The organism is Novosphingobium sp. AP12 (assembly GCF_000281975.1).
Lineage (GTDB): Bacteria > Pseudomonadota > Alphaproteobacteria > Sphingomonadales > Sphingomonadaceae > Novosphingobium.
This window is the reverse complement of sequence record NZ_AKKE01000049.1, coordinates 1-47,311: the sequence shown is the minus strand read 5'-3', so window position 1 is coordinate 47,311 and position 47,311 is coordinate 1. Positions and strand designations below refer to the sequence as shown.

Here is a 47,311-nt window from a genome sequence, read left to right as displayed (position 1 = left end):
CAGCATTGTCTGGCGCAAGTCACGCAATGATAACGCTGTTTCTCCTGCTTTGCTTTGCACGGTACCCCGATCGAGATGATACAATTGACCCTTGAGGTTTTCGTTCATGCCGTTCTCCTCCTTCAGGCTCCGCCATCACCATGCGGCAAGCAGCTGGATGACTATGCGCTTCTCCGAAGACTCATCGGCGATTGGCAGGTCAACAACTGGCATGGCAAACCGTGACGCTTGGTAAGGCGCATGCAAGATCGCGCCCAAGCCCACGTCCCCCATGCAAAAGGATAGTATGGCCGCTGCGCGCCTTTACGGGCAAAGCGGTCCCGAGGGCCGCCGCGCGCAAGATTTCGTATCGCTGTGTTGCACCGCCCCCCAACCCCGAGTGCCGTTGCGCGCCCGTGCCGGCTACGCAGTTTTTTACACCGTGCTCCCGCTCGATCGTTCTTGGGTGGTCGTCGAGGCTGAACCTGGTCCGGATACAGTCCGTCATTTCGCGCGCCCGGATCGGTTCGTCTGGGATGACCTGTTCCTTGAGGAACGCCCGCGCATCGCCCTGGAGTTTGGAGGTGATCCCGCCAGAAAGGTCGTCCAAAGCGTGCTGGAGAAGTCCTGCCGGAACTGCAAGGCGGTCACGCAGCCGCCTGCGCCCTTCCCCGTAGTGCAGAGCGGTTGGGCTGGCCCCAGCTTCCTCGCCATGCTGCTGTTCGAGACGTGGGCCAGCACCAACCCCTCAACCGCCAGGAGGAGCGCTTCGCCCGGAAGGGCGTGCCGCATTATTTAAAATTGCTTCTAGCCGTCGCCTGCGCCGCCCGGCCTAACCCCAAAAGTCGCTGGCGACACGGTAGCCAGCTGCCCGTATGCGCTCCCGCAATAGGAGCGTCTCATGGCTGAATACGACTACGATCTTTTCGTCATCGGTGCGGGTTCGGGTGGCGTGCGCGCAAGCCGGGTCGCGGCTTCGCACGGCGCGAAGGTGGGAATCGCCGAGGAACACCGGGTCGGCGGGACCTGCGTGATCCGCGGCTGTGTACCCAAGAAGTTGCTGGTCTATGGATCGCACTTCGCCGAGGAACTGCAGGATGCCTCGAATTATGGCTGGACGGTCGAGGGCATGAAATTCGAGTGGGCGGTGTTGCGCGACGCCGTGCTTCGCGATGTCACGCGGATCGAGAATGCCTACATCGCAACGCTCGACAATAACAAGGTTGTTCATTTCCTCGAGCGCGCGACGATCACCGGGCCGCACGGGATCAGGCTAGCCAGCGGACGCGAGTTTACCGCAAAGTACATCCTCGTCGCCACGGGCTCTTGGCCGGTGACGCCCGTATTCGAGGGATCGGACTTGTGCATCACCTCGAACGAAGTGTTCCACCTGCCGACCTTCCCCAACCGCGTGGTGATTCAGGGGGCGGGTTATATCGCGCTGGAATTCGCCGGCATCTTCAACGCGTTGGGCGCCCATGTCACCGTCGTGAACCGCAGCGACGCGATCCTGCGCGGCTATGACAAGGCGCTTTGCGACCGGCTGCTCCAGATCACGATGGCGCGTGGGATCGAATACAAGTTCCACTGTCCGCTGACCAAGGTCGAGCCATCACCTGAAGGCGACCTCCTGGCGACGCCGGGTCAACTCGACCCGATCCGTGCTGACGTCGTGCTGATCGCTACGGGCCGTAAACCCAAAACCGAGGGGCTGGGGTTAGAAAGCGCCGGCATCGTACTCGGCAAAAACGGCCAGATTGCCGTCGACGACCATAGCAAGTCCGTCTGCGACAGCATTTATGCGGTCGGAGACGTTACCGACCGCATCCAGCTCACCCCCGTGGCGATCCGCGAGGGGCATGCCTTTGCCGACAGTGTGTTCGGCGGTAACAAGCGCAAGACCGCCTATGACTGTGTGCCCAGCGCGGTATTCTCGCAGCCGCCATTGGCCGCCGTCGGCTTGACCGAGAGCGAAGCCCGTAACAAGTACGGCAACATAAAGGTATTCTCGTCCGACTTCCGGCCAATGAAGAATGTCTTCGCCAGCCGCCACGAACGCGGCCTTTACAAACTGGTGGTGGATGCCAACACCGACCGTGTGCTCGGCGTCCATATGATCGGACCCGAGGCACCTGAAATCCTTCAAGGCGCGGCCATCGCAGTGCGGGCCGGACTGACGAAAGCCGATTTCGATGCTACTGTGGCACTGCATCCGTCGATGGCGGAAGAGCTCGTACTGATGCGGTAGGGAATATGGCTGTCGCTGCTTTACCTTGCACGCACCAGCCTCGTGCTCGCAGGTCGGACGGAGCTTTGCCGAACTGCTCTTTGAAGCTGCGCGAGAAATGGCTGCTGGTCTTGAAGCCACAGGCGAGTGCCACTTCGGTTATCGGCAGCGCTGTGGTGCGCAACATCTGTTCGGATTGAGACAGGCGGATGCGCATGTATATTTGGCTGACGGTCGCGCCAAGATTGCTGCCGAACAGCCGTTCCAACTGGCGCACCGATACGCTGGCGATCGCAGCGAGATTCGACCGACTAAGTGGGTCTTCGACACAGGCTTCCATTTGCGCGAGCACGCGCAGTACGCGGTCGTTCGCTACGCCGTATCGGTCGCGTAGGCTAAGACGCTGAGGTCGATCGGCGCCGCGTTGCTCGCTGCGAATGAACCAGTCGGAAACCTGTGCGGCGAGGGCATGTCCCTGTTCGCGTTCGATTAGCTCGACGGCCAGATCCATGCCAGCCATGCCGCCGGCGCAGGTTATCCGCCTTCTGTCGATGACGTAGAGCCCGGTCTGAGGAGCGCTGGTCGGAAATTCTGCCAAGAAGGCCGGAAGGTGCTCCCAGTGGATCGTCGCTTGATAGCCGTCGAGCAGGCCGGCGCGCGCGAGCAAATAGGGACCGGCCGAGATGCCGACGATCACGATGCCACGAGCGGCGGTTTCGCGTAGCCAGGCGAAGGTTGCTGGATCGTCGAAGTCGGTGGGGTCGCCGCCGGCGAAGACGAACAACGTATCGCAGTCGGCTCGCTCGCCTACCGCCTGATCCGCCAGGAAGGTGGCGCCGTTCGACGCTTGGCACGGATCACCTGCGACCGAAATGTGTACCCAGCTGTACAATGGCCGGCCGGCCAGCATGTTTGCAGCACGATAAGGCTCCACTACCGACGCGTACGACATCAGCGCGAAGCCATCGATAAGAACGAATCCCAATCGGCGCATCGAAAAATCGACATGATTGTCGCTAATCGGCATCGAATGGTCGCTTTGGGATAAGCATGAAAGGGTATTGCCGCTATTTTGGCCGGGAGGCAACTGCGCAACCGTTAGGGTTCATGACACACTTTTCCATCTTGAGCCTTGCACGAAACGCGCTGTCGCGTCATTCCGGCTGGCAGCCGACCTGGCGCGACGCTGTGCCGAAGGATGGCTACGATGTGATCATCATCGGCGGTGGCGGTCACGGGCTGGCCACAGCATATTATCTTGCCGCGGTCCACGGCATCACCAATGTCGCGGTGCTTGAAAAGGGCTGGATCGGCGGCGGAAATGCTGGGCGCAATACCACGATCATCCGCTCCAACTATCTGCTGCCTGGGAACGCGCCGTTCTACGAATGGTCGATGAAACTCTGGGAGGGTCTGGAACAGGAACTCAACTACAACGCGATGGTCAGCCAGCGCGGCGTATTGAACCTGGTGCACAGCGATGCGCAGCGCGACGCCGCGGCGCGGCGCGGCAATGGCATGCGGCTGCACGGCGTCGATGCCGAATTGCTTGACGTCGATGGCGTGCGAAAGCTGGCGCCCTTCCTCGATTTCGATCAGGCGCGCTTTCCGATCATGGGTGGACTGCATCAGCCGCGCGGGGGCACTGCCCGCCACGATGCCGTGGTCTGGGGCTTTGCGCGCGGGGCTTCGGACCGCGGCGTCGATATCGTTCAGAACTGCGAGGTCAGGGGTTTCCTGCGCGATGCTACGGGCACCGTCGTGGGTGTGGAGACCAGCCGCGGGCTGATCCGGGCCGGCAAGGTTGGCATGGCCGTGGCGGGCAATTCTTCTCGGATCGCCGCGCTCGCCGATCTGCGGCTGCCGATCGAGAGCCACGTCCTCCAGGCCTTCGTTAGCGAGGGGCTCAAGCCGGTGATTCCGGGCGTCATCACCTTCGGCGCCGGACACTTCTATATCAGCCAGTCGGACAAGGGAGGCCTTGTCTTCGGCGGCGATATCGACGGGTACAATTCCTACGCCCAGCGCGGCAACCTGCCCGTGGTCGAAGACGTCTGCGAGGGCGGCATGGCCGTGATGCCAATGATCGGCCGCGTGCGCCTCCTCCGCAGCTGGGGCGGGATCATGGATATGTCGATGGACGGATCGCCCATCATCGATCGGACCCCGATCGACGGGCTCTATCTGAACGCTGGCTGGTGTTACGGCGGGTTCAAGGCGACACCGGCCTCGGGCCGGTGCTTCGCGCATCTGCTGGCTACCGACCGCGCGCACGAGACCGCCGCCGCTTATCGGCTCGACCGCTTCCGCACCGGCCACCTGATCGACGAAAAGGGCCAGGGCGCCCAACCCAACCTGCATTGAGGGGCGAAACCTATGCGCATTGACTGCCCCTATTGTGGTGAACGGGACGCCCAGGAATTCGTATATCGAGGCGATGCTTCGCTCATGCGGCCAGAGAGCGAGGACGGCATGGCCGACTATGTCTACCTGCGCGACAACCTGGCCGGGCCGATGACCGAGCACTGGTATCACGCGCAGGGCTGCCGCACCTGGATCGCGGTGACGCGGGACACGACGACGCATGCCATGTTGGGCGCGATCTTCGCGCGGGACGGTGTACGATGAGCCGGACCGACGTAAATCGATTGACTAATGGTGGACTCATCGACCGGACGAAACCCTTACGCTTCACCTTCGATGGCAAGAATTATCGGGGGCTGGCTGGCGATACGCTGGCTTCAGCACTCCTTGCGAACGACGTCCGGTTGGTCGGCCGCTCGTTCAAATACCATCGGCCGCGCGGCATCCTCGCCGCAGGGAGCGAGGAACCCAACGCGCTGGTGACGCTGCGTAGCGGCGCACACGCCGAGCCGAACACGCGCGCCACGACCGTGCCGCTATACGACGGTCTCGAGGCGACCAGTCAGAATCGCTGGCCCAGTCTGGCCTTTGACTTTCTGGCGGTGAACCAGCTCGCGTCGCCGTTGTTGGTTGCCGGCTTCTACTACAAGACCTTCATGTGGCCTGCCGCCCTCTGGGAGAAGCTTTACGAGCCGCTCATCCGCCGCGCCGCTGGCTTGGGCAAACTGTCGATGCTGCCCGACCCCGACCACTACGATCGTGAGCATGGCTTCTGCGACCTGCTCGTCATTGGTGGTGGCGCGGCCGGGCTCGCTGCGGCGCTCACCGCCGCGCGCTCCGGCGCACGTGTTATCGTGGCCGACGAAGATGTCATGCCCGGTGGGCGGTTGCTGTCAGAACGCCACCAGATCGATGGGATTCTTGCCAGCGATTGGGCTGCGCGGGTCGCGGCAGAATTGGCCTCGCTGCCCAACGTTCGCCTACTGACGCGCACGACCGTGTTTGGCGTCTACGACGGGCGCGAATATGGCGCTGTCGAGCGCGTATCCGACCACCTTTCCGCTCCGTCGTCCGGGCAACCGCGGCAACGTTTGTGGAAGATCATTGCGAAGCGCGCGGTGCTGGCGGCGGGCGCGATTGAGCGGCCGATCGTGTTTGGTGCCAACGACCGGCCGGGCGTGATGATGGCCTCGGCCATATCGACCTATGTCAACCGCTACGCTGTCGCGCCGGGCAAGTGTGCCGTAGTGTTCACCGCGACCGACAGCGGTTGGACAACGGCACACGATCTGGTGCGTGCCGGCGTGGGGGTGGGCGCGGTTGTCGATGCGCGTCCGGCGGACGCGCGGCATATCGAGCTGGCGCGTAGACTGGGCGTGGAGGCATTGTTCGGCGCGGTCGTCACTGAGGTTCACGGCAGGGTCGCCAAAGCTGTCACCGTGCGAACCGCCGAAGGCGCGCCGCGACGTATCTCTTGCGATCTCGTCGCCATGGCTGGGGGCTGGAACCCGGCGATTGGCCTGGGCAGCAATCTCGGCGCACGACCGATCTGGTCCGACGCGCAGCAGGCATTCCTGCTGGAATCCTGCCCGCCTGGCTTGGCACCCGCAGGTGCGGCGGCCGGCGATCTGGCGCTGGGCGATGCCCTGCGCGGCGGTGTGCACCAGGCATCCGCGGCGCTGGCCGATCTAGGCATTGCCCCGAAGGGCCTCCCTTCCTTTTCCGCCAGCGACGATTTCGCAGCGGCTACGCCGCTCTGGCAGGTGCCGGGCAAGGCAAAGGCCTTCGTCGATTTTCAGCACGACGTCACCGTCACCGACGTTCAGCTAGCTGCGCGCGAAGGCTTTATATCGATCGAGCACCTGAAGCGCTACACCACGCTCGGCATGGCGACCGACCAGGGCAAGACGAGCCAGCTCAACGGCCATGCGGTTCTTGCAGCCGTTATCGGCAAGACCATCGCCGAGACGGGCACGGTGCTGTCGCGTCCTCCCTATTTGCCGGTCGCGATCGGCGCGCTCGCCGGTCACCACCGCGGCCAGGATTTCCGGCCAATGCGCAAGACTGCAAGCCATCGCTGGGCGCAGGCGCAACGCGCGATCTTTACCGACGCCGGGCAGTGGAAGCGCGCGCAATGGTTCGCGCGGTCCGGTGAAAGCGAATGGCTGGAGTCGGTTAATCGCGAGGTTCTCGCGACGCGCGGCAGTGTCGGCGTCTGCGACGTTTCTACGCTGGGCAAGATCGACGTGCAGGGCCCCGATGCCGGCACGCTGCTTGACCGCCTCTATATCAACAACTTCGCAAGCCTGCCGATCGGCAAGGCCCGCTACGGCGTGATGCTGCGCGAGGACGGCTTCGTGATGGACGACGGCACCACCACGCGCTTTGCCGAGGATAGCTACTTCGTCACGACGACGACGGTCAACGCGGCCAAGGTAATGCAGCATATCGATTATGCGCGACAAGTGCTTTGGCCCGAACTCGACGTGCAGGCGACCTCGGTCACCGAGCAGTGGGCAACATACGCCGTTGCTGGTCCCAAGTCGCGTGCCCTGCTGCAGGCATTGTTGCCCAGCGTGGATCTCGCGAACGACGCGCTACCTTACATGGGGGCAATCGAATTAGTTTGGAAGGAGCGCGTTTGCCGGCTGTTTCGGCTCTCGTTTTCGGGCGAACTGGCTTATGAGATCAGTGTCCCAGCGAGGCTCGGCGAAGCGTTGATCCTTGCTCTGTTCGAAGCCGGCCGCGCCTTCGACGTAACCGCTTATGGCACCGAGGCGCTCAGCGTGATGCGTATCGAGAAGGGCCATCCGGCGGGCAACGAACTCAATGGCACCACGACAGCGGCCGACCTTGGCATGGGACGGATGATGTCGACAAAGAAGGATTACCTTGGGCGCGTAATGGCCGGCCGGCCGGGTCTGTGTGATCCTGAGCGGCCGCGCCTCGTCGGCCTAAAGCCGGTTAACGGACGCAGTCTGATCAGGGCGGGAGCCCATTTGTTGTCTCCGGGACAAGATGCTGTTGCTGCGAACGATGAAGGGTTCGTCTCGTCCGCCGCCTACTCTCCGACGCTGGGCCTGCCTATTGCCCTCGCTTTCTTGAAGCTGGGACATCAGCGCCATGGAGAGCGGATCATTGTTCACGACCCGGTGCGGGGCGCCGATGTCGAGGCAGCAATCTGCAACCCAGTCTTCTTTGATCCTGAAGGGGTGCGGGTCCGTGGCTGACCTTCTAGTCGAGCAACTCAGCGGTTTCGGTCTCGCGACGATCATGGCGCGCAAAGGCGTTAGCGGCATGGCGATTGGCATGGCGCTCGGGGTCGAGGCACCCGCTCAACCCGCATTCTGCCGCGGAGAGAACAATCTCGCGCTGATTGGCACGGGTGCGGGCTCCTGGTTCGCCCATACCGACATGGTTTCGCCAGCGTGGCACACGGCGTTGCGTGATCGATTGGCTGAGCTCGCCTCGGTTTCGGACCAGAGCGATGGCTATATGCTCATACGTCTTTCGGGCGAGGATGCGCGCACGGTTCTTCAGCGCGGCGCAGCGATCGACTTCCACCCGGAGGTCTTCGCACCCGGGGCCGCTGCGACGACGGTGATCGCGCATATCGGTGTCGTGATCTGGCGCCGGGATGATGATGCCCGAGGGCGGCCAAAATACGAGATCGCGACGTTCCGCAGCTACTTCGACAGCTTCCGCCGCTGGCTAGACCACACCGCGGCAGCGCTCTGACCACACAGCATCACGGGGTTCACATGACTTCAGTCTACCTGCTTACGCTCTCGTGTCCGGACCAGCAGGGCATCGTCACGCGCGTGACTGGTGTGCTCTATGAATACGGCGGTAACATTCTCGAGGACAATCAATTCTCGGATATCGAAACCGGACGTTTCTTCATGCGCCTGGCGTTCTGCCTGCCTGAAGGCGCGGACATCGATACGATGCAGGAGGCGTTCCGGCCTGTGGCCGACGCCTTTGCCGCGGATTGGGTGATCCGCCGGCGTGACGAGAGGCGAAAGGTCCTGCTGCTAGCGTCCAAGTTCGATCACTGCCTGGTGGATCTGCTTTACCGTTGGCGCATCGGCGAACTGAGCATGGATGTGGTTGGCGTCGTCTCGAACCATCCGCGTGAAACCTATGGCAGTCTCGAAGGCGTGCCGTTCCATCATCTGCCGATCACCAAGGACTCCAAGCCCCAGCAGGAAGAGCGGATCAAGGCGGTTGTGACCGAAAGCGGCGCTGAGCTGGTGGTGCTGGCGCGCTACATGCAGGTGCTGTCGGACGATCTTGCTGGCTGGCTCTCGGGCCGCTGCATCAACATCCATCACTCTTTCCTGCCCGGGTTCAAGGGCGCTAAGCCCTATCATCAGGCGCACGCGCGCGGAGTGAAGATGATCGGCGCCACCGCGCACTACGTCACCGCTGATCTGGACGAGGGACCAATCATTGTCCAAGACGTCGAGCAGATCAGCCATTCGGACTCGCCTGAGGCGCTGGTGCGCAAGGGAAGAGACATCGAGCGCCGCGTGCTCGCCCGCGCGGTGCGCGCGCATCTGGAAGGCCGCGTGCTGAGAAACGGCGCCAAGACCGTCGTGTTCTCGGACTAGGCCGATGGTTAAACTGATCGACGGGAAAGCTATCGCGGCGAAGTTGGAGACTCGCGTGGCGCGAGGAGTTGCGGAACTCGCAACTCAGCAGCGCCTCGTGCCTGGACTTGCAGTTGTTCTCGTTGGCGCGGATCCGGCAAGCCTTGTCTATGTAAACCGCAAGCTCGTGAAGACGAAGGCTGTCGGCATGCGATCTATCGAGCATCGCCTTCCAGCTGAGACGTGCGAAACAGAATTGATTTCTCTGATTCACGCATTGAACCAAGACGCAGATATCCATGGCATTCTGGTGCAATTGCCACTGCCACGTACAATCAATGCCAATCGTGTGCTGGACACGATCGAGCCGACCAAAGATGTTGATGGCTTTCATCCCGTCAACGTAGGCAGGCTATCGACTGGCACCGGGGGGCTTACTCCTTGCACGCCACTGGGATGCATGATGCTGCTCGATACCGTGGTCAGCGACTTTCGGGGAATGCAGGCAGTTGTGATCGGCATGTCGAATATTGTCGGCAAGCCAGTGGCGATGCTGTTGCTCGAGCGCGGGTGCACAGTCACGGTGACGCATATTCTGACACGCAACCTGTCCGAAATCACGCGCACAGCTGACATTGTCGTGGTCGCCGCGGGAAGCCCTGGCCTTGTGCGGGGCGACTGGATCAAGCCGGGTGCTGTGGTTATCGATGTCGGAATCAATCGTGTCATCGATGCGGATGGCAAGAGCCAGCTGGTCGGAGATACCCGCACCGAGGAACTGGGCCACGCGGCTGCAACTACTCCTGTTCCAGGCGGTGTGGGACCGATGACCATCGCTTGCCTGCTCAGCAACACGTTGGAAGCTGCGCGCGTATCGGCCGCGATGCATCACGGGGCTAAAGTTGCTGCGGACATGACATCTGCGGCGTAGCGCGTTAGGGTTGCTACTGATGCAGCCTAGGGTGACGCACATTTCCAGCAACATATCCAAGTCTTCCCACGTGCTGACCACGGGTTCGACCGCGCCTGCGCCGATCGAGCGCGATCTCGAAAAGGCGATCGGCAGCCAGATCCGTAGCCAGCGCCGCCGGCACGACCTTTCGATCGCCGACCTGGCGAGCGCCGCCTCGATTTCGACCGGCATGCTCTCGAAGATCGAGAACGGCGGGATTTCGCCGTCGTTGGCCACGCTCCAGTCGATATCGACCGCGCTGCAAGTGCCGTTGTCTTCGCTGTTCGCCGCGTTTGAGGAACGCCAGGATTGTTCGCATGTGCCGGCTGGGCAGGGACTGACGATCGAGCGCCGCGGCACCAAGGTAGGCCACGTCTACCAACTCCTCGGGCACATGTTACGGGGCGACGTGGCGATGGAGCCCTACCTCATCACCCTGCGCGAGGGTGCCGCGCCTTACACGTCGTTCCACCACCAAGGTGTCGAGTTCATCCACATGTTGAAGGGGGAACTGACCTACCGCCACGGCACCGAGACCTATCTGATGCGAGCCGGCGACTCGCTCCTGTTCGATAGTTCCGCATTGCACGGCCCCGAGGCGGTCGAGAGCAGAGAAACCGAGTATCTCTCGATTATCGTTTATCCGCGCCCTGCAACGTGATTGAGTTTCTTTACAAGAAAAAATAGTTCCTAAGGATTGACGCGCAATCTCGCGCCGCTTAATCCCTTGTCGGACGAGACAAGGGATTCGAAAGCGCATGTGTGGAATTGTCGGTCTTTTCCTCAAGGACCCATCGCTGGAACCGGAACTGGGCACTTTGCTCGCCGGTATGCTCGCGGTGATGACCGATCGCGGTCCCGATAGCGCGGGCTTCGCGGTCTATGGCGCGGGCGCCGAGGGCCGTATCAAGCTGACGCTGCGGGGCAACGACTTCGACGGCGTACCCGCAGCACTTGGGGCAGGTGTCAACTTCACCGTCCGCGACACCCATATGGTGCTCGATTTCGCTGCAAGCGATGAGGATCGCGTGCGCGGTTGGCTGGCGCGGAACCGCCCGGACATCGTCGTGATCGGTGCGGGCAAGCGCATTGAACTATATAAGGAAGTCGGCCTGCCCGCTCAGGTGGCGACCCGGTTCGGGCTGGCCGGCATGAGCGGCACCCACGGCGTCGGCCACACTCGCATGGCCACCGAAAGCGCCGTCACCACCGATGGCGCGCACCCGTTCTCGACCGGTGCCGATCAGTGCTTGGTGCACAATGGATCGCTGTCGAACCACCGCTCGTTACGCCGGATGCTGGAGCCGCAAGGGATCCGGTTCGCCACCGATAACGACAGCGAAGTCGCCGCCGGATATCTCTCGTGGAAGCTGCGCGAAGGCGCGAGCCTGGCCGAAGCGCTTGAAGCCAGCCTCGACGATCTCGACGGCTTCTTCACCTTCGTCGTAGGCACCGAGAACGGCTTTGCCGTGCTGCGCGATCCGATTTCGTGCAAGCCCGCGGTCATGGCCGAGACTGACCGCTATGTCGCTTTCGGGTCGGAATACCGCGCCTTGGTCGGCCTGCCGGGGATCGAGCAAGCGCGAGTCTTTGAACCAGAACCCGCGCGCGTCTACGCCTGGGAGCGCAATTAATGCCTGTAGTAAATCTGGCCGAAACCGCCAAGCGCGAACTCAACGCTCAGCTTCACGCGCTGTCCGTCGATACCAACGAGACGCACTGGCGTGTCGAGAACCCGCAGGGCCAGCACGCGCTTGCCGCGGGTCTGAACGTCCCGGTCACCGTCGAGATCGCCGGGCACGCCGGGTACTACTGCGCTGGGATGAATAGCCAGGCCACCGTGGTTATCGAGGGCAACGCCGGTGTCGGCGTCGCCGAGAACATGATGTCGGGCAAGGTCCACGTGAAAGGCGATGCCAGCCAGTCGGCCGGTGCCACCGCGCATGGCGGCCTGCTGGTGATCGACGGCGATGCCTCGGCGCGCTGCGGCATCTCGATGAAGGGTATCGACATCGTCGTTAAGGGCTCGATCGGACCGATGAGCGCTTTCATGGCACAATCCGGCACGCTGGTTGTCCTCGGCGATGCCGGCGATGCATTGGGCGATTCGATCTATGAGGCGCGTCTGTTCGTGCGCGGCGAGGTCAAGAGTCTCGGCGCCGACTGCGTCGAGAAGGAAATGCGCGCCGAGCATCGCGACCTGCTCCACAAGCTACTGGAAGCGGCCGGTGCCGATGCCGGCGTCGACGAGTTCCGTCGGTATGGCTCGGCGCGCGGGCTCTACAATTTCCACGTCGACAACGCTTCGGCATATTGAAGGCCCTGTCCCCATGGACCTGAAGAACATCCCACACACCCTGCCGCGATTCTCGGCGACCTTCGACCCGCACACCCTGGCCGAGATCCGCCGCGCGGCCGCAACCGGGATCTACGATATCCGCGGAGGTGGGACCAAGCGCAAGCTGCCGCATTTTGACGACCTGCTGTTCCTCGGGGCCTCCGTCTCGCGCTATCCGCTCGAAGGCTACCGCGAAAAGTGCGCGACTGATGTCTGGTTGGGCACGCGCTTCGCTAAGAAGCCAATCCACCTGAAGATCCCTGTGACGATCGCCGGAATGAGCTTCGGCGCGCTCTCGGGCCAGGCCAAGGAAGCGCTGGGTCGCGGTGCCTCGCTGGCAGGCACATCTACGACCACCGGCGACGGCGGCATGACCTCCGAGGAGCGCGGTCAGTCGCAGACGCTGGTCTACCAGTACCTTCCCTCGCGCTATGGCATGAACCCGGACGACCTGCGCAAGGCCGATGCGATCGAGGTGGTCATCGGCCAAGGCGCCAAGCCCGGCGGTGGTGGCATGCTGCTGGGGCAGAAGATATCGGACCGCGTCGCGCAGATGCGCAACCTGCCGATGGGCATCGACCAGCGCTCGGCCTGCCGCCACCCCGACTGGACCGGGCCCGACGATCTTGAAATCAAGATCGAGGAACTGCGGGAGATTACCGATTGGGAAAAGCCGATTTACGTTAAGGTTGGCGCGACACGGCCCTATTACGACGTCGCGCTGGCGGTGAAATCTGGTGCCGACGTCGTCGTGCTCGACGGGATGCAGGGTGGTACCGCCGCGACGCAGGACGTGTTTATCGAACATGTCGGGATTCCGATCCTCGCGGCGATCCGCCCGGCAGTGCAGGCGCTGCAAGACCTGGGCATGCACCGCAAGGTCCAGTTGATCGTCTCCGGAGGCATCCGCAATGGCGCCGATGTCGCCAAGGCGCTTGCGCTGGGCGCCGATGCCGTGGCGATTGGCACCGCCGCGCTTGTGGCGCTGGGCGACAACGACCCGGCGCTTGAGGCCGAATATCAGGCATTGGGCTCTACCGCGGGCGCCTATGATGACTGGCAGGAAGGCCGAGATCCAGCGGGCATCACCACGCAGGACCCGGTGCTGGCCGCGCGGCTCGATCCAGTCGCGGCGGGGCGCCGGTTGGCCAACTACCTCGCGGTGTTGACGCTGGAGGCGCAGACGATCGCGCGCGCCTGCGGCAAGAGCCACCTGCACAACCTCGAACCCGAGGATCTCGTCGCCTTGACCATGGAGGCGGCCGCTATGGCGCGCGTGCCACTGGCCGGAACCGACTGGGTTCCCGGCAATCCCCAGGGATTCTGACGAGCCAAATTTTATCTATGGGGACATTTCCATGACTGACCTTGCGGCTATCGCAGCCGAACGCGGCATCAAATATTTCCTGATCAGTTATACGGACCTGTTCGGCAGCCAGCGCGCCAAGCTGGTGCCGGCCTCGGCGATAAGCGGCATGCAGAAGAATGGCGCGGGCTTTGCCGGCTTCGCTACATGGCTCGACATGACCCCGGCCGACCCTGACCTGTTCGCCAAACCCGATCCGGCCAGCCTGATCCAGTTGCCGTGGAAGCCCGAAGTGGGCTGGCTCGCGGCCGATCTGTGGATGAACGGTGCGCCGGTCGAAGCGACCCCCCGCAACGCGCTGAAGGCGCAGATCGCGCGGGCTGCCGAACAGGGCCTGCAGATGAAGACCGGCGTCGAGTGTGAATTCTTCCTGATCTCGCCTGATGGCTCGTCGATCGCCGACGTGGCCGACACCCAGGCCAAACCTTGCTACGACCAGCAAGCGCTAATGCGCCGCTATGACGTGATCACCGAGATCTGCGATGCGATGCTCGCGCTCGGCTGGGCTCCCTACCAGAACGACCACGAAGATGCGAACGGCCAGTTCGAGATGAACTGGGAATACGATGATGCGCTGATCACCGCCGACCGCCAAGCCTTCTTCAAATACATGGTCAAGTCGATCGCCGAGAAGCATGGTCTGCGCGCGACCTTCATGCCCAAGCCTTTCGTTCACCTGACGGGCAACGGTTGTCACATGCACGTCTCGGTCTGGCGCGGCGCGGACAATGCTTTCGTGTCTGAAGCGAACGAGGGCGACCTGTCGTCTCTAGGCCTGTCGTTCATCGGCGGGATCATCCATTCAGCCGATGCGTTGGCTGCGTTCCTCAATCCCACGGTAAACAGTTACAAGCGGATCAACGCACCGCGTACTCTGTCGGGTGCGACCTGGGCGCCGAACTCGGTCACCTGGACGGGCAACAATCGCACCCACATGATCCGCGTGCCTGAAGGGGATCGTTTCGAACTGCGCCTCGCCGATGGCGCTGTTAATCCCTATCTGATGCCCGCCGCGGTGCTGGCCGCCGGGCTCGACGGTCTGGCGCAGAGCCGCGATCCCGGGCCACGGCTCGACATTAACATGTATACCGAAGGGCATCTCGCGGGAGAAACCAAGCGGCTGCCGCTGAATCTGCTCGATGCCTTGCGCGCGTTGGAAGACTCCAGCATGCTGAATGAAAACATGGGCACGCTGGTGCCGGCCTATCTCAAACTGAAGCATGGCGAGTGGAACGACCATGCGCGCCACCTGTCGCAATGGGAGCGCGATCACACTCTCGATTGCTGATTACGATTGGCCCCGGCGCTGTTGCGTTGGGGCCAATTGCCGTTCCCGACTAGAAAAGTACCACTGCTTAGTTCCTGCCTTACAGGCCAAAGCGCCTGGGCGACGTGTGCCATGTTCGGTCCTCCACAAGCAAGCAGTGGGATCGCTCCGAAAAGCAGCGCTACCTTGAATGAAAGGCGCCTGACGGGGCACCTTCGTGACGACTGTGCACCGTCTTTCACAGGCTTCCAGCGATCTGTCCCGGGCGCCGAGCTGTCTTGCCGCTGCCCACCTCGACGCTTCCCGCACCAAACGAAGCCTGCAACCGGTTCACCGATGCTGATGCGCGCAGGGGCCGGAGTCACCCGCACCTCGCTTCGGATCGCTGGGATCGTGTGGGGCGCCCCGGCTTCCATCTGGCACGAAGCCACGATCCGCTGCCTGAGCAGGTCGCGGGCGGTCTCGCCTGATCGATGTCCCGCGTCGTGCAACACTCGCCCCAAGACGAGACATGGATCAGAGGAAGCTTCGCCGGAGCGTCCCGTTCCGGATGTGCGTACGGCAAAAGGCCCGGCGGGCGAGATTTCAGGTCGCCGGGACCGGGCCATTATTGCAAGCCGTTCGGAAGTTGGGCTGGCTCAGCCGCGGCGGAAGGGGCCTTGGCTGTTGCGCGCATACCACGCGGCGAGGTTCTCGTTTGCGGCCGCCACGTCGCCCAGGCCCTGGTCCTCGGCAGTCCACCATGCCGCCATAAGGAGCACATCGGCGAGGGTGGGATTTTCACCGACAAGGAACTGCGAAGTCGTGCCCTTCTGGTAGTTTTCGAGCACCGCCAGCCGTGGCCCTACTTCTTCGAGCACACGCTGCGAGGCATCGGAATTCTCCAGCCACTTCTTGCGGCCGAACTCGCCATGGCTTGCGATGTCGCCGATGTATAGGCGTGAGAAGCATTCCTCGACCTTTGCGGACAAGCCGCGCACGCGTGAACGCGCGAGCGGATCACGGCCGCCAAGGAAACCTCGCTCCGGGTAACGCCGATCGAGCATCTCGACGATCGCGGGCAGACCTACGACGGGCTTCTCGGCACCCTCCACGACAAGAGCGACGAATGGGCCAAGCGCGGGACCGTAGAGCGTGCTGCCGTCATCGGTCATCACTTCGCGGGTGTAGATGGGGTCGCCGATCATTTGACCGAGCGCGTTCGCCTGGTGCTGGTAGGGATACCAGGCGGAAACAAGAAGCTTCATGGGTCGATTTCCTTCAGGATCGTTCAGATGCGCGTTCCATGGCGGCGAAAAAGCTCGTCATGGTACCAGTCGGGCAGGTCCAGCAGGGGAATTCCCGGCAGCGCCTTGAAGTTTTCGAACCAGGCAAGCATGCCCTTCAGATGCGGCGGAATGAACGCATCATAAGTGACGCGGGTATATTCAAAGATCGGGAAGAGCAGGCAGTCGGGAATTGTTGGCTTGGCTCCGGCCAAAAAGGGATCGTTGCCCCGTATCTCGTTGATCTGCTCGAGCCGTGTGCGCCAGAGCGGGCTGGTCACGATGTTGACGTCCTGAGCCTGGACTTTGGACTTCGACAAATACGGGAATATGTGCGCGGCCGACAGGTAGTAGCTGTGATACCATTCGTTGATCAGGTCGCATTGCATGTCGACGCGGAGCCGTTCCGCCTCGGTCTCCCCGGAAAGCGAATGTTCGGGATAAGCTTCCTCGAGATACTGCATGATCGCCTGGGTTTCGTAGACATAGTTTCCATCGTCCGTTTCCAGGATCGGCACGTTGCCGCCAGGGTTCTTGGCGAGGAATTCGGGTGTCTTGGTCTCTTCCTTGAAGATATTCAGGGAGATGACCTCGACGTTGTCCAAGCCTTTGAGCGCCAGGTAGAGCATCACGCGACGCGGGAACGGTCCCGGGTCAAATCCATAGAGCTTCATCACTTATTCCTTGTAGAAAGGCGAGGGGGCTAGGCCCCCTCGTAAACATCAGAACTTCGCCCGCAGCTCGAGACCGAGCTCGCGCGGAAGGCCGGGAATCACGGCTTCAAAACCGAAGGTATTGACCCGATACTGGCCCCAGATGATGTATTTCTTGTTCGCACAATTGAGACAGTAAGCGCTAAGCTGCCAGCGATCGGCATCGGCCGCGAACGTCACCCGGCCGTCCAGAATGCCATATCCTGCGTTCTTGAACTCGTTCTCACTGAACGGATAGACGAAGCCGCGATAGCGGTATTCAGCATGGAGGCGCAGTTCGCTGCCTGCATTGCCGACTGGCTGCACGTAGTTCCCGGCTATGGAGAAGGTGTGCCTTGGCGCGTTGGGGAGCCGGTTGCCCGCTTTCAGCGTCGGTGAGAACATCGTGACCGCAGGGATGAGGTCGGTATACTGTGCGTGAGTGTACGCATAGTTGGCCGAGACGTTCAACTGGCTCGTGATCTGTGCCTCCAGCTCGACCTCGGCGCCGTAGACTTCGGCCTCGCCGCCGTTCACCGTTGGGAAGCTGGTTCCCGATGTATCAACGGCGATGAGCTGGATGTCCTTGTAGAGGTTGTAGTAGGCCGCGATGTTGGCGCGAAGCCGTTTGCCGAAGAGATCGGATTTCAGCCCCCCCTCGAAACCGTCGAGTTTTTCCGGGCCATATGTGCCTGCGGACGCCGGCGAACCGGCGCGGCCGTTTATACCGCCGCTGCGGAAGCCGCGCGTATAGGATGCATAGAGCAGGGCATCGGGTGTCATTTTCCACTCGATCGACGCGTGCGGCGTGAAAGCACCCCACTTGCCCCTCGAATTGACCGGCCCGCTGCCGAAGAAGATGTCGTAGTAGGGTGTCCAGAAGACGCTGCCATCCTTCTTGTCCTCGGTATAGCGGCCGCCGGCAGTGACGCTGAGCGTATCGCTGACCGAGAAGGTGCCCTGCAGGAATGCGGCGTAGCTTTCGGTCGAACCGGAGATGTATTGATCGACATCGAGGCCGTAGAGTGTGCCTTCGGAACCGTAGATGTTGATTTCCTGATCGAATTTCTCATGGAAGTAGAACAGGCCGCCGATCCATTTCAGCCGATCGTCGAACGACGTTCCGCTGAACCGGATTTCCTGGCTGAACTGGTTCTGGTCCAGCGCCATCCGCTGATCTAGGAACTGCGACGGCGTGCCATCGTAGTCCCCGCCGGACAGCATGCTGCTATCGCGATACGAGGTGATGGATTGCACGGTGATATCGCCGAACGTGTAGTCCACATGAAGCGCTAGGCCCTTGCCGTCATTCTCCTCGGGTGCGCGATATCCGGCCGAAGTCCGGCGGTTCGATGTGGTGGCGTAGACCGGGTCGATGCCATCGGCGAGTGATCCGTCGCGGGCAATGAAGGCGACTGCCGTGCCGCGGCGATGGATCATGTCCGCCGAAAGGTTTATGTCGAGATCGCTGTTGGGGCGGTAGCGGATTGCGGCGCGCGCCGAGATGTCCTGCTTATCACCGAAGCGGCCTGGCGCATCACCGAAAGGGTTTGCCAGCTGCGGGTCGATCGCGGAACGGACATAGCCGTCCTGCGTGCTGGCGTTGACACTGAAGCTGGCGAACAATTTGTCCTCGACCAACGGCAGGTTGATAGCGGCCATGCCGCCGAGCAAATTGCGGCTGCCACCACGAAGCCGAACATCGGCGGAAAAGTCAGGACCAGGTTTCGAAGTGATGATGTTGACCAGGCCGCCGATGGTGTTCTTGCCATAAAGCGTTCCTTGCGGCCCGCGCAGCACCTCGATCCGTTCGACGTTAGCGATATCGAAAATCCCGGCCTGCGAGCGGCCGATGTAGACGCCATCGAGATAGACCCCGACACCGGGATCGACCGTGGCGTAATTGTCGAACTGACCTACGCCGCGCATGTAGAAGTTCGTGGATGTGCCCGCGCCAACCGACGTTGGAATGACAAGACCAGGAACAGTGCCGGCAATCTGCGTCACGTCGCTTATCCCGCGCAGGGCGAGCGCGTCAGCCGAAAGGGCGGTGACGGCTACCGGCGTGTCTTGAAGCCGCTCTTTGCGATGCTGGGCAGTCACGACGATATCCTGAATACCGTCAGATGCGGCGTCGGACGAATCCGATCTAATCGCTGCCGTTTGACTCTGTGCCATCGCCGTATTGGAAGCGAACAGAATAAATGAGGCTACTAAGATTGATTTGCGCATATATCCCCGCATGGTCAGTTTGGTCCACCTTCTTCAGATCAAAGATCTTTCGGGGTAGGATTTCTGTTCGCCCTGCATCGCCGCTTATTTTTTGCCGATCGGCTCGCGACTTTGACTGCGGACAGGTTCGCTAACATCGCGGGTAGGGGATAGACCTCCAAAAGGGGGCAGTCGGCTTTTCGATCCTCTCAGCGTCGGCCCAATGCGACCAGGGCTGTCGCCGGGATTTTCACGCCTTCGCCCGATTGATGGACTTCGAACACGCTGCGAAGGTGCCGAGCGAATATGGTGCGTTCATGGCCGTCGAGCGAGGCGAACAGTGGCAACGGTCCGTAGAGCCTGTCCATATCGCGCATGACTGTGTCTATCGACGCGACTTGCCACACGCCTTGGACCGGGTGGATGACGACATCAAGGAAACCGGCGTCGCGCATAGCCTCGGCCAGCCGCGCCGGATCGCTGAGGTGGACAATGCCCGCGCCCGGCACGGGCATGGCCCGATCGGGAAATGCAGCGCGATAGGCTTGGGTAAATGCGAAGGCGGGGCCGGCGCCCGCGATGTTCTGCCATACAGCCACGCATCCGCGCCCGCCGGGTCGGATCACCCGCGCCAGTTCAGAGAGGCCGGAACGCCAGTCCGGAAATAGCATCACTCCGAAGATGGATACGGCGATATCGAATGCGGCGCTTTCGCAACTCAGCGCCTGACCGTCCATGACCAGTGCTTCGCAGTCGCGAAACGGTGCCAGTTGATCGGCCAGCCTTGCGACCATCCCAGGCGAGAAATCGCTCGCACATACCTGTGCCCCGGCCTGAGCCGCCGCGATCGCGAAAGCTCCTGTGCCGGCGGCGACATCGATTATGCGAGCGCCGGGTACCGCGCCGTCCAGCAGGTCGAGAGCCGCACGCGCGTAATGCGCCGTAAACGGCGTGACCAGCTCCTCGTAATCAGCTGCTGCGGAATCCCAGGCGCCATGGCCGATCGCGCCCAGCCCGCTGTCGTTGCTCTCCATTAGTCTCGCCTTTGCACTTCAAATGCGTGATAATCAATGTCGCAGGTCGTGCGATGCGGCAGCCGAAGTGATCAGATGGCCGATATCTCATGCTGCCGGGGCTTGGCGTTCTGTTTCCGTTTGCTGCAGCCAGGCGACGACGTGTCCAGCCCAGGAACGGTCGCAATAGAGCTCGTATCGATCCTCGGTCACCTTGTGGACGAGAAGATCTATCTGCGCTAGTAGCGTACCGGCACAATGCCCGGCGGCAAGCGCGCGGGGATGCATGTCGAGGCTGCAACCCTTGGCGAGGAGATCGCGCGCATCCTGCCCGGTAAGAGTGAGGACGGTATAGGCATCGGTCATCTCGGCGCAGTGCCACAAGCCCAGATCGGCGTCGGCTTCGGCGAGCTGCCTCTCGACGTTTGTCGCGGCCACCCCCACGAGCATCCATTCGCCCGGGGCAACGCGGAACACCCTAGATTCTCCGCGCTCGGCCACTTGCGAGGTATCTGGCAGCGGAAGGTTCAGCAACGTGGAGACGGCGGCGATCATCTCAGCCGCAGGTTTGTGAAGACGTAGGACCGCAAGTGGCCTCCGCTGCAATGTCGTGATAGAGACAGCGTGATCCGATTCAGCCATTGAGCCGTTCTCCCGCTGGGTCATAGGCGCAGATTTCAATGATCTCCACCCGGTCTTCCCGGCCGCCACTGGCGAGCCGCAACACTTCGCGCATGCGGCTCCGCCCACCCTTGACCATGCCCAGCGCCACACCGCGGGACAGGATGGGGCTATGGCCCGCGGAGGTGACGTAACCCTCGCTGCCTCCTCCGGCGGTGGACGCGAGATGCGCGCCGATCGGCGGAGCCTTGCCGCTCAAAGGACGCAGGCCGACGAACTGCAATCGATCCGAGGCGCTGTCCGCCGGCCTGGTCAGCGAGCGACGCCCGACGAAATCACTCTTCTTCTTCAGGACGTGGTCCCAGCCGACGTCCAGCGGAGTGGTCGAGCCGTCGGTATCCGCACCGATGTGAAGGAAGCCTTTCTCGGTTCTCAGCAGCATCCATGCGTCGACCCCTACAGGCGCGATATCTAACTGGGCGCCCGCTTGCATTAGCCGGTGCCAGAGGTGTTCCGCCTGCGATGAGGGGATGTTGATTTCGAACGAGATTTCGCCGGTGTAGCTGACCCGAGCAATGCGCGCCGGGATCCCGGCCACCTGCATGTCGGCAAAGCTCATGTGCGGGAAGTCCTGGGCCGCGATCGATGCGCTCACGCCCACTGTCTCCAGCACCGTCCGGGCGAGGGGGCCGGTTAGCGTCAGCACAGCCCATGCCTGCGTCACCGGGGCGACAATCACCTTCAGATCGAGCCATTCGCACTGCAGCCACTCTTCCATCCAGGCGGCGATCCGGTCGGCACCGCCACCGGTCGTGCCCACCCAGAACCGGTCTTCGGCAAGACGCAGCGCCACGCCGTCATCGATCAGCACGCCCAGTTCGTTCAGCATCAACCCGTAGCGGGCGCGGCCCACTTTCAACGTCGACATCGTGTTGGCATAGATGCGATCGAGGAATACGGCTGCGTCGGGGCCCATGACCTCGATCTTGCCAAGGGGCGAGCCTTCGAACAGTCCCACGGCCTGGCGGACCGCCAGTGCCTCGCGTTGTTCCGCGTCGCCGGGGGTCTCGCCATCGCGCAAGTAGTAGGCGGGCCGTTTCCACGCGCCATAGTCCTCGAAAACCGCGCCATACCCGGCGTGCACCGCATGTGCGGGCATCCGGCGGATCGGGCGGAAATAGTCACCCCGACTGCTGCCTGAAAGCGCACCGAAGCTGACCGGCGTAAACGGAAAGCGATAGCGCGTGGTGCCGACCTCGGTTATTTCGCGCCCGGTGAGCGAGGCCATGATGGCAAGGCCGTTGACATTCGATGTCTTGCCCTGGTCCGGAGCCATGCCGAGTGTTGTATAGCGCTTGAGGTGCTCGATCGATTGAAAGTTTTCGCGGGCAGCGAGTGCGATGTCAGAGGCGGTGACGTCGTTCTGGAAATCGACGAAAGCCTTGCCGTCGTAGGATGCCGGCTCCCATGCCGGCTCGACAGCGTAGGCCAGGCCGACAGCTTCGGGTGCCCGCGGTTCTGGCACTGGCGCAAAGCCGCATGCCGCAGCAGCGACAAGGCCCGCGTCGTGGGCTTGGCGCAGCGAAGAACCCAGCTCCATGTCGCCCGCCGCTACGCCCACCGAGGTTTCCTGTTGCGCCGAAACGCCCGGCTTCAGCATGGCATGCTCGGTATCGTATGCCAGCTGCCCCCCGGACTGGCAGAACAGGTGAACAGTGGGATTGTGCCCGCCCGACATCGCCAGCAGGTCTGCCTTGAATTTGATCATCTTGCCGACCGCGTCGCGCACCGTGACGGACTTAAGGGATCGCGCACCAACTGTGGAGGTGATTGTCCCGCCCGCGATCAGCGGGATGCCGAGTAGATTTGCACGGTTCTCGAGATGCTGCGAAGGCTCGGTGCGGCTGTCGACAATGGCTTCGACCTTGATCCCGTGCCGGTGCAGAGTTTCAGCCGTGAGATAGGCCTCGTCGTTGTTGGTGAAGATGACAGCCTGGCGACCTGGCATGGCTGCGTAGCGACCGACATATTGCCGAACGGCAGAGGCCAGCATCACCCCCGGCCGATCGTTGCCTGGAAACACCAGTGGCCGTTCAAGCGCGCCAGTCGCCAAAATGACCTTGCGGGCACGAACCTGCCAAAGCCGTTGCCGCGGACCGTGTCCGTCAGGCAGTTGCTGCACCATCACGATGGCGTTGTGATCGAAATAACCGATCGCGCTCGTGCGGGTCAGAACGCGCGCCTCGGGCATTGCGCCAAGTTCGGTCGAGGCCTGATCGACCCAGTCCTGGCCGGGCATCGCGTCGATCTGTGCTTCGTCCCAAAGCAGCCGGCCGCCTAACCGGCTGTCCTGTTCGGCCAGAATGACGCGCGCACCACCTGCTGCGGCGGCCCGCGCCGCGGCCAGCCCGGCCGCGCCGCCGCCGACCACGAGCACGTCGCAGTGGTCGTAGTGATTCTCGTAGAAGTCGGGATCGGCTTCTTCGGGAGCGTTACCAAGCCCGGCAGCGCGGCGAATGGCCCATTCATAGAGGTGCCAGGTCGGCCACATGAAGGTCTTGTAGTAGAACCCGGCGGCAAGGAAATGCGACGCAAGGTTGTTGATGCCTCCCACGTCGAACTTGACGCTGGGCCAGCAATTTATCGACCTCGCCTGCAACCCTTCACGCAGCAAGACCTCGGTTGCCCGCACGTTGACTTCGGCCTTTGCGCCCCGACCGATCTGAACCAGTGCGTTCGGCTCCTCCGTGCCTGCGCCGATCAGTCCGCGCGGGCGATGATATTTGAAGGAGCGGCTGATGAGGCGAATGCCATTGGCGACCAATGCGGATGCCAGCGTGTCCCCCTCATAGCCGTGCAGTTTACGCCCGTTAAAGGTGAACGCGATCACCCGATCGCGATCGATCAGGCCTCCGTGGGGCATCCGGCAGAACTGACGCTTGCTCAAAGTGCGACTCCCGCAGGGCTGGTCGCCGGGGCGGCCTCATCGATGGGATAAACTGCCACGATCGCGTGCGTCCGGGTATCACGCGCCAAATTGAACCATAATCGGCAACCAGCGCGATGTACCCAACGCTCGTAATGAACGCCCTTGGGATTGATACGGTTGAACAGGTAATCCGCCCAGCGAGCGTCGGACACCTCCGCCGGCGGGCCGGGGCGAGCAATGTGGCTCTCGCCCCCACAGCGGAATTCGATCTCGTCGCGTGGCCCACAGTGCGGGCAGTCAATCAGCAGCATGATGGAACCTAGTGTGCAATGCCCGAGGCGGCAGCCTCGTCGATCAGCGCTCCGGTCTGGAAGCGCCGGAGGCCGAAATCTTCGGCCAGCGGATGGGGGCTGCCGGTCGCCATGTGATGCGCAAGGGTCCAGCCGCCGACGGGAATGCCCTTGAACCCGCCGGTTCCCCACCCGCAGTTGAGGTAGAGGCCGGGCACTGGGCTTTCGCCGATAATGGGGCTGGAGTCGTGCACCGTATCGACTATGCCGGCCCACTGACGCAGGAAGCGGAGGCGGCGAAAGGCCGGATACTGCTCGGCAATGGACGCGATTACACCGCGCAGGACGGGCGCGTTGCCGCGCTGCGCGTATGACGGATAGGCATCGATGGCGCCTCCGATAACGAGGCCGCCCTTGTCGGATTGGCTGATATACGTCCCTGTCGCAATCGACAGCACAACGGTGTCGATCACGGGTTTCAGCGGTTCGGAAACGAAGGCCTGCAATGCATAACTCGTCACCGGCAGGCGGAAGCCGGCCATGTCTGCCAGCACGCTGGAATGACCGGCGACTGTCATCCCGACCTTGTCCGCCCGGATCGTTCCACGACTGGTCTCGACGCCGATGACGCTTCCGGCTGTGGATCGCACGAACCCCGTCATCTCGGTGTTCTGAAGGATGTCGACCCCCAGGGCACTGGCGGCGCGCGCATAGCCCCAGGCGACGGCATCGTGCCGGGCTGTACCGGCGCGTTTCTGCATAAAGCCGCCCCAGACGGGGAACCGGGCCGATTGCGAAACGTCGAGCGCCGGAACACGCGCGGCGATGTCGGAGGTCGTCAGCATCTCGGTGTCGATGCCGTTCAACTGCATCGCGCCGACCCAGCGGGCCGCGCCTTCCATATCGTGCCGGCTGTGGGCAAGCGTGACGAGCCCGCGCTGGCTGAACATGACGTTGTAATTGAGTTCCTTCGAAAGGCCCTCGTAGAGTTTGACCGAGAAATCGTATAGCGCGGCGCTTTGCGGATAGTAATAGTTCGAGCGGATGATCGTGGTGTTGCGACCGGTGTTGCCACCACCAAGCCATCCTCGCTCGATCACCGCGATATTGGTGATGCCGTGGTTCTTGGCCAAATAATAGGCAGTGGCAAGCCCGTGGCCGCCCGCACCGATCAGGATGATGTCGTAACGCGATTTGGGCTCGGGTGAACGCCAGGCAGCTTGCCAGCCCTTCTGGCCGCGGAGCCCTTCGACAAGTACGCGAAGGCCGGAATAGCCGCTCATCGCTTCCTCGTCCCCGATCGGCGAAATGCCTTCAGGGAAAAGTCGAAGCCGGCTGCGCAGGTTATTGGAAAGTCCAATCTTCCACTCACTTTCAAGCCACTTCCCGTTCTAGCGGTGCCAGGAGCGGCGATCGCTGGGTCTTCCGGCAACGTCGCCATTGGCAACACAAGTCGCCAGCCCACCTTCCGGGGGTATCGCGGAAATCGGGCCGCTCGCGCGCCGGCAACCTCCAAAGGAGGGGTAGTGACGGTGCCGCGACGCGCGCAATCTCGCGCACGCAGCCCTACCGAAATGGGCAGCCCAAGGAGATGGCATGAGGCTCAGCATGTTCGATCCGGTCCCGGTGCCTCGCAAGGTGGGGCTCTACCTCGCGTTGAAGGGGTTGCCGCCGATCGAGACTGAACAGTTCAACATATTTCTCGGCGAGACGCGCACGCCCGAATTCCTGGCAAGGAATCCGGCCGCAACCGTGCCGGTGCTGGAAACAGATGATGGCCACGCGATCGTGGAATCCTTCGCCATCATGCACTATCTCGAAGACCTGTACCCCGACCCGCCGATGCGCGGAGCGTCAGAGGAAGAGCGCCGCCGCGTGGACACGCAGGCCGCGCTCGCCAAGGAATTCTATTACTATTACGCCTGCACGACCGTTCACACTACGGCCTATCTGAGCCGGCGGAATCCGGTCCAGGCGATCGACCTCGCCGCCGCTCCGCTGTGGCGGATCGTCCTCGAGCAGATCAGCCACGTCATGGAAGACAGGCCCTTCCTGGCAGGTGTGCAGCCCACCATGGCGGACTGCATGCTCTATCCGATGTTTGAGTACACGCTCGCCGTCTACGGATTCACCTTTCCGCCGCATTTGAAGGCACTGGGTCGCTGGTATGATCGGGTGGCTGCGCTGCCCGGATGTCCCAGCCTGTTGCTGGATGAGAGCTTCCACGATCAGCTCATGGCCGCGCATGGCCGACGTTTCTAGGCTAGTGATGATGCAACTGCTCGTACCGTCCTGGTATCCCTATCAATGCCTGGGTCGCGCCCTCGACGAGATGCTGGGTGAGCCGCTGGCGCGGGCGCCTGCCGATGCCAACGTTGCGGCCGAGCATGTCGGCGAGCACTGGCAGTTCATTGCGCTCCTTGATGGCGGGGAGCCTGTCCTCGGCACGACTGCGATCGGCGAAGCGCTCGACCGTCGGTATCCAACGCGAAGGATTATCGGCATCGATCCGATCGGGCGAGCCGAGGTGCGCGCGCATGTCAGCCGAATCGAGGAGATGTTCTGGTGCCTCGTGATGGCGGACATGCCCGATCACCCCGGCTTCGGCCGACCGCTTTGGAATGACGGGTCCGGCGCGCGCGAACGCATGCTCGAAGAGGTGCCATGGCGCATGGACACGATCGAACTGTTCGCCGCGAAACGGACCACCCGTTTCCTGTCGGGTGAATTGCCCTCGATCGCCGATGCATTTCTGGCGGCTCTTCTGAATACCGCGGCGCACCAGGGCATCGGCCCTTTGTTACTGCGACCGTCGCTGCAACGGTGGGCGGCTGAAAATGGTCAAGGCCGGCCGTTCACCATCAATACCTAGCCCTTATTTTTTCACCCAAAGAAGGAATGCACCATGTCCATGATCGACTGGAACGATTATCGCGCTCAACTCATGGCGGGGATCGGTGATCTCGGCGCGCTCAGCCCCGCCACGGTAGGCGGCTACATGCAGGCCAGCGGGGCGGGGAGGGAAACCGGACACCTTGATGCCAAGACCCGGCAGCTCATCTCGCTGGCGGTCGCGGTGACGACCCGGTGCGATGGCTGCATCTCGGTGCATTCCCTGGAAGCGGTGAAAGAGGGCGCGACCGAGGCCGAGATCGCGGAAGCGCTTGGCGTCGCGGTTGCGATGAACGCGGGCGCTGCCCTGGTCTATTCGGCTCGCGCGCTGGACGCGGTGAAGGCGGCGAAGGGCTGATACCAGTGCAATCGCGAGGCGGGACCGCGACAGAGGCGTCCCGCCTCGCGAGCGCACCTCACGGTCCGCAGCGTGCACAGAGCGTCGTGCCAAGTGAAAGCATGAACGACGCATTGGCCAGAGACTGCCGAAGAGCATGGCTCACCATGCGCAAGAAGGACATTCCAGCATGATCGCCGAACTCAGTCCCGAGGAACTCGCCCACTCCGTCGATACCCTTCCCGGATGGAGCCACGATGCTCAGCGCAAGGCGCTCTATCGTAAACTGATACTGGGCGATTTCTGCGAAGCCTTCGGGCTGATGGCGCGCATTGCGTTGCATGCCGAGAAGGCGGATCATCACCCCGAATGGTCGAACGTCTACAATCGGATCGAGATCTGGCTGACCACTCACGATGCCGGCGGCGTCAGTGCGCAAGACGTGTCTCTCGCCAGGCAGATCAATACGATGCTGGGCCAGTCGGCGCCCGGCTAATTGCGGGCCGGTCGCCGCGCGGCATCGAGTGGGATGACGATATCCGCGCGGCCGGGCATTTCCTCCAGGATGTGGCGCGTCAGCCGTTCGTAATGGCTGATGAAGCGCCTGATCTGTTCCTCATCCATGACCCGCGAACCCTCGATCGGGCGCCCTTGGGCGGTGAGGCTAGCGGCGAGCTTGTGCTCCTGCTCGAGCCGCCAGGCATAGACCTGCTCGAAGCCGGGCGCCTGAAGCAGGGCAAGCACGTCGATGCGCGCGAAAAACGCCCGGTAGGGGCCGCTCAGTTGCTCGTTCACGTAACGGCGCCATGAACCATCAGCGTCCTCGTCGCATTCCAGGGAATTCGCGGGTGCGGCCAGCGCACCGCTGGCCTGTGGCCTCGCGCCGACGCACCAACCCTCCAGCAGGACGATATCGACAGGTGTCGGAGCGCTGGCTTCCTGGCTGGCCGGGACGCGATCGTCGTTGGCCTTGTCGAAGGCGGGCAAGGCGACCGGGGGGCCTTGGCTCGCAAGCGCGTCGAGCACGGCGGTCGCCCGATCGACGTCGTGTGTGCCCGGAACGCCGCGAGTGATGAGCAGCGGATGGACGTCGCTCGCCAGTTGTTCACGTTGCCGGCGTGATAGATAGACGTCATCGATCGAGAGCGAGACGACCGACCGACCGCCAAGACGCAGCGCATGAGCGATACCATCGGCTATCGTCGTCTTCCCGCTGCCCTGCGAGCCGCAGAGACCGGCAACAGTCGTCCCCTTACTTTGCGTGGATCGGGCCAGGATCGCGTCGTGGATGGGCAGGGCCGTCTCCACCAAGTTCGACACGTGGTCGCCGGCGAAGTGGCCGAGAGCGGCGCGTTCGGCGAAGGCGATTTCCAGCAGGCCGTGTGCCCCGCTCATGGATGGGCAACGCGATCTGGCGGTGCCTCTCCTCGCAGCCAGTGATCGAGGTTGTCGAGCGCGCGCATGCCCATCGCTGTGCGGCTTTCCTCGGTGGCGCTGCCAAGATGCGGCAGCATGACGAGATTGGGCGCGTCCATAAGCGCAGGCGATATCGCAGGCTCGTTGCGAAAGACATCGAGCCCGGCGCCAGCGATGGCGCCTGATTCCAGCGCAGTCACCAGCGCGTCCTCGTCGATCACGCTGCCACGCGCGGTATTGATGAGAAAGGCTGTGCGGCGCATTTGCTCCAACCGGGCGGTGTCGATCAGGTTGTCGGTTGCGGCGCCTCCGGGGCAGTGGAGCGATACAAAATCCGATTCGCGCAACAGGCTTTCGAGTTCGGGCCGATACTGCGCGCGGTGCTCCGCTTCGACCGCAGGCGCGGCGCGCGAGCGTGAGTGGTAGATGACGTCCATACCGAACGCCCGGCCAAGCTGCGCCGTACGCTGTGCGATCCGCCCAAAACCGATCAGGCCAAGCACGCTGCCCGAAAGCTGCCTACCGAGCAGGTGGGTGGGGCGCCAGCCGGTCCAATCGCCGCCGCGAAGTTCCCGCTCTCCCTCCCCCGCGCGGCGAGCGACCATAAGCATCAGCGTCAGCGCCACTTCTGCCGTTGCGTCGGTTAGCACATCAGGGGTGTTGGTGACGGTGATGCCCGCTTCGCGGCAGGCATCCAGATCGATATGGTCAAGGCCCGCACCGTAGTTGCACAGCAATGCTGTCCGCAGCCCTTGCTGTTCGATCATCGCGCGCGTGATGCGATCGGTCACTGTAGGGCAGATGACGTCGTAATCGGTCAGCGCCTGTCGCAAACTGGAGGCACTCATCGGTGAATCCGATGTGTTGAACGTCAGGCCGGATCGCGTGGCAAGTTCACGCTCGACATCATTAGGCCATTTTCTAGTAACAAGGATTTTCATCATTCACGATCACGGACGGGCGGCTTGTGGAACCGCCGACTTCTAAGGGGTTGGCCGAGCGAACAAAAACTGCTGCGGTTGAAGAACGGTATTGCCGTCGGATTTACGCGATAAACGGCGAGTGTTTTGCCGTCAACTCCCAGGAAACTATTTTTCCTGTCAGGTATGGTCATGGTGCTTACCCCCGCAAAGGGGCATCGATGCAAACACCTACGTCGGGCACCCTTGGAGCTTCTGAAAAGGATGGCCCATGAACGAAGAGACACTTGTGCCGGAGCTGCGGGCCTTTGCCGGCCGCATGCTTGACGTCGACAGCCACGAGATGATGCCAGCTCAGGCCTGGACCGCGCAACTCGGACCGGACTTCGCCCCGCTAGCCGAGTCATTCTTGACCAACGGCGAGACTAACCGCGAAAATATCAACCACCCCAACGTGCCGGATTTCGTCGCCGACGATCGCGATCTAGCCGAGGAGTCGGTCTGGCGGGTAAAGGGCTGCTCTGCGCCTGGCGCGCTCGACGTTCAGCGCCGGCTCGAAGTCATGGACGCGATGGGCGTTGCACGGCAACTTATGTTCCCGACCGCCGGCGCATATGGCCTGATGACAGCGATCCTGCCTGAAGACAACGCATTCGGCTTTCTCGAGAAGGTGCGGGGAGACAGGCGGGCGATCGGCAAGGCCTGCGTCGCCGCCTATAATCAGTGGGGAATCGAAGCCGCCGGAATTTCAGATCGGATCAGACCGGTGCTCCCGGTGTTGGCAGATGATGTGACGGAACTGATGGAAATCACCCGCGCCCTGATCGCTAGTGGTGTTCGCGCGGTTTGGCTGCCGAGCTGCGTGCCGCCTGGCGGACTTTCCCCTGCTCACTATGATCTCGATCCGTTCTGGGAGCTGCTGGCTGCGAACAAGATCGCCGCCTGTCTTCACGTCGGCGCCGAGGGCCAGTTCTTCGAAACGATGGCATGGGGTGATGCCCGCCCGTTCGAGAATTTTCGGGTGCTGGGAGAATTTCGCGCCGATCCATGGTGGTTGTCGGTCAATCACTGGCCGACACAGAACTTCGTGCAGTCGATGCTCGTAGGGGGAGTGTTCGAGCGACATCGCGAGCTCGTCCTGGGCGTTCTGGAGACGGGCTGTATGTGGATCGGGCCGATGATGGAACATCTCGATATGTGGCACGGTAACATGCGGGCGTTCGGCACGGCAGCCTCAGTCGTTCTGCCCGAAAAACCATCGTTCTACGCCAAGCGTAATCTGCGCATCGCGCCTTTCGATTTCGAGCCGATCGGCACCCTTATCGAGCGCCATCCCGAAACCGTCGATATGCTGTGTTTCGCTAGCGATTATCCGCATGTCGAAGGCGGGAAGGATCCGGCAAACCGACTGTATCACAGCATCGCTCATCTCGGCCCTGAAGTCGTCGAGAAATTCTTCGTGACCAATGGCGAGGCGCTGCTTCCTGCCTGATCGGCACGCGCGCGATCGTCGTCGTCACCCACACCCGTCCAATCCAGGAGAATACGTCATGTTGCAGGACAACGCACAAATCGCCCGTGAAATGTATGAGGAGCTATTCACCAATTGCAACACGGCGGTGCTCGACCAGTATGTCGACGAGGATTTCGTCTATATCAACCCCATGAAGGCAGTGCGTGGCCGGCAGCAGATTGCCGATCTGGTCGATGCCCAACGCGAGTCATTCGAGGGCTTCCATCTTCAGGTCGATGACTTTTTTGTCAGCGGCGACCGGATCGCGGTGCAGTGGACGATCACCGGCAAGCACGTGCGCGATTTTTTCGGCACTCCGGCAAGTGGGGGCTCGATCCGGTTCAGCGGCGTGACGATCCACAAATTCCTGAATGGTCGCAGCGTCGAGGCCACGGGATATTCCAACATGCACGAGGTGTTCGCGCTCTCGACCGGGGAGTAGCGTCTCTGCGATGCCGCGCGAGGCGTCCTTGGTCGCGACCCGCGTGGATTGCCTGCGGTCCGGGAGCGCGAACGAAAGGCAGATTCAGGAAAGTGCGCGGGCGCGTTCGATTGCCTGCGAACGACGCGAGATGTCGAGCTTCTGGTAGAGCGTTTTGCGATACGATTTGACGGTGCCCTCAGCCAGCTCGAGTTTGCGGGCGATTTCTTTGTTGGACAGACCATCGACCAGCAGCGATAGGATCTGATTCTGTCGCGGACTGAGCGCGGTGGGTTGGTTGCGATGCCCGCTCGTCAGCGTCTTGCAGCGGGAGGCCAGCCGATCCGCAAGTGGCCGAACGTCAGAAGGCAGGTCGGTACGCTTGGCACACGCTTCAAGAACCTGCTCAAGGCCGCCAATCTCGGCGAGGCCACCAACATATCCGCGTTTTTCAGCATGAAGGTAGATCATACGCAATGTCGTTGCAATCTCTTCGCATGCATCACGGCTAATAGCGCAAAGCGCCTGCAGCTTCAGGCATGACACGCGCAAATATACGGGTACATTCTGCACTACCCCGCGCGCGCCAAGATAACGGCCAAAATCAGCGAGGCTCTCACGCTCCTGACCATCGGCAAGCCTGAGACTATTAAGCGCCAGGATTTCAGAGACGCAGACATAGTCCCGCCAGGTATCATTGCCGGTTGCGTCGCTGGTCACTGGGAAGCTGTCACCTGTCGCGAGCTGGCCTGCTTCGTCTTTGCGGTTGGCCTTGACGAGAATGAATAAAGCCCTGCACCGTGCGAGCTTGACCAGACGCTGAAAGCCCATCCTTGCGCCGGCCGCTTCAGCTCGCGCGACTATTTCGAGCGCAGGCTCACAGCCTTGCTGCAAAAGCGCAACATTCGCCGCAGTCATGAAACCGGCGACACAGAGTTCGGCCCAACCCTCTTTGTGCAGGACGACGTCGAGTGGCCGATCAAGCAGGGCTTCGGCTTCATCGAAGCGGCCCTGCTCGTAGCGCATCACCGCCATGATGATTGCTGCGGCATCGTTGAGCGTGCTTGAAAGCGGAAACCAGTTGCGGACATGGACAGTCATCCGTTCCACCAGATCGACGGCCTGGGGCAGGTTCCCGAGCCGGTACTCGGACATCGCACTAAGTGCGAAGACGTAAGCGCCCGCGAAAGGGACCGAGTAGTGTTCGCTGAGCACAAGGCCTCGCAGCCCGGCCTCCCTGCTCTGCTGGTAATGGCCGGTCCGGTAGTAGGCATCGCACAGAACATCAGCCGCGATCGCATAAAGCGCCGGATCGGAACTGAGATCGGACTTCATTTGCCGCTCAAGCCGATCAGTAAGCTCCACATCTACACCGTGATCAGCAAATATTGCGAGCCGCACGGCGATGATCGCAAGCTCCGCGGCGCGCATCGGGTCGTGGCTGATGATCGCATCGCGAGCGCAAATCCGCTCGAACTGAGCCTGCGCCTCATCGTTGAAGCCAGCGCGTGCGAGGGAGACGATGTGCAGCAATTCCAGCCGTGGGAAGGCGGAAAGATTGCCGGACAGGTCAGCGTTGAAGCTACCTACCAGATCAGGTCCGTAGCGGACATCCAGCATCCAGCCCCCATTCAATTCCAACACATTCAGCGCATGGGCAGGCGGGCAGCGCTGGAAAACGTCCCTGGCCTCGTTCCAACGGTGCTGGCCGATCAGTTTCCCGATGATCGCTTGGCAGCCCATGCGGTATCGCTCCGGCTCCTGATCGGCGAATCGGTCATGAATGATGTCGCGGAACGGAGATTTGAGCCGTACACCCTCTTCGCCCGACTCGAGCAACCCGAGGTCGGAAAGCCGCCCCAATGCTTCGGGACTTGCCTTGCACAAGTCGTCTATATGCTCGGTGACCAGCACCCGCTCAGGAATGAGCGCAAGGGCATTCACGATTGGACGAAGTTCAGATGGAACGTGCCTGTCGAGGTAAGCGCCGGCATCCGCAGTGATGCGCCGACGCATAGACTCCGGCGGTATTGCCTTTGTCGTCGCGTGCCGGCAGACGATGCGCGCGCCGGCCGGCCAGCCCGCCATCAGCAGTGATCCGAGCTGCACTGACGCTGTGACTAGCAACGCACGCTGCAGCTCCGTCATTTCCATTTCGTTGAAGCGCAGGTCTGCCTCATTCAGCTTGAGCGCGGGGAGATTGACATCGCTGGGCGAAAAACGGCCAACCGCGATAATCCGTGATCCTTGCGGCAAAGTGGAAAGCAAGCGTGCCAGCAGCGCATCGGAAAAAACCGAGCGCACATGCTGATAGTCGTCGATAAGCAGGGTAAAGGCGGATTGAGACAGCAGGTCTGGCGTGTCCTCTTGTCCGAGGAGGACCTCCAAGGCGCTTTCGCCTGGAATTCCTAGATCTGCGGCGGTCGCAATAGCTTGAAGCAGTTGAGTGCAGAGCGTGATCTCGCACGGGTCGCCCCCCCCGGCCGTGAACGAGGCCCAAGGATATCCTTGCTTGCCGAGCGCGCGACCGAGTTGGCGAAGCAATACCGACTTTCCAAATCCCGGCGCCGCTCCGATAAGGACAAGAGCCTGCCGATCCTGATCAAGTATCCTCGAAATCAATCCTGTACGTGGGAGTGTCCGACTATCGCCGGATCCAGATGCAGCGAAAACCGATGCGGTCGACTGGGAAAGGCCTGGCTTTAGCTGATCGATTTTCTGACTCGCGCTGTGCAAAGCAAGATCCTCTCAAACACCTCTCGACATGAGAATGTAACATATGCATGGGCCTTTCGGATAAGCAAATGTTTCTTCTCAGGAAACATAGGGATCAAAACATGATCGAGTCTTGTTTGGCTGGGCATCGCGGCGTCAATGCCGTGTTAAATATCCGGCGAGCATTGCCAAGCAATCCTCAGCGCCAGATCTCGCGCATCATGCGCAGCCAGTTGCCCCCAAGGACATTGCGGACGTCGTCGTCACTGTAACCGCGTGCCGACAGCCCCTCAGCGATAGCGCCGATCGCTTCGGGCTCGACCTGCTTCATGTCGGTGCGAGTGTAGCCCCCGTCAGCCGGCCAAATGCCCGCCATTGTCTGCGCGAAAGCGACGAGAGCAGGTAGGTCATAGACATAGTCGAAGCCAAGGCCGACATGGGCCGGGCCGACCAGTTGGGCAATATGGTCGATATGTCGTACGTAGCCGTCCGCGCTGGCTTCGTCGTCGCCGGTGAAAATGCAGAGGCCGGTCAGACCGATGACACCGCCGGAGCCGGCGATTGCCCTGATCTGCTCGTTGTTGATATTGCGCGCGTGGGGTTGGATAGCCGCGACGTTGGTGTGGCTGGCGATGACCGGGCGATTCGAGTATTCCAACACGTCCATCGCCGCGGCATGACTGGTGTGCGATACGTCTACGAACATGCCGACGCGGTTCATCTCGTCAACCAGTTTGCGGCCGAAATTGCTGAGGCCAGTGCCGCCGGGCTCGTGGCAACCATCAGCGACCAAATTTTTGTTGTTATAGGCCATCAGCATGTGGCGGATGCCCAGCTTATAGAATACTTCAACCAGATTGAGGTCCCGGCCTACGGGCATTGTTCCCTGAAAATGAAGGCTCACGGCGAGCTTGCCCACCGCTTTGGCAGCAAGCGCGTCATCTACCGTATCAATCAGCACGCAAGTTTTGGACTGCGAGAGGAAGAAACGCCTGATCTCGCCGATCTGGCGCAGTGCCGTCGCGGTATCCGCATCCTCTGCGACCGTGACCGACATGAAGTCGAGGCCGTTCTCGAGGAACCGTCGTGCCAGCGCGTCTTTCAGCGCGGATGACCCCGGAGCGGTGATAGGAGTTGTCATTTCGGCGACGAACGGATTTCCGAACTTGTCCTTCCACGTGGTGCCAGCAGTCACGAACTTTCCTCCAAGCCTGTTGTCCCGGAATTGTCTGGGCGGCAGGCGAGCGAGACCATCCCTCCTTTGGGGGGCGCGCACTAGGCTTTAAGCCGGTTCAGGCGTAGGTCGGCTTCCAGACCTGACGGGCAATCCGCATTAAGTTCCCCCCCATGGTGCGGCGTAAGTCTTCGTCGGCAAAGCCGTGGCCCTGAAGCCTTTCGACGATGTCCTCCATGCGCTCTGGTCCGATCATGCTGATGTCTGAACTGTAGCCCATGCCCGCTGGGAAACTGCTCTTCATCTTGACGACAAATTCTTCGAGTTCCGCCGTGTCGAAGACATAATCGGTGCCGATGCCCACGTGTTCTGTCCCGACCAGGTCGGCGATGTGCAGGATATGGCGCACATACTGACCCACAAGGTCCTCGGTCTTGCCAACGAAGATGTCGATGCCATTGACGCCGACGACGCCGCCGGTGGCAGCACAGGCGCGGATCATGGCATCGGTGATATTGCGGGGATGGTCGAACACCGCGCGCGCGCAGGAGTGAGAGAAGACTACCGGATTGCGGGAATAGGCCATGATGTCGAAAACGCTGCGCTCCCCTGCGTGCGCGCAGCACAGTACCATGCCGACCCGTTCCATCTGGTCGATTACCTTGCGGCCGAAGGGAGTGAGGCCGCTGTCCTCATCGTGGCAGCCACCGGCTGCCCGGGAGTTTCGGTTGTAAGCCAGCAGCATCCAGCGTACGCCGAGGTCGTAGTAGAGCTGTACCAGGCTCGGCTGATCGGCCACCGCGTTCGCGCCCTCGATATCGAAACAAACGGCGAGGCGACCCGTCGCGCGGGCCGCCTCGATGTCCGCAACCGAAGTGGCGAGCACAAAACGGTCTGTATGGCGGGAAAGCCAGTGGCGGAACAGCGCGAGAATCCGCACGTGCTCCTCAATCCCCTGTTCGCCGAAGCCGACGTTGATCGATGCGACATCCACGCCGCCTGCGCGAAAACGCCACAGCTGCTCCATGAAGCTCTCGTCATCGGGGCGCAGCGGCAGGCAGGCATGATTGTCCCACACCGGCATCGAGGCGAGCAGTTCTCGCGCGGAACGGGCGGAGGCGATGGCCGGAAAGGTCATGTTCTAGAAATCCACCTTGATGTTGGCGCCGTAACGCCGCGGATCGTTGAGCGTCAGAAGCCAGGCGGTGCCAAGCTGGTTGGCCTCGCTCGTCTGCTCGCGCGTGTCGGTGAGATTTTCCACGAAGCCGGTAAGCGTGAACTGGCCCCAACGCACGCCGGCACGTAGATTCACGTATTGTCTGGGCGGGACGACATCGATCGGAGCGGTGATGTCGATGTTTTGGCGCGAGCTGTAGCGCCAGTCGGCATGCAACAGCAGGTCGGCGGCGTCGCCGAGTGGATGAGTGTAGTCGCCGCGCACGCTAAGCGTCAACTTCGGACTGTTGGGCGAGCGCAAGCCGCCCTTGATCTTGGCATCGAGATACCCCGCCGCCGCGGCAAGCGACAGGCCGCCTCTCGTCAGACTGGTTTCAAGTTCCACGCCGTTGATAACCGTTGCCGGGATTGTGATCGGAACCCGGAACGGTGGCGTGGCGACGACAGTGGAGGATTGCTGATTGGAATAGTCAATGTGGAACATCGCGCCGTTGACCATCAACTTGCCGAAGCCGGTGCTCGTCGACGCCTTTACGCCCACTTCGTAATTTTCAGTCTTTTCCGGCAGTGTAAAGGATCCGGTGTTGTAGAAGCCGGCGCGATAGCCCTTTGCATAGGTCGTGTAGACCATCACGTCCGAGCTGATCTTGTAGGACAACTGCGCCTTGGGCTGAAAGTCGTCCGACTTTTCCTTGAGCGTGGTGACGAGTATGCCGCCCTTGTCGGGAACCGGCACGATCTGCGCGAGCCCCCGGTCCAGATATGTGCTGTTACGGAATTTCTGGCTGTCGTATCGGCCCGCAAGGGTCAGTTCCAGCTGAGGCGTGATCTCGTACGACAGCTGCGCGTAGGCTCCCCACCAGTTGTCCTGCCGCCTGTCCCAGCGGGGAAACACCGGGATCACCTGGCAACCAGCGAAATCGAAGCCGACCTTGTCGCCGCAACCATCGCCGCCGTTCGCACCACCTAGCAAGTTGTAGGTGTTGAACCCGTTGACGGCCCTGCGGCTCATGTAGGTCGCGCCGAACATCCACTGGAACGGACCGCCCCCTGACGATTGCAGGCGCGCATCCTGGAAGAATGAGCGCGAGCTGTCGCCGCCCTCGAAGACCTGATCGACGAGTTCACCCGTCGCCGCCGAAGAGCCCAGCGCGGTTCCGCCCAGGTAGCAACCTGCCTGCGCGCCTGGCGCGGGATCGGTGTCCAGCGGGTTGTCCGGATCATTGTAGCAAAGGCTGCCGACCGTGGTCTGGCGAGAATTGCTGTAAGAGGTGACCGAAGTCAGCTCGAACGTGTCAGCCGCATAGGTCGCGCGCAGCGAGACGCGGTGGTATTTCCGGTTCTCTTCGCCGATCAGGCGGCGCCTCGGCCCGAAGCCGCCCTCGGACTTGTCGAGGAATGCGCGCGAGGGGACGAGCGAGTGATACATCGCGCCGTTGCGCGAGTGGTTATATTCTCCCTTCAGGTCGAAGGTCAGCCGGTCGATTGGCCGGAATAGCAGTTGCCCGCGCAACCGCTGCGCATTGATGAAGTTGAGCCCGCGTCCGTCGGTCGCGTTCTTTACGGAGCCGTCGGCGTCCTGGATTTCCGCGTTGAGCCGGAAGGCGAGCACATCCCCGGCGATCGGGCCGGTCAAGTCGCCGGTCATACGCTTGTCGTTGCCGTTCGCGTACTCGGCGAGCATCTGGCCGCCGAAAGTGCCATCCGGCTGTTTCGTGATGACGTTGACCGCGCCGGCGATCGCGTTGGCGCCATAGACCGCGCTCTGCGGCCCGCGCAGCACCTCGACGCGTGCAATGCCGGTATAATTGCCACCGGCGAGGTTATCGAGTGAATCGACCGGCACGCTGTCGACGAGGAAGGCGACTGATGGCCACCCCTGTTGGCCGTTGCCCACCCCGCGCATCGACAGGCGAATATCGCCGCCGTTGAACCCCTTGCCGTTGCGGAAGGTGAGGTTGGGAACCATGCGCGTGAAATCGTCGAGCGTGCGCAGGCCGGCGCGCTCGATCGTCGCTGTGGAAAGGAGTGTGACGGAATCGGGGACGTCCTGAAGCCGTTCCTCGCGTCGCCGGGCGGTGACAACGAGTTCGTTGCTGTCGACGGCGTCTGCGGGATCGTTGCTGCCGGCATCAGATGTCTGGGCGTGGGAGGCGCTGCTGGCTGCGATAATTAAAAGAGACGAAAAGAACAAAGGCCGGCGATAATTCCTGTCGATATGTACAGACATACTTACCCCCCTGAGCAGATTTATAAAAATACCGAACTTCGATTTCGATCTAAATTTGGTATTTATTAAATGTATCAGTTGTAGTTATGTGATTTAGAATTAACGCGTTCTGCCCCACTAAAATTCCGCTCTCATCGGTCAGTCTGATCGCAAATGGACGGAGCGCTACCCCTCCTGGTGGGGGTATTGGAGACTTTATGAACCCTAAATTCTTCGACAGTGACACAGTCCGGGCGAGCCTCGGTTTCCCCGATTGCATCAATGCGATGCGATCCACGATGATTGCGCTTTCGGCCGGCGAACTGGCGGGCTTGCCGCGCCAGATTCTGCAGGTCCCGAATTCGGGGATGCTGGGTTTGATGGGAGGGCGGCTCGCAGCCGGGGCCCCGTTCGGCGCGAAGATCGTCAGCGTCTTCCCGGGCAATCACGCCAGAGGCCTTGAATCCCATCAGGGTGCGATCGTGCTGTTCGATCCGGCAAGCGGTGCGCCGCGCGCCATCATCGATGCTGGAGAGGTGACGCGCATCCGCACCGCATCCGCTAGCGCAGCCGCGACCGATTGCCTGGCGCGGAGCGATGCCCGGTCGATGGCAGTGCTGGGTTATGGCACGCAGGCGATGGCCCATGTCGAGGCGATGCTGTGCGTCCGCGATCTTTCCGCGATCACCGTGTGGGGCCGAGACGAAGGCAAGCGGCGCGGCTTCTCCGCGCGGGTGCAACAATGCTTCGGCATCTCGTGCCATGCGGCGCGCGATGTTCGCGAGGCGGTTGCGGAAGCGGACATCATATGCACGACGACCAGCGCATCCGAGCCGATCCTGCTGGGCGCAGACCTTCAGCGCGGCGTACACGTCAACCTTGTCGGGTCAGGGTTTGCCGGGCCGCGCGAAGTCGATGGTGAACTTGTCGCGCTATCGAGGTTCTTTGCTGACGACCGCGTCAACGTGATGAGCCAGGGGGCGGAGTTTCTTCACGCACGCAAGGCCGGTCTCGTCGGGGACGATCACATCCTCGCGGAAATCGGCGAGGTGATGGCCGGAACGGTTATCGGCCGTTCGTCGCAAGACGACATCACCGTCTACAAATCGCTCGGCCACATCGTCCAGGATTTGGCGGCGGCAGAATTGTTGTTCGGGTAATGCCGAACGGTCGGAACTGACCCGAAGGGCCAGCCAGCAGAAGAGGTATTCGGGGCGCGGCGCCGGATCGTGCTATCCAGCGCCGCGCCCCGATCAGGCGGCGACCTTGCGCAGGTTTGCGGTAGCATCCTGGTCAACGCTGAGTCCGGCGCCATCGCCGGTCAGCACGACTTTATAATCGGCCTCTGCGCTTTCGCGGCTGACATAGCCACCGCGCACGTCGGCCAGTACTTCGGCGGCGTCGCGCTGGCGCGGGTCGCCCCAGCCCGCCCCTCCGGCGGTCTCGACACGGATGTGCTCGCCGGCTTTCAGCTGGAAGCCGGTCAGTTTGCCTTCGATGCGCTGTTCCGGGCTATCGGGATAGATAAGGATACGGTTCGGCTTGGCCGCCAGGCCCCCCTCGACGCCTTCCACGCCTCCTCGCGTCTGGTCGACGACCGAGATGATGCTGAGGTCGCCGAGAATGCGCCATTCCCGAGTGACGCCGAGGCCACCCCGGAAGCGGCCGGCCCCAGCGGAATCGTGGCGCAGGCCGTAGGCGACGGTGAGGATCGGGTAGCGCTCCTCGAGGATCTCGACCGGGATGTTGCGGCATTCGCCCAGGGTGAAGTGGATCAGTGCGTTCTCGCCATCCGCGTCGCAGGATGCGCCGTTGCCGACCGCCTCGTCGCCGCCACCGGCGAAAAATTCGCCCGTCGCGGGATCGGTTCCCGACCACAGTACGGCACCGATATCACCGCCGGTGCGCGAGATTGAAAGGTTGGGCGCGCCTTTCGCCATCGCCGCAAACATGGCTTCGCCCACGGCCATCACTGACCAGCCATAGATGAAGACCGGCGCCGGCTTGGTCGGATTGAGCAACGTCCCCTCGGGAGCGAAGACCGACAAGGGTCGGAAAAAGCCTTCGTTCGCATCGTAATGCGGTGCGACCATCATCTTCATCGCCAATCGAAGCGACGACATCGTCGACACGAAGGGGCAATTTATCGGTCCCTTGGTCTGCGATGCCGTGCCGGTCAGGTCGACATGCATCTGATCGCCCGAAATGGTCACTTTCAGACGGATCACGACCGGCTCGTCGACGATGCCGTCGTTGTCGATTGCCACTTCGGAGGTCCATTCGCCGTCAGGCATTGCCGTGATGGCCTTGCGCGCGATTTCCTCGCCGTGGTCCAGGATGCGGTTTGTCGCCGCCCTGACGACTTCGACGCCGTACTTGGCGCTGAGATCGCGAAGGCGCCGTGCGCCCAGCTCGCAGGCGGAGATCTGCGCGGTGAGATCTCCCGTGAGCACGTCGGGCAGTCGGGTATTGGCCCGCAGGATGTCCATCAGCTCCTCGTCGAGCTTACCGGCTTTCATGATCTTCACGGCCTTGAGCTGGAGGCCTTCCTGGAAGATATCGGTCGTATCGGTGCCGTAGATGTCCTTGGCGCCAAGATCCATCCAGTGGGCTTTGGCAGCCGAGTAGGCGATGATTTCGCCGTTTTCGAAGATCGGCAGGATCGTCACCGCATCCTGCGAGTGCGCGCCCGTCCAGTAGGGGTAGGTGCACAGCAGCATGTCGCCTTCCTGCACATTCTCCTTGCCGACGTAGTCCATCACCGTGCGGATCGTGTAGGTGAGGGTGCCCATGAAAACGGGCAGGCCCTTGCCTTCGGCGATCAGTTCCGCCCGCTCGTTGTAGACGCCCAGGCTGAAATCGCGAACCTCGTAGATGATAGGGCTGAACGAAGCCCGCATCAGCGCCGTGCTCATCTGGTTCGCGGTGGAGCGATAGTAGCTGCGAATGACCTCGACAGTAACGGGATCGACAGTTTTCGTAGTGTTCATTGTTGTCTCCTCCGCGTCAAACGCGAGTAATGATAAGGTTGCCGAGGTGATCGACGGCACATTGCTGGCCGTTGCGGACGACGGTCGTCGTCGTACGTTCCTCGATCAGGGCGGGGCCGGGCACGATGTTGCCCGCCTTGAGCGCGGCACGATCGTAGAGACCGAAAGTCTGCCATTCGTTCAGAAGGAAGTCGCAGACCTGGCGCTCGCCATGGCGCACGCCCGAGGTGTCGGGTTCGCCCCGCTCGATCTCGCGCAGCTTGGGCTTGGGGATCTCGCCGACCGCCTTGACGCGCAGATTGACGACATCGGCGGCAGAGCCGAGCGTATAGCCGTATACGTCCTTGTAGACGTTCTCGAACGCCGCGTAGAGCGCATCCTTGCCGCCTTCGTCTTCGAGCGAAAAGGTGACCGGTACGGAAACGGCATGCTCCTGGCCCGAATACCGGATTTCCGCGACCCGTTCTGCCGATCGACGCTCGGCTGGGACGCCCTCCCGCTCGAGCAGGTCGGACCCGCGTTCGACCAGTTCCGCGAACCGCTGCTCGAGCTCGGCACCCGTCATGTCGGAGAGCTTCTTGGAGATCGTCTCGACCACATCATGCCGAAGGTCGATCATCAGCATGCCGAATGCCGAGAAGGTGGAGGGGACAACCGGGATGATCGCCGCGGGCATCTCCAGCTCGTCGACAAGATAGCCGCCGAACATGGCCCCGCCGCCGCCGAAGCAGAGCATCCCGAAGTCACGCGGGTCTTCCCCGGTCTCGGCCGCTATGCTCTTCACCGCTTCGGCCATGTTGCTCATCGCGATGCGAAGGATGCCGCTGGAAGCCGCCATCGGCTCGATGCCGAGTGGTTCGGCCACCTGGCTCTCGATGGCCTTGCGGGCGCCCGCCGCGTCGAGGCTCATCTCACCGCCCAAGAAGCGGTCCGCATCGATGAAGGCGTTCACCACAAAGGCGTCGGTCACGGTGGGCACTGTCCCGCCGCGCCGGTAGCAGATCGGCCCCGGCACCGCGCCAGCGCTCTGCGGTCCGACGTGCATTGCGCCGGCATCGTCGATCCACGCGATCGAACCACCGCCCGCGCCGATCGTGCGGATGTCGAGGTTGGAGATGAGGATCGGATAGCCGTTGACCTCGGTCTCTTGGTTCACCGTGGCGCGACCGTTCTTGATCATCGCAATATCGAAGCTGGTGCCGCCCACATCCATGGTGATGAGGTTCTTGTGCTCGGTCAGCTGTGACAGATGCAGGCCGCCGATGACGCCGCCGGCCGGGCCGGACAGCAGCATGTTGATGGGGCTGTTCTTGGTCGCATCGGGGGTCATGCCCCCTCCGTCCGACTTGGTCAGCACCACTTCGCCGGGAAACTTGCGAGCGGCCAGTTCTTCTTCCAGCGACCCGATCCATTTCTCGACGACCGGGGCGAGGTAGGCGTTGAGGATCGCGGTCATGCCGCGCTCGAACTCGCGATGCTCGGCCGCGACGTCGGAAGAGATCGCGACGGGGATGTCGGGGTTCTCTTCGAGCAGGATATCCTTGATGCGCCGCTCGTGCGCCGGGTTGCGGAAGCTATGCAGCAAGCACACGGCGACCGCCTTTATCTCGTGCTGGCGGATCTGGCGCGCCACATCGCGGACCGAATTCTCGCACAGCGGTTCCAGGATGTCGCCCTTGACCGTCACACGCTCCGGCACTTCGAAGCGAAGCTCGCGCGGGACTATCGCGGCGGGCTTGCGATAGCGCGGGTTGTACATCTCGGTGCGGTTGTAACGCATGATCTCGGGCACGTCGCGAAAGCCCAGCGTCGTGACATAGGCGGTCTTCACGCCCTTGCGCTCGAGCATGGCGTTAAGCGCGGTAGTGGACCCGTGGATGAAGAAGTTGTTCACGGCCTCAACGTCGACCTTAGCCTTGTCGATCGCGTTGATCACGCCGCGCAGAGTGTTGTCCGGTGTGGTCGCCGCCTTGTCGATGTAGAATTCACCCGTGTCCTCGTCGAGAACGACGATATCTGTGAAGGTCCCACCGGTATCGATGGAAAATCGGACGGAGCTGTGTTGCTTGGTCACGCTTGGTATCCTTGGCTCGGCTTGATTTGATGATTCAGAAGAAGCGGCACCCGCAAAGCAGTGAAGGCGTGCCAGCACCTGACGACCGCTTGAGCATGCGCCTCGCGCGACAAAGCGGTATCCCTCCAAAAAGGGGTGGCGGAAAGCGGCGGTCCGCCACACGGCACCCACCCCCATATCGGGGTATGGAGAGGAAGTCCGGTCGATGGCAGTCGTCGCGGAAACTCACCCGAGGAGGGATGCTCGATGACCGACGATGCCACGCTTACGGCACGATTCCACGAGATGTACGACCGCTCGCTCAATCACGGCGATTTCGAGCCGACCTACCGCATGTGCCATCCAGACATCGCTTTCCAAAGCCCCGCTGGCATGATGCGTGGCGTGGAAAACGTAGTGGCTTTAATCCGTCAGCAGCGGGCCGCATTCGACGATTTCGAGTATATCATCGAACACATTTTCGCGAATGACGAAGGTGTCGGTGTGGTGTCGCTGTCGCGCGGCGTCCACATGCGCGCGCTCATGGGGGTGGAGGGCAGTGGCAGGGCGGTCGAGATCCGCATGCTTTCGATCCACCGCGTCGTCGATGGTCGCAGTGCGGGCGGTTGGACGTGCTCGCGCTACAGCGATATTTTACGCGAAGCCTACGAGCAGGCGGCTGCGCAGGGCACCTTGCCCTGCCGTTGACGCGGCCGAGTCGCTATGATGCGGCTACACCGTCGCTGGACTGGTTTCGGATTTCTGCGCTAGGCTTGGTGTATCTTTTATCTGCTGGGAACGCGAACTGGCGTCAAGTTACCATGCTCGGCGATCACATCGAACGGCCATGCTTCAGCGTAGTCGCTCACAGCTTGTCTAGGAACTTCTAAACGACCTGCGTCGGCCGTTCAATATCCCCGAAACGGGCGATCGGAGGCTCGAAATCGCGTGGGTTGGCCAGACCGTTCGAGCCGATCGGCCGCTTCGCAGACATAGCCGCGCGCCGGCCCATCGGGCAGTTCCAAGCGGAAGCGGATGCCGCGCGGGATCAGAGCGAAGTGCCGCGGCGCGACCCGCAGCGCGTCCATTTCGACCACGACCTGCAACGGGCCGGTCTCCGGCACTATCAGCAACTCGCCGTCGCCGCTGAAAACCATCGCGCAGTTCGCGGAGTAGAGGTCAACCGCGCTGCCCGGTCCCGTCGCCGCTTCTCTGATGACGGCACATGTGACCAGGCCATCGACGAAATCGACCGGCGTTTCGGGCTGGGCCGCCGGGTTCCAGCGCAACCGGTTATGCGTGGAGGTCTGCTTGCCATCGCCGCCCCGCATAGCGTTGTCTGTGTAGGGCGGATAAGCACCGTGCATCGCCGAAGGTCGCATTCTGTATGGCCAGCTCCGTCGGTTGTTGTGCCGCGGCGCGCGCCTGACGCGGATAGTCGCGAAATTGCGCGATGACTCCGAGCAGCGCGTCAGGCTGCTGCGGGACGAGAGCTGTGAAGGGAGCGTGCATGTGCTCAGGCATCTCGGATCTTTGCGGCTGCGGCGTAGGCCTGGGTTCCGTGGGTGTGGACCCGGTCGGAAGGCAGGATTACGTCGATCGGAATGTCGTCGCCACCGGCTAGTTCGGCGTATAACGGGGCAAAGTCGGTCTCGATCGTCTGGCGCAACAGGTCTTCGAAGCTTTCGACCACGAAATAGGCCTGTTGGTAGTCGTCTATGCGATAGGGCGTGCGCATCAGTCGGCGCAGATCGAAGCCCAGGCGGTTAGGCGAAAGATCGTCGAGCGCAAACAGAGATTCGCCGTATGACGAGATGATCCCCGCGCCGAAGAGCTTGAGGCCGCCGTCCTGTTGAACCAGACCAAACTCGACCGTGTACCAATATAGCCGCGCCAGCCGTTCTATCGCGCCTAAGCCATCAGCGCGCAAACCGCCTTCGCCATATGCTTGCATGTAATCGGCAAAGACCGGGTTCGCCAGCAGCGGGACGTGACCAAAGACGTCGTGGAAGATATCGGGTTCCTGTAGGTAGTCGATCTGTTCAGGCGTGCGGATGAAGCGGCCCGCAACGAACCGGCGGTTCGCGAGGTGTTCGAAGAATATCCGGTCGGGTACGAGGCCGGACACGGCGACGACCTGCCAGCCGGTCGCTTTCATCAGGCGTTCGGATAGTTCATCGAAATTGGGAATACCTGGTCGTTTCATGCGGAGAACGTCGATGCCAGCCATGACTTCCGAGGCGGCCCGTTCGGGCAACATGAGCGTCTGGCGCGCGAACAGGTGATCCCACATCGCATGCTCGGCGGGACTATAGGTATCCCAGGCTTGTGGGATGGTCCAATCGGGAGCTGCTTCGGGTGGGGGTGTGCAGGATGCTTGTGCCATGCTGCATTATGGCACGAACACCCTGCGAGATTATCTCAATGTCCATTGCAATCGAAGAATCTTTGATGCAATTATTTCTTCTATTCAGCTAAGATGAAATGTATGGATCTCGATAATGTTGATCGCCGAATTCTGGAGCAGTTGCAGGTCGATGCGTCATTGAGCAATGTCGAACTGGCTGAACGTGTGAACAGTTCGGCCGCGTCGTGTTGGCGCAGGGTGAAGGCGCTGGAGGCTGCAGGTGTGCTGGGCCCGCCGGTAAGGCTGCTCGATCCGGTGTCGCTGGCGCGGAGCGTCAACGTGATCTGCAACGTCCGCATGCGAAGCCACGCACGCGAAGCACGTCGCGCGTTCGAGAATCTTGTCTGTGAAAGGAAAGAGATTTTGGAATGTTTCTCGATGTCGGGAGACTGGGATTATCTGCTCCGCATCGTTGCGGCGGACGTTGCCGATTACGAGCGATTTCTGATGAGTGTATTGCTAGATCACCCGTCAGTAGGAGGAGCATCCTCACACTTCGCGCTGTCGATGACCAAATATACGACAGCGCTGCCGATCTGAAGGGAAAAATTGCACTTTGCGTTACAGCTACGCGCGTAGCTTTAACGTGATCGTTGTTTTTCTTTCGGTCCGATAGGCCAGCCTTCAACTGACCAAAGATGGCGCCGCTCCGAGACCACTCTGATTGCCCCCATTGCCGTTCGCGAGCTGAAGCGATCGACGGTCCGCACCGAGTTGACCATCGAGTTCGTCGGCGTGCTCGATCAGCTCTCCGATCATTTTTCGAACCTCGGGCTCGGGTAACCTCACCAGGAGGCGGGCGAGAAGGTCATGTACCGCGAACTGCGCGCCTTCAGATTTGAGCGCAGCGCTTTCAAGATCAGCCACCCGTTCGCTCAGTGTTTTAGGCATACCCGTCTCCCGTAGACCTAAATTCCGGCCATTCAGATACGTCCCTATACTCGGCTCAATTGGGCCTGTCGCCGAAATTTGGCAAAGCGAC

Annotated in this window: 40 protein-coding genes and 2 pseudogenes; 22 read left to right on the top strand and 20 right to left on the bottom strand. The window is 61.9% G+C overall.

Annotation, left to right across the window (positions count from 1 at the left end; translation table 11 throughout):
• Positions 1–571: 571 nt before the first annotated feature.
• Together PMI02_RS26345 and gorA are read left to right on the top strand one after the other, a co-directional pair.
• Positions 572–768 (top strand): annotated as a pseudogene (locus PMI02_RS26345) (IS66 family transposase); the annotation flags it as partial.
• Positions 769–880: 112 nt separating this feature from the next.
• Positions 881–2,227, top strand: a complete 1,347-nt coding sequence (gorA, locus tag PMI02_RS09245; protein WP_007681863.1) for a glutathione-disulfide reductase — start codon at positions 881–883, stop codon at positions 2,225–2,227.
• Here the strand turns inward: gorA and PMI02_RS09240 are convergent.
• A complete protein-coding gene (locus PMI02_RS09240; RefSeq protein ID WP_007681861.1) occupies positions 2,175–3,233 on the bottom strand; it encodes a GlxA family transcriptional regulator in 1,059 nt (352 codons plus the stop codon). The genes gorA and PMI02_RS09240 overlap by 53 nt on opposite strands.
• Before the next feature lie 80 nt (positions 3,234–3,313).
• Here PMI02_RS09240 and PMI02_RS09235 point away from each other — a divergent pair, with 80 nt between their 5' ends.
• From PMI02_RS09235 to glnT, 11 genes are all read left to right on the top strand, one after another.
• The gene (locus PMI02_RS09235; RefSeq protein WP_036503097.1) at positions 3,314–4,570 is read left to right on the top strand and encodes a sarcosine oxidase subunit beta family protein; all 1,257 of its coding nucleotides are present in this window, start codon (positions 3,314–3,316) and stop codon (positions 4,568–4,570) included.
• Positions 4,571–4,582: 12 nt separating this feature from the next.
• Complete coding sequence (locus PMI02_RS09230) at positions 4,583–4,834, top strand: sarcosine oxidase subunit delta (RefSeq protein WP_007681858.1); 252 nt, start codon at positions 4,583–4,585, stop codon at positions 4,832–4,834.
• On the top strand, positions 4,831–7,800 hold the full coding sequence (locus PMI02_RS09225) for a sarcosine oxidase subunit alpha family protein (protein ID WP_007681857.1): 2,970 nt from the start codon (positions 4,831–4,833) through the stop codon (positions 7,798–7,800). The genes PMI02_RS09230 and PMI02_RS09225 overlap by 4 nt, the downstream gene beginning before the upstream one ends.
• The gene (locus tag PMI02_RS09220) at positions 7,769–8,308 is read left to right on the top strand and encodes a sarcosine oxidase subunit gamma (protein ID WP_238539041.1); all 540 of its coding nucleotides are present in this window, start codon (positions 7,769–7,771) and stop codon (positions 8,306–8,308) included. Before PMI02_RS09225 ends, PMI02_RS09220 begins: the two co-directional genes overlap by 32 nt.
• 23 nt (positions 8,309–8,331) lie before the next feature.
• On the top strand, positions 8,332–9,183 hold the full coding sequence (purU, locus tag PMI02_RS09215) for a formyltetrahydrofolate deformylase (RefSeq protein ID WP_007681855.1): 852 nt from the start codon (positions 8,332–8,334) through the stop codon (positions 9,181–9,183).
• 4 nt (positions 9,184–9,187) lie between these two features.
• On the top strand, positions 9,188–10,093 hold the full coding sequence (locus tag PMI02_RS09210) for a bifunctional 5,10-methylenetetrahydrofolate dehydrogenase/5,10-methenyltetrahydrofolate cyclohydrolase (protein ID WP_036503095.1): 906 nt from the start codon (positions 9,188–9,190) through the stop codon (positions 10,091–10,093).
• A gap of 70 nt (positions 10,094–10,163) precedes the next feature.
• On the top strand, positions 10,164–10,775 hold the full coding sequence (locus tag PMI02_RS09205) for an XRE family transcriptional regulator (protein ID WP_238539040.1): 612 nt from the start codon (positions 10,164–10,166) through the stop codon (positions 10,773–10,775).
• A 97-nt stretch (positions 10,776–10,872) separates the two neighbouring features.
• Positions 10,873–11,748, top strand: coding sequence for a glutamine amidotransferase family protein (locus PMI02_RS09200; RefSeq protein WP_007681852.1), 876 nt, complete (start codon positions 10,873–10,875; stop codon positions 11,746–11,748).
• Positions 11,748–12,431, top strand: a complete 684-nt coding sequence (locus tag PMI02_RS09195) for a protein glxC (RefSeq protein WP_007681851.1) — start codon at positions 11,748–11,750, stop codon at positions 12,429–12,431. Before PMI02_RS09200 ends, PMI02_RS09195 begins: the two co-directional genes overlap by 1 nt.
• 13 nt (positions 12,432–12,444) lie before the next feature.
• Positions 12,445–13,779 carry an FMN-binding glutamate synthase family protein gene (locus PMI02_RS09190; RefSeq protein WP_007681850.1) on the top strand — a complete coding sequence of 445 codons (1,335 nt, stop codon included), beginning with the start codon at positions 12,445–12,447 and terminating at the stop codon, positions 13,777–13,779.
• A gap of 31 nt (positions 13,780–13,810) precedes the next feature.
• Positions 13,811–15,106, top strand: a complete 1,296-nt coding sequence (gene glnT / locus PMI02_RS09185) for a type III glutamate--ammonia ligase (RefSeq protein ID WP_007681849.1) — start codon at positions 13,811–13,813, stop codon at positions 15,104–15,106.
• Between the two features lie 617 nt (positions 15,107–15,723).
• On the opposite strand, the gene PMI02_RS09180 is transcribed toward glnT, so the two are convergent.
• From PMI02_RS09180 to PMI02_RS09150, 8 genes are all read right to left on the bottom strand, one after another.
• Positions 15,724–16,332, bottom strand: coding sequence for a glutathione S-transferase family protein (locus PMI02_RS09180; protein WP_007681846.1), 609 nt, complete (start codon positions 16,330–16,332; stop codon positions 15,724–15,726).
• A gap of 23 nt (positions 16,333–16,355) precedes the next feature.
• Positions 16,356–17,024 (bottom strand): glutathione S-transferase family protein, encoded by a 669-nt coding sequence (locus PMI02_RS09175; protein WP_007681845.1) that lies wholly within the window; start codon positions 17,022–17,024, stop codon positions 16,356–16,358.
• Between the two features lie 48 nt (positions 17,025–17,072).
• Positions 17,073–19,220, bottom strand: a complete 2,148-nt coding sequence (locus tag PMI02_RS09170) for a TonB-dependent receptor (protein ID WP_162130154.1) — start codon at positions 19,218–19,220, stop codon at positions 17,073–17,075.
• A gap of 242 nt (positions 19,221–19,462) precedes the next feature.
• Positions 19,463–20,287 carry a class I SAM-dependent methyltransferase gene (locus tag PMI02_RS09165; RefSeq protein ID WP_007681841.1) on the bottom strand — a complete coding sequence of 275 codons (825 nt, stop codon included), beginning with the start codon at positions 20,285–20,287 and terminating at the stop codon, positions 19,463–19,465.
• Between the two features lie 87 nt (positions 20,288–20,374).
• The gene (locus PMI02_RS09160; RefSeq protein WP_157222452.1) at positions 20,375–20,821 is read right to left on the bottom strand and encodes a sarcosine oxidase subunit gamma; all 447 of its coding nucleotides are present in this window, start codon (positions 20,819–20,821) and stop codon (positions 20,375–20,377) included.
• 79 nt (positions 20,822–20,900) lie between these two features.
• Positions 20,901–23,834, bottom strand: a complete 2,934-nt coding sequence (locus PMI02_RS09155) for a sarcosine oxidase subunit alpha family protein (protein WP_007681839.1) — start codon at positions 23,832–23,834, stop codon at positions 20,901–20,903.
• A complete protein-coding gene (locus PMI02_RS26340; RefSeq protein ID WP_007681838.1) occupies positions 23,831–24,127 on the bottom strand; it encodes a sarcosine oxidase subunit delta in 297 nt (98 codons plus the stop codon). The genes PMI02_RS09155 and PMI02_RS26340 overlap by 4 nt, the downstream gene beginning before the upstream one ends.
• Positions 24,128–24,135: 8 nt before the next feature.
• Complete coding sequence (locus PMI02_RS09150) at positions 24,136–25,389, bottom strand: sarcosine oxidase subunit beta family protein (protein ID WP_007681837.1); 1,254 nt, start codon at positions 25,387–25,389, stop codon at positions 24,136–24,138.
• Between the two features lie 325 nt (positions 25,390–25,714).
• Here PMI02_RS09150 and PMI02_RS25850 point away from each other — a divergent pair, with 325 nt between their 5' ends.
• From PMI02_RS25850 to PMI02_RS09130, 4 genes are all read left to right on the top strand, one after another.
• Positions 25,715–26,368: a glutathione S-transferase family protein gene (locus PMI02_RS25850; protein ID WP_162130153.1), complete on the top strand. Its 654-nt coding sequence runs from the start codon at positions 25,715–25,717 to the stop codon at positions 26,366–26,368.
• Positions 26,369–26,378: 10 nt separating this feature from the next.
• Positions 26,379–26,978 carry a glutathione S-transferase family protein gene (locus PMI02_RS09140; protein WP_157222451.1) on the top strand — a complete coding sequence of 200 codons (600 nt, stop codon included), beginning with the start codon at positions 26,379–26,381 and terminating at the stop codon, positions 26,976–26,978.
• Between the two features lie 33 nt (positions 26,979–27,011).
• On the top strand, positions 27,012–27,356 hold the full coding sequence (locus PMI02_RS09135; protein WP_007681826.1) for a carboxymuconolactone decarboxylase family protein: 345 nt from the start codon (positions 27,012–27,014) through the stop codon (positions 27,354–27,356).
• Between the two features lie 169 nt (positions 27,357–27,525).
• Positions 27,526–27,831, top strand: coding sequence for a 4a-hydroxytetrahydrobiopterin dehydratase (locus PMI02_RS09130; RefSeq protein ID WP_007681824.1), 306 nt, complete (start codon positions 27,526–27,528; stop codon positions 27,829–27,831).
• Here the strand turns inward: PMI02_RS09130 and PMI02_RS09125 are convergent.
• Positions 27,828–28,730 (bottom strand): hypothetical protein, encoded by a 903-nt coding sequence (locus PMI02_RS09125; RefSeq protein ID WP_007681823.1) that lies wholly within the window; start codon positions 28,728–28,730, stop codon positions 27,828–27,830. The genes PMI02_RS09130 and PMI02_RS09125 overlap by 4 nt on opposite strands.
• Positions 28,727–29,695 carry a D-glycerate dehydrogenase gene (locus PMI02_RS09120; protein ID WP_036503085.1) on the bottom strand — a complete coding sequence of 323 codons (969 nt, stop codon included), beginning with the start codon at positions 29,693–29,695 and terminating at the stop codon, positions 28,727–28,729. The genes PMI02_RS09125 and PMI02_RS09120 overlap by 4 nt, the downstream gene beginning before the upstream one ends.
• A gap of 247 nt (positions 29,696–29,942) precedes the next feature.
• On the opposite strand from PMI02_RS09120, the gene PMI02_RS09115 reads away from it, so the two are divergent.
• Entirely contained in the window at positions 29,943–31,163 is a 1,221-nt protein-coding gene (locus PMI02_RS09115; RefSeq protein ID WP_007681821.1) for an amidohydrolase family protein, read from the top strand.
• A gap of 58 nt (positions 31,164–31,221) precedes the next feature.
• Entirely contained in the window at positions 31,222–31,626 is a 405-nt protein-coding gene (locus PMI02_RS25845; protein WP_007681818.1) for an ester cyclase, read from the top strand.
• An 84-nt stretch (positions 31,627–31,710) separates the two neighbouring features.
• Here the strand turns inward: PMI02_RS25845 and PMI02_RS09105 are convergent, their stop codons facing one another.
• The 4 genes from PMI02_RS09105 to PMI02_RS09090 form a co-directional block, all read right to left on the bottom strand.
• Positions 31,711–33,993 carry a LuxR C-terminal-related transcriptional regulator gene (locus PMI02_RS09105; RefSeq protein ID WP_007681817.1) on the bottom strand — a complete coding sequence of 761 codons (2,283 nt, stop codon included), beginning with the start codon at positions 33,991–33,993 and terminating at the stop codon, positions 31,711–31,713.
• Positions 33,994–34,519: 526 nt separating this feature from the next.
• Entirely contained in the window at positions 34,520–35,515 is a 996-nt protein-coding gene (locus tag PMI02_RS09100; protein ID WP_007681815.1) for a dipeptidase, read from the bottom strand.
• A 97-nt stretch (positions 35,516–35,612) separates the two neighbouring features.
• A complete protein-coding gene (locus PMI02_RS09095) occupies positions 35,613–36,632 on the bottom strand; it encodes a dipeptidase (protein WP_007681812.1) in 1,020 nt (339 codons plus the stop codon).
• 3 nt (positions 36,633–36,635) lie between these two features.
• Positions 36,636–38,900 (bottom strand): TonB-dependent receptor, encoded by a 2,265-nt coding sequence (locus PMI02_RS09090; RefSeq protein WP_007681809.1) that lies wholly within the window; start codon positions 38,898–38,900, stop codon positions 36,636–36,638.
• A gap of 197 nt (positions 38,901–39,097) precedes the next feature.
• On the opposite strand from PMI02_RS09090, the gene PMI02_RS09085 reads away from it, so the two are divergent.
• The gene (locus tag PMI02_RS09085) at positions 39,098–40,039 is read left to right on the top strand and encodes an ornithine cyclodeaminase family protein (RefSeq protein WP_007681808.1); all 942 of its coding nucleotides are present in this window, start codon (positions 39,098–39,100) and stop codon (positions 40,037–40,039) included.
• 93 nt (positions 40,040–40,132) lie between these two features.
• On the opposite strand, the gene PMI02_RS09080 is transcribed toward PMI02_RS09085, so the two are convergent.
• Both PMI02_RS09080 and PMI02_RS09075 read right to left on the bottom strand, forming a co-directional pair.
• Positions 40,133–41,869: a hydantoinase B/oxoprolinase family protein gene (locus PMI02_RS09080; protein ID WP_007681807.1), complete on the bottom strand. Its 1,737-nt coding sequence runs from the start codon at positions 41,867–41,869 to the stop codon at positions 40,133–40,135.
• A gap of 16 nt (positions 41,870–41,885) precedes the next feature.
• Entirely contained in the window at positions 41,886–43,943 is a 2,058-nt protein-coding gene (locus PMI02_RS09075; protein WP_007681806.1) for a hydantoinase/oxoprolinase family protein, read from the bottom strand.
• A gap of 246 nt (positions 43,944–44,189) precedes the next feature.
• Here PMI02_RS09075 and PMI02_RS09070 point away from each other — a divergent pair, with 246 nt between their 5' ends.
• The gene (locus PMI02_RS09070; protein WP_007681805.1) at positions 44,190–44,630 is read left to right on the top strand and encodes an ester cyclase; all 441 of its coding nucleotides are present in this window, start codon (positions 44,190–44,192) and stop codon (positions 44,628–44,630) included.
• Positions 44,631–44,808: 178 nt separating this feature from the next.
• Here the strand turns inward: PMI02_RS09070 and PMI02_RS25840 are convergent.
• Together PMI02_RS25840 and phhA are read right to left on the bottom strand one after the other, a co-directional pair.
• Positions 44,809–45,289: pseudogene (locus PMI02_RS25840) on the bottom strand (homogentisate 1,2-dioxygenase).
• A 149-nt stretch (positions 45,290–45,438) separates the two neighbouring features.
• The gene (phhA, locus tag PMI02_RS09060) at positions 45,439–46,308 is read right to left on the bottom strand and encodes a phenylalanine 4-monooxygenase (protein ID WP_036503074.1); all 870 of its coding nucleotides are present in this window, start codon (positions 46,306–46,308) and stop codon (positions 45,439–45,441) included.
• A 93-nt stretch (positions 46,309–46,401) separates the two neighbouring features.
• Here phhA and PMI02_RS09055 point away from each other — a divergent pair, with 93 nt between their 5' ends.
• Positions 46,402–46,869, top strand: coding sequence for an Lrp/AsnC family transcriptional regulator (locus tag PMI02_RS09055; RefSeq protein WP_036503071.1), 468 nt, complete (start codon positions 46,402–46,404; stop codon positions 46,867–46,869).
• Between the two features lie 84 nt (positions 46,870–46,953).
• Here the strand turns inward: PMI02_RS09055 and PMI02_RS09050 are convergent.
• The coding region (locus PMI02_RS09050; protein WP_238539039.1) for a hypothetical protein at positions 46,954–47,311 on the bottom strand (358 nt) is incomplete at its 5' end.

Excerpts from the sequence above, each read along its gene's own strand:
- PMI02_RS09055 (WP_036503071.1), top strand. The coding sequence starts at position 46,402 with ATGAAATGTATGGATCTCGATAATGTTGATCGCCGAATTCTGGAGCAG.
- PMI02_RS09190 (WP_007681850.1), top strand. The coding sequence starts at position 12,445 with ATGGACCTGAAGAACATCCCACACACCCTGCCGCGATTCTCGGCGACC.
- PMI02_RS09195 (WP_007681851.1), top strand. The coding sequence starts at position 11,748 with ATGCCTGTAGTAAATCTGGCCGAAACCGCCAAGCGCGAACTCAACGCT.
- purU (WP_007681855.1), top strand. The coding sequence starts at position 8,332 with ATGACTTCAGTCTACCTGCTTACGCTCTCGTGTCCGGACCAGCAGGGC.
- PMI02_RS09130 (WP_007681824.1), top strand. The coding sequence starts at position 27,526 with ATGATCGCCGAACTCAGTCCCGAGGAACTCGCCCACTCCGTCGATACC.
- PMI02_RS09160 (WP_157222452.1), bottom strand. The coding sequence starts at position 20,821 with ATGATCGCCGCCGTCTCCACGTTGCTGAACCTTCCGCTGCCAGATACC.
- PMI02_RS09180 (WP_007681846.1), bottom strand. The coding sequence starts at position 16,332 with ATGAAGCTTCTTGTTTCCGCCTGGTATCCCTACCAGCACCAGGCGAAC.
- PMI02_RS09150 (WP_007681837.1), bottom strand. The coding sequence starts at position 25,389 with ATGAGCGGCTATTCCGGCCTTCGCGTACTTGTCGAAGGGCTCCGCGGC.
- PMI02_RS09175 (WP_007681845.1), bottom strand. The coding sequence starts at position 17,024 with ATGAAGCTCTATGGATTTGACCCGGGACCGTTCCCGCGTCGCGTGATG.
- PMI02_RS09225 (WP_007681857.1), top strand. The coding sequence starts at position 4,831 with ATGAGCCGGACCGACGTAAATCGATTGACTAATGGTGGACTCATCGAC.
- PMI02_RS09200 (WP_007681852.1), top strand. The coding sequence starts at position 10,873 with ATGTGTGGAATTGTCGGTCTTTTCCTCAAGGACCCATCGCTGGAACCG.
- PMI02_RS09070 (WP_007681805.1), top strand. The coding sequence starts at position 44,190 with ATGACCGACGATGCCACGCTTACGGCACGATTCCACGAGATGTACGAC.
- PMI02_RS09140 (WP_157222451.1), top strand. The coding sequence starts at position 26,379 with ATGCAACTGCTCGTACCGTCCTGGTATCCCTATCAATGCCTGGGTCGC.
- PMI02_RS09165 (WP_007681841.1), bottom strand. The coding sequence starts at position 20,287 with ATGGAGAGCAACGACAGCGGGCTGGGCGCGATCGGCCATGGCGCCTGG.
- PMI02_RS09120 (WP_036503085.1), bottom strand. The coding sequence starts at position 29,695 with ATGATGAAAATCCTTGTTACTAGAAAATGGCCTAATGATGTCGAGCGT.
- phhA (WP_036503074.1), bottom strand. The coding sequence starts at position 46,308 with ATGGCACAAGCATCCTGCACACCCCCACCCGAAGCAGCTCCCGATTGG.
- glnT (WP_007681849.1), top strand. The coding sequence starts at position 13,811 with ATGACTGACCTTGCGGCTATCGCAGCCGAACGCGGCATCAAATATTTC.
- PMI02_RS09080 (WP_007681807.1), bottom strand. The coding sequence starts at position 41,869 with ATGAACACTACGAAAACTGTCGATCCCGTTACTGTCGAGGTCATTCGC.
- PMI02_RS09090 (WP_007681809.1), bottom strand. The coding sequence starts at position 38,900 with ATGTCTGTACATATCGACAGGAATTATCGCCGGCCTTTGTTCTTTTCG.
- PMI02_RS09170 (WP_162130154.1), bottom strand. The coding sequence starts at position 19,220 with ATGGCACAGAGTCAAACGGCAGCGATTAGATCGGATTCGTCCGACGCC.
- PMI02_RS26340 (WP_007681838.1), bottom strand. The coding sequence starts at position 24,127 with ATGCTGCTGATTGACTGCCCGCACTGTGGGCCACGCGACGAGATCGAA.
- PMI02_RS09235 (WP_036503097.1), top strand. The coding sequence starts at position 3,314 with ATGACACACTTTTCCATCTTGAGCCTTGCACGAAACGCGCTGTCGCGT.
- PMI02_RS25850 (WP_162130153.1), top strand. The coding sequence starts at position 25,715 with ATGTTCGATCCGGTCCCGGTGCCTCGCAAGGTGGGGCTCTACCTCGCG.
- PMI02_RS09085 (WP_007681808.1), top strand. The coding sequence starts at position 39,098 with ATGAACCCTAAATTCTTCGACAGTGACACAGTCCGGGCGAGCCTCGGT.
- PMI02_RS09240 (WP_007681861.1), bottom strand. The coding sequence starts at position 3,233 with ATGCCGATTAGCGACAATCATGTCGATTTTTCGATGCGCCGATTGGGA.
- PMI02_RS25845 (WP_007681818.1), top strand. The coding sequence starts at position 31,222 with ATGTTGCAGGACAACGCACAAATCGCCCGTGAAATGTATGAGGAGCTA.
- PMI02_RS09115 (WP_007681821.1), top strand. The coding sequence starts at position 29,943 with ATGAACGAAGAGACACTTGTGCCGGAGCTGCGGGCCTTTGCCGGCCGC.
- PMI02_RS09125 (WP_007681823.1), bottom strand. The coding sequence starts at position 28,730 with ATGAGCGGGGCACACGGCCTGCTGGAAATCGCCTTCGCCGAACGCGCC.
- gorA (WP_007681863.1), top strand. The coding sequence starts at position 881 with ATGGCTGAATACGACTACGATCTTTTCGTCATCGGTGCGGGTTCGGGT.
- PMI02_RS09135 (WP_007681826.1), top strand. The coding sequence starts at position 27,012 with ATGTCCATGATCGACTGGAACGATTATCGCGCTCAACTCATGGCGGGG.
- PMI02_RS09230 (WP_007681858.1), top strand. The coding sequence starts at position 4,583 with ATGCGCATTGACTGCCCCTATTGTGGTGAACGGGACGCCCAGGAATTC.
- PMI02_RS09210 (WP_036503095.1), top strand. The coding sequence starts at position 9,188 with ATGGTTAAACTGATCGACGGGAAAGCTATCGCGGCGAAGTTGGAGACT.
- PMI02_RS09095 (WP_007681812.1), bottom strand. The coding sequence starts at position 36,632 with ATGACCTTTCCGGCCATCGCCTCCGCCCGTTCCGCGCGAGAACTGCTC.